Annotated in this window: 52 protein-coding genes, 2 tRNA genes and 1 pseudogene; 18 read left to right on the top strand and 37 right to left on the bottom strand. The window is 39.6% G+C overall.

Features of this window, described 5'->3' with window-relative positions:
• Positions 1-89: 89 nt before the first annotated feature.
• From ODQ17_RS16215 to tpiA, 3 genes are all read right to left on the bottom strand, one after another.
• Positions 90-174: transfer RNA gene (locus ODQ17_RS16215), tRNA-Leu, on the bottom strand.
• 56 nt (positions 175-230) lie between these two features.
• Positions 231-560 carry a preprotein translocase subunit SecG gene (secG, locus tag ODQ17_RS16210; protein WP_004795012.1) on the bottom strand — a complete coding sequence of 110 codons (330 nt, stop codon included), beginning with the start codon at positions 558-560 and terminating at the stop codon, positions 231-233.
• Positions 561-572: 12 nt separating this feature from the next.
• The gene (gene tpiA, locus ODQ17_RS16205) at positions 573-1,367 is read right to left on the bottom strand and encodes a triose-phosphate isomerase (RefSeq protein ID WP_005301831.1); all 795 of its coding nucleotides are present in this window, start codon (positions 1,365-1,367) and stop codon (positions 573-575) included.
• A gap of 291 nt (positions 1,368-1,658) precedes the next feature.
• Between tpiA and pilB the strand changes: the two genes are divergently transcribed.
• The 4 genes from pilB to coaE are packed head-to-tail and all read left to right on the top strand — an operon-like array spanning position 1,659 to position 6,083.
• A complete protein-coding gene (pilB, locus tag ODQ17_RS16200) occupies positions 1,659-3,371 on the top strand; it encodes a type IV-A pilus assembly ATPase PilB (RefSeq protein WP_322904974.1) in 1,713 nt (570 codons plus the stop codon).
• Between the two features lie 27 nt (positions 3,372-3,398).
• Positions 3,399-4,625, top strand: coding sequence for a type II secretion system F family protein (locus ODQ17_RS16195; RefSeq protein ID WP_322904973.1), 1,227 nt, complete (start codon positions 3,399-3,401; stop codon positions 4,623-4,625).
• On the top strand, positions 4,625-5,485 hold the full coding sequence (locus ODQ17_RS16190) for a prepilin peptidase (RefSeq protein WP_322904972.1): 861 nt from the start codon (positions 4,625-4,627) through the stop codon (positions 5,483-5,485). The genes ODQ17_RS16195 and ODQ17_RS16190 overlap by 1 nt, the downstream gene beginning before the upstream one ends.
• A 1-nt stretch (position 5,486) precedes the next feature.
• Positions 5,487-6,083: a dephospho-CoA kinase gene (gene coaE, locus ODQ17_RS16185; protein ID WP_322904971.1), complete on the top strand. Its 597-nt coding sequence runs from the start codon at positions 5,487-5,489 to the stop codon at positions 6,081-6,083.
• Here coaE and ODQ17_RS16180 read toward each other — a convergent pair.
• The 4 genes from ODQ17_RS16180 to ODQ17_RS16165 all read right to left on the bottom strand — a co-directional run bounded on the left by ODQ17_RS16180 (position 6,080) and on the right by ODQ17_RS16165 (position 9,595).
• Complete coding sequence (locus ODQ17_RS16180; RefSeq protein WP_322904970.1) at positions 6,080-6,994, bottom strand: DMT family transporter; 915 nt, start codon at positions 6,992-6,994, stop codon at positions 6,080-6,082. The two genes, coaE and ODQ17_RS16180, sit on opposite strands and share 4 nt — an antisense overlap.
• 35 nt (positions 6,995-7,029) lie before the next feature.
• Positions 7,030-7,779, bottom strand: a complete 750-nt coding sequence (gene rlmB, locus ODQ17_RS16175; RefSeq protein ID WP_004795029.1) for a 23S rRNA (guanosine(2251)-2'-O)-methyltransferase RlmB — start codon at positions 7,777-7,779, stop codon at positions 7,030-7,032.
• 102 nt (positions 7,780-7,881) lie between these two features.
• On the bottom strand, positions 7,882-8,208 hold the full coding sequence (gene ppnP / locus ODQ17_RS16170; protein ID WP_004795031.1) for a pyrimidine/purine nucleoside phosphorylase: 327 nt from the start codon (positions 8,206-8,208) through the stop codon (positions 7,882-7,884).
• A 76-nt stretch (positions 8,209-8,284) separates the two neighbouring features.
• The gene (locus ODQ17_RS16165; protein ID WP_322904969.1) at positions 8,285-9,595 is read right to left on the bottom strand and encodes a tetratricopeptide repeat protein; all 1,311 of its coding nucleotides are present in this window, start codon (positions 9,593-9,595) and stop codon (positions 8,285-8,287) included.
• A gap of 114 nt (positions 9,596-9,709) precedes the next feature.
• On the opposite strand from ODQ17_RS16165, the gene recN reads away from it, so the two are divergent.
• The 3 genes from recN (at position 9,710) to ruvX (ending at position 12,497) form a co-directional block, all read left to right on the top strand.
• Positions 9,710-11,377, top strand: coding sequence for a DNA repair protein RecN (gene recN / locus ODQ17_RS16160; RefSeq protein WP_005301808.1), 1,668 nt, complete (start codon positions 9,710-9,712; stop codon positions 11,375-11,377).
• A gap of 125 nt (positions 11,378-11,502) precedes the next feature.
• On the top strand, positions 11,503-12,057 hold the full coding sequence (locus tag ODQ17_RS16155; protein WP_003654562.1) for a YqgE/AlgH family protein: 555 nt from the start codon (positions 11,503-11,505) through the stop codon (positions 12,055-12,057).
• On the top strand, positions 12,057-12,497 hold the full coding sequence (gene ruvX, locus ODQ17_RS16150; RefSeq protein WP_004795038.1) for a Holliday junction resolvase RuvX: 441 nt from the start codon (positions 12,057-12,059) through the stop codon (positions 12,495-12,497). Before ODQ17_RS16155 ends, ruvX begins: the two co-directional genes overlap by 1 nt.
• A gap of 57 nt (positions 12,498-12,554) precedes the next feature.
• Here the strand turns inward: ruvX and ODQ17_RS16145 are convergent, their stop codons facing one another.
• The 4 genes and pseudogenes from ODQ17_RS16145 to ODQ17_RS16130 form a co-directional block, all read right to left on the bottom strand.
• The gene (locus tag ODQ17_RS16145; RefSeq protein WP_004795040.1) at positions 12,555-13,556 is read right to left on the bottom strand and encodes an HlyD family secretion protein; all 1,002 of its coding nucleotides are present in this window, start codon (positions 13,554-13,556) and stop codon (positions 12,555-12,557) included.
• A gap of 39 nt (positions 13,557-13,595) precedes the next feature.
• Positions 13,596-13,802, bottom strand: a complete 207-nt coding sequence (locus tag ODQ17_RS16140; RefSeq protein WP_004795042.1) for a DUF1656 domain-containing protein — start codon at positions 13,800-13,802, stop codon at positions 13,596-13,598.
• On the bottom strand, positions 13,795-15,894 hold the full coding sequence (locus tag ODQ17_RS16135; protein ID WP_322904968.1) for an FUSC family protein: 2,100 nt from the start codon (positions 15,892-15,894) through the stop codon (positions 13,795-13,797). Before ODQ17_RS16135 ends, ODQ17_RS16140 begins: the two co-directional genes overlap by 8 nt.
• Positions 15,885-16,016 (bottom strand): annotated as a pseudogene (locus tag ODQ17_RS16130) (hypothetical protein). The gene ODQ17_RS16135 and the pseudogene ODQ17_RS16130 overlap by 10 nt, the downstream one beginning before the upstream one ends.
• A 367-nt stretch (positions 16,017-16,383) precedes the next feature.
• Between ODQ17_RS16130 and ODQ17_RS16125 the strand changes: the two are divergent.
• On the top strand, positions 16,384-17,157 hold the full coding sequence (locus tag ODQ17_RS16125) for an IclR family transcriptional regulator (protein ID WP_322904967.1): 774 nt from the start codon (positions 16,384-16,386) through the stop codon (positions 17,155-17,157).
• 184 nt (positions 17,158-17,341) lie between these two features.
• Here the strand turns inward: ODQ17_RS16125 and ODQ17_RS16120 are convergent, their stop codons facing one another.
• The 6 genes from ODQ17_RS16120 to ODQ17_RS16090 all read right to left on the bottom strand — a co-directional run bounded on the left by ODQ17_RS16120 (position 17,342) and on the right by ODQ17_RS16090 (position 23,014).
• The gene (locus ODQ17_RS16120; RefSeq protein WP_199944920.1) at positions 17,342-17,953 is read right to left on the bottom strand and encodes an alpha-ketoglutarate-dependent dioxygenase AlkB family protein; all 612 of its coding nucleotides are present in this window, start codon (positions 17,951-17,953) and stop codon (positions 17,342-17,344) included.
• Entirely contained in the window at positions 17,950-18,804 is an 855-nt protein-coding gene (locus ODQ17_RS16115) for a methylated-DNA--[protein]-cysteine S-methyltransferase (protein ID WP_111855656.1), read from the bottom strand. Before ODQ17_RS16115 ends, ODQ17_RS16120 begins: the two co-directional genes overlap by 4 nt.
• Positions 18,805-18,929: 125 nt before the next feature.
• Positions 18,930-19,517 (bottom strand): CDP-diacylglycerol--glycerol-3-phosphate 3-phosphatidyltransferase, encoded by a 588-nt coding sequence (pgsA, locus tag ODQ17_RS16105; protein ID WP_004795051.1) that lies wholly within the window; start codon positions 19,515-19,517, stop codon positions 18,930-18,932.
• Between the two features lie 118 nt (positions 19,518-19,635).
• The gene (locus ODQ17_RS16100) at positions 19,636-20,430 is read right to left on the bottom strand and encodes a thioesterase family protein (RefSeq protein ID WP_322904966.1); all 795 of its coding nucleotides are present in this window, start codon (positions 20,428-20,430) and stop codon (positions 19,636-19,638) included.
• A 120-nt stretch (positions 20,431-20,550) separates the two neighbouring features.
• Positions 20,551-22,350: an excinuclease ABC subunit UvrC gene (gene uvrC, locus ODQ17_RS16095; RefSeq protein WP_005301786.1), complete on the bottom strand. Its 1,800-nt coding sequence runs from the start codon at positions 22,348-22,350 to the stop codon at positions 20,551-20,553.
• 133 nt (positions 22,351-22,483) lie between these two features.
• Entirely contained in the window at positions 22,484-23,014 is a 531-nt protein-coding gene (locus tag ODQ17_RS16090; RefSeq protein ID WP_322904975.1) for a CHAP domain-containing protein, read from the bottom strand.
• A 139-nt stretch (positions 23,015-23,153) separates the two neighbouring features.
• Here ODQ17_RS16090 and ODQ17_RS16085 point away from each other — a divergent pair, with 139 nt between their 5' ends.
• Positions 23,154-23,525, top strand: coding sequence for a transposase (locus tag ODQ17_RS16085; RefSeq protein ID WP_199943478.1), 372 nt, complete (start codon positions 23,154-23,156; stop codon positions 23,523-23,525).
• Between the two features lie 33 nt (positions 23,526-23,558).
• A complete protein-coding gene (locus tag ODQ17_RS16080) occupies positions 23,559-23,795 on the top strand; it encodes a hypothetical protein (protein WP_322904965.1) in 237 nt (78 codons plus the stop codon).
• Positions 23,796-23,871: 76 nt separating this feature from the next.
• On the opposite strand, the gene lpxO is transcribed toward ODQ17_RS16080, so the two are convergent.
• A complete protein-coding gene (lpxO, locus tag ODQ17_RS16075; RefSeq protein ID WP_004795061.1) occupies positions 23,872-24,786 on the bottom strand; it encodes a lipid A hydroxylase LpxO in 915 nt (304 codons plus the stop codon).
• Positions 24,787-25,360: 574 nt separating this feature from the next.
• Here lpxO and fadB point away from each other — a divergent pair.
• Both fadB and fadA read left to right on the top strand, forming a co-directional pair.
• Positions 25,361-27,514, top strand: coding sequence for a fatty acid oxidation complex subunit alpha FadB (gene fadB / locus ODQ17_RS16070; RefSeq protein ID WP_322904964.1), 2,154 nt, complete (start codon positions 25,361-25,363; stop codon positions 27,512-27,514).
• Between the two features lie 12 nt (positions 27,515-27,526).
• Positions 27,527-28,699: an acetyl-CoA C-acyltransferase FadA gene (gene fadA, locus ODQ17_RS16065; RefSeq protein WP_004795064.1), complete on the top strand. Its 1,173-nt coding sequence runs from the start codon at positions 27,527-27,529 to the stop codon at positions 28,697-28,699.
• A 47-nt stretch (positions 28,700-28,746) separates the two neighbouring features.
• Here the strand turns inward: fadA and ODQ17_RS16060 are convergent, their stop codons facing one another.
• A complete protein-coding gene (locus ODQ17_RS16060) occupies positions 28,747-29,238 on the bottom strand; it encodes a hypothetical protein (protein WP_199987298.1) in 492 nt (163 codons plus the stop codon).
• A 280-nt stretch (positions 29,239-29,518) separates the two neighbouring features.
• Here ODQ17_RS16060 and ODQ17_RS16055 point away from each other — a divergent pair, with 280 nt between their 5' ends.
• The gene (locus tag ODQ17_RS16055; RefSeq protein ID WP_322904963.1) at positions 29,519-30,235 is read left to right on the top strand and encodes a hypothetical protein; all 717 of its coding nucleotides are present in this window, start codon (positions 29,519-29,521) and stop codon (positions 30,233-30,235) included.
• A 70-nt stretch (positions 30,236-30,305) separates the two neighbouring features.
• On the opposite strand, the gene ODQ17_RS16050 is transcribed toward ODQ17_RS16055, so the two are convergent.
• Complete coding sequence (locus ODQ17_RS16050; protein ID WP_322904962.1) at positions 30,306-30,950, bottom strand: RBBP9/YdeN family alpha/beta hydrolase; 645 nt, start codon at positions 30,948-30,950, stop codon at positions 30,306-30,308.
• Between the two features lie 71 nt (positions 30,951-31,021).
• On the opposite strand from ODQ17_RS16050, the gene ODQ17_RS16045 reads away from it, so the two are divergent.
• The gene (locus ODQ17_RS16045; RefSeq protein ID WP_322904961.1) at positions 31,022-31,387 is read left to right on the top strand and encodes a MerR family transcriptional regulator; all 366 of its coding nucleotides are present in this window, start codon (positions 31,022-31,024) and stop codon (positions 31,385-31,387) included.
• Positions 31,388-31,408: 21 nt separating this feature from the next.
• Here the strand turns inward: ODQ17_RS16045 and ODQ17_RS16040 are convergent, their stop codons facing one another.
• Entirely contained in the window at positions 31,409-32,167 is a 759-nt protein-coding gene (locus ODQ17_RS16040) for a hypothetical protein (protein ID WP_322904960.1), read from the bottom strand.
• A gap of 177 nt (positions 32,168-32,344) precedes the next feature.
• On the opposite strand from ODQ17_RS16040, the gene ODQ17_RS16035 reads away from it, so the two are divergent.
• The 3 genes from ODQ17_RS16035 to ODQ17_RS16025 all read left to right on the top strand — a co-directional run bounded on the left by ODQ17_RS16035 (position 32,345) and on the right by ODQ17_RS16025 (position 35,571).
• Positions 32,345-33,046: a DsbA family oxidoreductase gene (locus ODQ17_RS16035; RefSeq protein WP_322904959.1), complete on the top strand. Its 702-nt coding sequence runs from the start codon at positions 32,345-32,347 to the stop codon at positions 33,044-33,046.
• Positions 33,047-33,406: 360 nt separating this feature from the next.
• Positions 33,407-34,549: a hypothetical protein gene (locus ODQ17_RS16030; RefSeq protein ID WP_322904958.1), complete on the top strand. Its 1,143-nt coding sequence runs from the start codon at positions 33,407-33,409 to the stop codon at positions 34,547-34,549.
• Positions 34,550-34,674: 125 nt separating this feature from the next.
• A complete protein-coding gene (locus tag ODQ17_RS16025; protein WP_322904957.1) occupies positions 34,675-35,571 on the top strand; it encodes a selenocysteine synthase in 897 nt (298 codons plus the stop codon).
• A gap of 83 nt (positions 35,572-35,654) precedes the next feature.
• On the opposite strand, the gene htpG is transcribed toward ODQ17_RS16025, so the two are convergent.
• From htpG to ODQ17_RS16000, 5 genes are all read right to left on the bottom strand, one after another.
• Entirely contained in the window at positions 35,655-37,574 is a 1,920-nt protein-coding gene (gene htpG / locus ODQ17_RS16020) for a molecular chaperone HtpG (RefSeq protein WP_049838001.1), read from the bottom strand.
• Between the two features lie 102 nt (positions 37,575-37,676).
• Entirely contained in the window at positions 37,677-38,030 is a 354-nt protein-coding gene (locus tag ODQ17_RS16015; protein WP_144733831.1) for a lysozyme inhibitor LprI family protein, read from the bottom strand.
• Between the two features lie 189 nt (positions 38,031-38,219).
• Positions 38,220-38,804, bottom strand: a complete 585-nt coding sequence (locus tag ODQ17_RS16010; RefSeq protein ID WP_023274335.1) for an OmpW/AlkL family protein — start codon at positions 38,802-38,804, stop codon at positions 38,220-38,222.
• A gap of 330 nt (positions 38,805-39,134) precedes the next feature.
• Positions 39,135-40,559, bottom strand: coding sequence for a Na+/H+ antiporter family protein (locus ODQ17_RS16005; protein WP_005301747.1), 1,425 nt, complete (start codon positions 40,557-40,559; stop codon positions 39,135-39,137).
• A 101-nt stretch (positions 40,560-40,660) separates the two neighbouring features.
• Positions 40,661-41,539, bottom strand: coding sequence for an alpha/beta fold hydrolase (locus ODQ17_RS16000; RefSeq protein WP_107880609.1), 879 nt, complete (start codon positions 41,537-41,539; stop codon positions 40,661-40,663).
• Between the two features lie 117 nt (positions 41,540-41,656).
• Between ODQ17_RS16000 and ODQ17_RS15995 the strand changes: the two genes are divergently transcribed.
• Entirely contained in the window at positions 41,657-42,142 is a 486-nt protein-coding gene (locus tag ODQ17_RS15995) for a DUF4442 domain-containing protein (protein ID WP_107880608.1), read from the top strand.
• Positions 42,143-42,186: 44 nt separating this feature from the next.
• On the opposite strand, the gene ODQ17_RS15990 is transcribed toward ODQ17_RS15995, so the two are convergent.
• The 11 genes from ODQ17_RS15990 to ODQ17_RS15940 all read right to left on the bottom strand — a co-directional run bounded on the left by ODQ17_RS15990 (position 42,187) and on the right by ODQ17_RS15940 (position 55,582).
• The gene (locus ODQ17_RS15990) at positions 42,187-42,543 is read right to left on the bottom strand and encodes a DNA transfer protein p32 (RefSeq protein ID WP_322904956.1); all 357 of its coding nucleotides are present in this window, start codon (positions 42,541-42,543) and stop codon (positions 42,187-42,189) included.
• A 215-nt stretch (positions 42,544-42,758) separates the two neighbouring features.
• Entirely contained in the window at positions 42,759-43,124 is a 366-nt protein-coding gene (locus ODQ17_RS15985) for a hypothetical protein (protein WP_005301737.1), read from the bottom strand.
• A gap of 180 nt (positions 43,125-43,304) precedes the next feature.
• A complete protein-coding gene (rpoC, locus tag ODQ17_RS15980) occupies positions 43,305-47,498 on the bottom strand; it encodes a DNA-directed RNA polymerase subunit beta' (RefSeq protein WP_013199106.1) in 4,194 nt (1,397 codons plus the stop codon).
• Positions 47,499-47,584: 86 nt separating this feature from the next.
• On the bottom strand, positions 47,585-51,673 hold the full coding sequence (gene rpoB / locus ODQ17_RS15975) for a DNA-directed RNA polymerase subunit beta (RefSeq protein ID WP_005301734.1): 4,089 nt from the start codon (positions 51,671-51,673) through the stop codon (positions 47,585-47,587).
• Positions 51,674-51,978: 305 nt separating this feature from the next.
• Positions 51,979-52,344, bottom strand: a complete 366-nt coding sequence (gene rplL, locus ODQ17_RS15970) for a 50S ribosomal protein L7/L12 (protein WP_004795102.1) — start codon at positions 52,342-52,344, stop codon at positions 51,979-51,981.
• Between the two features lie 48 nt (positions 52,345-52,392).
• Positions 52,393-52,899 (bottom strand): 50S ribosomal protein L10, encoded by a 507-nt coding sequence (gene rplJ / locus ODQ17_RS15965; RefSeq protein WP_004699170.1) that lies wholly within the window; start codon positions 52,897-52,899, stop codon positions 52,393-52,395.
• Positions 52,900-53,212: 313 nt separating this feature from the next.
• Positions 53,213-53,908 (bottom strand): 50S ribosomal protein L1, encoded by a 696-nt coding sequence (rplA, locus tag ODQ17_RS15960; RefSeq protein ID WP_004795104.1) that lies wholly within the window; start codon positions 53,906-53,908, stop codon positions 53,213-53,215.
• Positions 53,909-53,911: 3 nt separating this feature from the next.
• Complete coding sequence (rplK, locus tag ODQ17_RS15955) at positions 53,912-54,340, bottom strand: 50S ribosomal protein L11 (RefSeq protein ID WP_001074682.1); 429 nt, start codon at positions 54,338-54,340, stop codon at positions 53,912-53,914.
• 109 nt (positions 54,341-54,449) lie between these two features.
• A complete protein-coding gene (gene nusG, locus ODQ17_RS15950) occupies positions 54,450-54,983 on the bottom strand; it encodes a transcription termination/antitermination protein NusG (protein ID WP_003654499.1) in 534 nt (177 codons plus the stop codon).
• Positions 54,984-54,990: 7 nt separating this feature from the next.
• Complete coding sequence (gene secE, locus ODQ17_RS15945; protein WP_004795106.1) at positions 54,991-55,431, bottom strand: preprotein translocase subunit SecE; 441 nt, start codon at positions 55,429-55,431, stop codon at positions 54,991-54,993.
• Positions 55,432-55,506: 75 nt separating this feature from the next.
• A tRNA-Trp gene (locus ODQ17_RS15940) sits at positions 55,507-55,582 on the bottom strand.
• Between the last annotated feature and the right edge of the window lie 115 nt (positions 55,583-55,697).

Genomic DNA, 55,697 nt, shown 5'->3' with positions numbered 1-55,697 from the left:
ACGACCTTCGGGTTATGAGCCCGACGAGCTACCAGACTGCTCCATCCCGCATCAAAAAACTGCTTGCACTCAACTTTCTGGTTCAAAGTTGGTGCGGAAGGGGGGACTTGAACCCCCACGCCCGAAGGCACTACCACCTCAAGGTAGCGTGTCTACCAATTCCACCACCACCGCAGCTTGTGGGACGCATTCTAGTCCTTCCAATTATAAAAGGAAAGCCCTATTTCGAATTATTGACCCGTTTTTGGTGCATTTGGTGAAGTTTCAGGCGATGTTGTTTGAATTGGTGCTGTTGTTTGTACAGATTTCAAACTATATGCCTCAGTAGTCTGTTTTTTTGCAAAAACAGCCAAGGTTAAACTCGTCACAAAAAACAGTGCCGTTAAAATAGCAGTAAGGCGAGTAAGGAAATTAGCTGAACCCGATGCGCCAAATACGGTTGCTGCTCCGCCACCACCAAAAGAAGCACCAGCATCCGCACCTTTACCGTGTTGGACTAGAATCAAGCCAATCATCAGTACCGCTAAAATAATATGTACGATCAGTACAAAAGAGTGCATACCCTATCCTCGTTATTTACTTTGTGCAAAGGCATGTACGATTTGGTAAAAAGATGCTGCATTTAACGAAGCACCTCCAACCAACGCGCCATTAATATCTGGACATGCTGCCAACTCGACTGCATTCTCAGCTTTTACACTACCGCCATATAAAATCGCAATGTCTGGACCCGCAGAAGTAATCTGACTTAAACCTTCACGGATTTTAGCATGCATTGCCTGTGCATCTTGTGGTGAAGCAGTTTTACCTGTACCAATTGCCCAGATTGGCTCATAAGCAATTACAATTTGCTTTTGCCATTGCTCTGCAGTCACTACAGGAGCTATATCACAGATTTGTTGCAATACAACTTGCTCTGCCAAATCTTGTTCACGTTGTTCGAGACTTTCACCCACACAATAAATGACAGTTAAGCCTGCATTTAAAGAATTTTGGAGTTTTGCCTTCAAAATTTCAACGTTATCACCTAACAAATCACGGCGTTCAGAGTGACCCACCAATACAAAATTAATTTGGCTATCTTTTAATAATTCTGCACTGACTTCACCAGTATAGGCGCCTGTACCTGCTACACGCGATACATCTTGTGCAACTGTATATACTGTTTTTGCAGCATCTTGCAATTGTGTTTGTACCATTGCAAGTGCAATAGAAACCGGAGCAACTCCGACATGGCAGCTTTCATCTGCAATTTCGTTTTGTTGCAATAGTTGTTTAAATTCTTCTATAAGTTGTTTGGCATTGGCACGCATTGGGTTCATTTTCCAGTTGCCAACTACCCAAGGCGTAATCGTCGAACCCGACATACGGCTCACCTTTCATCAAAAATGCAGCACATTCTACACGCATTTCTACAAATTTCAGATACTTTTCTTTAACGGCTTTGCTCATATCTTTTCTACTATTTGAAAACAGTCATAAAACTTTATTAAGACTAAAGCTCCGCGTTTAAAAAATTAATGAATAAAAACTTCGACTGGTTCAAGCTTTAATATATGGATCAAGACGAGAGCATCATTTTCTCAGGTAGTAATTTTAGATAACAAAAGTATAATTTTTTATATACCAATTATAAACATATGAGCACAGGTAGGCAGATGTCAGTCATACATACATCTCCAAAATTTTCGGGGTTTTTTCGACGATTAGTTGAAGAAAAACATGTGTCGGCAGCGACCATGCAAGCAGCACTAGATGCAGCAAAAAGAGCTAAACAGGATACTGTTGCGTACCTGATTGAAGAGGTTAATCTCTCCCCTTCTTTATTAGCTGAAACAATTTCTATTGAATTTGCTGAACCATATTTTGATCTGGACGTTTACGATACCAGCCAGATTCCTAAAGATTTGGTCGATCAGAAACTGATTTTAAAACATCGGATCTTGCCTCTCGTACAAAGAGGACAGATTTTATATGTTGCAACCAGTAATCCCAGCAATATTGATGCTATTGATGCTATTCGCTTCAACAGCAAGCTTATGGTTGAGCCAGTTATTGTCGAGCACCATAAACTCGAGAAAATTCTGGTACAGCAATTTACTGAAGAAAGTAATTTCGAGTTTAGTGATGAAGAGTTTGATCTAGATGTAGATCTTGATACCTCAACTGCTCCAGAAGAAGATGAGGATACTCCGCAAGGCGATGAAGCACCTATTGTTAAATATATTAACAAGTTATTGATTGATGCGATTCGTATGGGGGCTTCTGATTTACATTTCGAACCTTATGAAAAATCGTATCGGGTCCGTTATCGGGTCGATGGCGTTTTGCGTCAAATTGTAAATCCACCTCTGCAACTGGCTAATCGTTTGGCTTCACGCTTAAAAGTGATGTCTCAAATGGACATTTCTGAAAAGCGTGTCCCTCAAGATGGTCGTATCAAGCTCAAGCTATCAAAATCTAAAGCAATTGATTTTCGTGTGAACTCTCTTCCGACCTTATTTGGTGAAAAGCTAGTTCTACGTATTCTCGATCCATCGAGTGCTATGCTGGGAATTGATGCTCTAGGATATGAAGAAGAGCAAAAAGCGCTCTTTATGGAAGCATTAGATAAGCCACAAGGTATGCTTTTAATCACAGGTCCGACAGGTTCTGGTAAGACTGTATCTTTATATACAGGCCTCAATATATTAAATACTGAAAGTGCTAATATTTCTACTGCCGAAGATCCAGTCGAAATTAACCTTGAAGGCATTAATCAGGTTAACGTGAACCCTAAGGTAGGTCTGACTTTTTCAGCTGCACTTAAGTCATTTTTACGTCAGGACCCTGACATTATTATGGTCGGTGAGATTCGTGATTTAGAAACAGCTGAAATCGCGATTAAAGCGGCTCAGACAGGTCATATGGTGATGTCCACGCTACATACTAACAGTGCTCCTGAAACACTGACTCGTCTACGCAATATGGGGGTTCCGTCTTTCAATATTGCGACATCGGTCAATCTGGTCATTGCTCAGCGTTTGGCACGTCGACTATGTTCTCAATGTAAAGTACCTACTGACATTCCTAAACAAAGCCTATTGGAAATGGGTTTTACCGCACAAGATCTGACACATCCCGATTTTCAAGTTTTTCAACCAGTCGGTTGTCCAGAATGTCGTGAGGGTTACAAAGGTCGAGTTGGTATTTATGAAGTAATGAAAGTCACACCTGAGATTTCCAAGATTATTATGGAAGATGGCAATGCTTTAGAAATCGCTGCCGCTTCTGAAAAACTGGGGTTTAATAATCTACGTCGCTCAGGTTTAAAGAAAGTTATGCAAGGTGTTACTTCTTTACAAGAAGTCAATCGCGTAACCAGTGAATAAAAGACAATTTAAAATAAGGATAATGTCATGACTGTCAAAAAGGCACAATTGATGCCGACTTTTGCTTATGATGGGGTTGATCGTAAAGGCGTAAAAATTAAGGGGGAACTTCCAGCTAAAAATATGGCTTTAGCGAAAGTCACCCTACGCAAACAAGGTGTAACTGTCCGTAATATTCGAGAAAAGCGTAAAAATATTCTTGAAGGTTTATTTAAGAAAAAGGTATCAACGCTCGATATCACGATTTTCACGCGACAACTTGCAACCATGATGAAAGCTGGTGTCCCACTGGTACAAGGCTTTGAAATTGTGGCAGAAGGTCTAGAAAACCCAGCTATGCGCGATGTGGTACTCGGTATTAAAAGTGAAGTTGAAGGGGGTAGCACTTTTGCCTCAGCTTTAAGAAAGTATCCTCAGCACTTCGACAAATTATTTTGCTCTCTTGTAGAGTCCGGTGAACAGTCTGGTGCGCTTGAAACCATGCTAGATCGTGTGGCAGTTTACAAAGAAAAAAGTGAATTGCTCAAGCAAAAAATCAAGAAGGCTATGAAATATCCAGCAACGGTTCTTGTGGTTGCTGTAATTGTTACCATTATTTTGATGGTTAAAGTTGTTCCCGTCTTCCAAGATCTGTTTTCTTCCTTTGGTGCAAATTTACCTGCTTTTACACAAATGGTCGTAAATATGTCGAAATGGATGCAAGAATATTGGTTCATTATGATTATTGTAATTGTTGCAATTATTGCTGGTTTCATGGAGGCTAAAAAGCGTAGTAAAAAATTCCGTGATGGTTTAGACAAACTTACCCTGAAACTACCTATCTTTGGCGATCTGGTTTACAAAGCAATTATTGCCCGTTATAGCCGTACTTTAGCAACCACTTTTGCAGCTGGTGTCCCGCTCATTGATGCACTTGAATCAACGGCTGGTGCAACCAACAATGTCATTTATGAACAAGCTGTCATGAAAATTCGTGAAGATGTTGCTACAGGTCAGCAACTCCAATTTGCGATGCGGGTTTCAAATCGTTTTCCATCTATGGCTATACAAATGGTCGCAATTGGTGAAGAATCTGGTGCGTTAGACAGCATGCTCGATAAAGTTGCAACCTACTATGAAAATGAAGTTGATAATGCCGTTGATGGCTTAACTTCAATGATGGAGCCTTTAATTATGGCAATTTTAGGAGTACTTGTAGGTGGTCTGGTTGTTGCTATGTATCTTCCAATTTTCCAAATGGGTTCAGTCATATAATGCAAGAAATTATTGCTTATTTTATTCAAAACTTAACTGCACTTTATATTGCAGTTGCATTATTGAGCCTATGTATTGGTAGCTTTCTTAATGTGGTGATTTATCGCACCCCAAAAATGATGGAACATGATTGGCAGCAAGAATGTCAAATGCTACTCGATCCTGAACAACCAATCATTGATCATGAAAAACTGACTTTAAGTAAGCCTGCTTCATCATGTCCAGAGTGCCATCAGCCCATCCATTGGTATCAAAATATCCCAGTCATCAGTTGGTTGGTTTTAAAAGGTAAATGTGGCCATTGCCAGCATCCTATTAGCATTCGCTATCCAGCGATTGAACTATTAACAATGGTATGTTCACTAGTTGTGGTCCTGGTGTTTGGTCCAACCGTACAAATGCTTTTCGGCCTAGTCCTGACCTGGGTCCTGATTGCCCTCACCTTTATAGACTTTGATACTCAGCTGCTACCTGACCGTTTTACCCTACCTTTGGCTGCGCTTGGTTTGGGCATTAACACCTTTAATATTTACACCTCGCCTAACTCAGCCATTTGGGGTTACCTGATTGGTTTTTTATGTCTTTGGATTGTGTATTACTTATTTAAAGTGATTACAGGCAAAGAAGGCATGGGCTACGGCGACTTTAAATTGCTTGCCGCATTAGGCGCGTGGATGGGGCCATTGATGCTGCCATTAATTGTGTTATTGTCATCTTTACTCGGTGCAATTATTGGCATCATTTTATTAAAATTACGCAATGACAATCAGCCCTTTGCCTTTGGGCCCTACATTGCCATTGCAGGTTGGGTTGCCTTTTTATGGGGTGACCAGATTATGAAAATCTATTTGGGAGGTTAAGATGGCTTTTATTCTGGGAGTCACAGGTGGTATTGGCAGTGGAAAATCTGCTGCAACACAATGGTTTGAATCCCAAGGAATACAAGTCGTCGATGCCGACATCGTTGCTCGCGAAGTGGTTGAAAAGGGCCAACCTGCCCTGCAAAAAATCCAACAAACTTTTGGAGACTGGGTGCTTCAATCCGATGGTAATCTCGATCGTCGTGCCCTACGCGAATATATTTTTCAAAATCCTGAAGCAAGACAAACACTCGAGAAAATCACGCATCCAGCCATTCGCCAATCTATTATTCAACAGCTACAAAGCCCCAAAAGTCCTTATGTGATTTTAGTTTCGCCATTGTTGTTTGAAACTAACCAACATGAATTGGTTAATCACACTTTATTAGTTGATGCCAGTGAACAAACTCAAATTCAGCGTGCAAGCCAACGCGATGGGCAAAACCAAGAACAAATTCAGAAAATTATTGCAGCGCAAATGCCACGCGAGCGTAAACGCGAACTTGCCAATGACATTGTGTTTAATGACGGATTACTCGAACATTTACATCAGCAATTAGAGCCATTACATCAAAGTTATTTAAAGCGTACAAACTAATTTGATTTATTTTGCTGCTTAATTTGCTGTGCCAAGCTATCTGGTCGGAACCATCGCCAAGGTTGTAAGGCGCCGATTCCCATTCCGACTAAGCCCACAACAATAGATGGGCTTAATGCTTCACCGAGTAAAGGTACCGCTAAAATGGCAGCAATAAACGGCGCCAAAGTCACAATACTTCCTGTTTTAAAAGCACCAAGTCGCTGAATCGCTGCCACATAAGTCAGCGTTGCAATAATAACCACAAAAACACCATGGAAAATGCCCTGTATCGCTAAATGGACAGGACTAACTTCCATAAAATGCTTTGGTAAAAATAGAGCATAGATGGGCAAGTAAATAATTGCAGACCAAATCGCAACACTTGCCATAGAGTGCCATGCAGAAAGTTTCCACTGTTTAAGTAATACAGTGAAAATACCCCACCAAATCGCACTAATAAAAAGAAGCAAATCACCCACGCCAAAAGCAGAAGCATTACCTTGCAACATCAAAACACTCATGAGGACCAAGGCAGTAATCATAATTACCAGACTGACCCATGTATGCTTATCAAACGGCTGCCTAAATAAAATGTATGCTGCAAACGCAGTACAAATTGGGATACAACCATTTAAGAAAATTGCAGCATGGGCAGCGGGAGCATAGAGAAAAGCGGTATAGACGGTGAGGCAATAAATGACCCCACCAATCAAGGCCAAAATAACAGCATGCTTACTCCATAAAAAAGCGAGATCTTTTTTATAGATTAAAATGGGCATTAAAATTAGGAAGGCTATAGCGAAACGCAGTGCGGCAATGTCCCAAGCACTGATATGCCACTGTGCATTTAAACGGGCAAAAAGCGTAAACCCACCCCAAATGCACATGGTCACCAATACAAAGAAATAACCTTGCTTACGGGGAGACATATCAAGATGACTTAAAAACTAGAAAGGCAGCGAGATTATACCTCAGAACGCTGACGGCAAGCCTCATAAAGTGCCATACCTGTCGCTACGCTGACATTTAAACTTTGTAGATTTCCTGACATCGGAATATAAACTTTATGATCACACTGCGCCTGTGTAATAGGACGCAAACCAGTGTCCTCAGCTCCCATTACAATCACAACTGCGCCAGAGAAATCACATTTTTGAAGTGGCAACGCACTTTCATCAAGCATAGTGCCAATTACGCGTACATGAGTTGTTTCTTTAAGATGAGCCAATGTACGAGCTAAATTGGTGACTTGAATAAATTTAACTTTCTCGGCTCCACCCGCTGCAACCTTACGAGCAGTTGGCGTTAAACTTGCCGAACGATCACGAGGCACAATAACAGCTTGCACGCCCATCGCAGCGGCGGTACGAATGCAGGCCCCTAAGTTATGCGGGTCTGTCACCTGATCCAATGCCAACAACAAGGCATCTGGAGTTTCTCTTAAAATTTGATCAAGATCTTGCTCATTCAAGACAGGATGTGGACGTACTGCGGCAACTACACCTTGATGAAATGGTAAACCTGCAAGTTTCTCAAGGCTATCGCGGCTTGCTTTTTGTACACTGATTCCAAAAGGCTCTGCTAATTGCAAAATCTTTTGCAAACGCTGATCATCCCGTCCTTTTAAAGTAAACAGGGTTAGCACACGCTCCGGCTCAAGTTCTAACAATGACTCCACTGAATGAACGCCATAATAATATTCCTGTTTTGCCATGCATGACCTCTAACAACGTTTGAGCAAAAAAATAAAAATCCTGCAAAGCCAACTTCACAGGATTTCTTTGGGCATAGTGTACCCGATTTGAACAGGAATTTCTTAGCCTTCTAAATGGCATACATAATCGAGTACTTCGTCAGTTTCGATTTTAAAAAGACTGTTGCCCGGTACATAAAATGATTGGCCTGCACGGAACAATTCACTTTCAGTGCTGTCTGCAATTGTTACGCGACATTCGCCTGAAATAATTTCCATACGCTCAGGAACATGTGTTTCAAAAGTTAAAGCTTGCTCAGTCGGCAAAATAACACCTAATGTTTTTTTAGTTCCATCTTCAAATTGCACGGTATGGCTGATACATGCTCCACCAAAATAAACGTTTGATTTTTTGATGACCGTTACATGATCAAATTGGGTTGAACTCATGCAGATTCTCCAGATAATGCCGTATTTATATAAATTATGATGAATGTAGTTTAATTGTGCCTAAATAACTAATCAATCAGTTTTCATACGGATAGACTTGTAATTTCCACTGCTGTGCCTGAATTTTTTTGGCAAAAGCATAAGGTAAGTTAATCTCAATATTTCGACTATTCGACACAATTGCATCGTATCTGCAAACTTCGACCTGATTTTCATCTAGGAGTATCCAACACACTTTTTGCGCCGTTGGATGGACAACTGCTGTAGCAATTACCGGTGAACCGTCATTCATTCCTACATGAAAATTATCACTGTCGTTTTGCATTAACGCCAGATCATAAGCTGGAAAATCGATAGCATCTGAATCGAATTGCTGGCTATCGTGTATAAGCACACTCTGCTTTAAAGTCGGCCAAATACAATAACGCAAATAATGCTGATCCATCACCCGATTATCCAGATAACGTCCGGTGGCAACATAATCCCTGATATGTGCTTCAATATTATGAAAAATCCCTGTACACCCACCCCACATTCCAGCCAAAATTAACTCAGTATGAGAATAATTATCGCGCATTAAATGAAACCATTTATCACTCTTGAGCCATGCATCTACAGCCGCCTTTTCGCGGTGCGACACAATTGAGTCAGCATCACGTATTAGAAAACGCTTAATTGTAGGATCATCCATCACAAAAAAACGCCAGAACAACCCTGATAACTGCTTTTGAGAGTCGGTCACCTGTACCACTTGCGCGCCCTTCTCTTTTAAGCGCTGTTGCACCAGTACTGGTACAGTATCATCGACATAAAATCGACACGTCCATTCTGGATAAATCTGTTTGGCTAGCTGAGTATTTAAAATAGAGGTTTCACAATAGCGAGGATTTGCTCCAAATAATGAGAAGGCAATAATATTTTCTTCAGGATTTGTACTAAATGCTGGCGGTGCATGATCTGGAATCGATAAAACAGGTTCGCTCTTCGCTAGTTCTTTTTTAGTTGTAATTGCTAAACGTCCAAATTTGATCGTTTCTTCTTTTTTATTTAAATGATGACAAACTTCTGTGAGTCCATCATATAAGTTTGTATTTACGTTAGTTCCACTCACCTGAATCGCTTGTAAATAATGTTGATAGGCCTCGTTATAACGGCCTAAGCGTAATTCGGTATAAGCCAAGTCAGATAAAGCTCCCGGATGCTTAGGAACTAAGCTAACAGCTTGTTTAACATGTTGATAAGCTTTGGCATAATCCCCTTGTGCAGCTGCTTGTTTAAATGCATTAAAATGTTGATTTAAAATTTTATTCATTTCTGCAGGATTGTTTTTTTTATGACGATTGACCATCCCTATGGGTGGTTTCGGTAAGCTGAATGTTTTTTTCATTGTAAATATCCGCAATCTTGCTGTTCTATAATTTCAGTTAGAATAATAGATCACTTGTAGCAAATTCAAAACTTCTCTATCTTTAACCCATAATTTGGCGCGTTGGATGCGTTTATGCTCACACATTTAACTTTAATTAATTTTGCATTAGCTGATCATTTAGCTATTGATATAGAACAGGGATTTAATGTTCTAACAGGCGAAACAGGTGCCGGAAAATCATTATTACTGGATGCACTCTCTGCCTGCCTCGGGGAACGTACAGATACAAATTATGTCCGTTATGGTTCGGACAAAGCGGATATTACCGCGGTTTTCACCTATCAGAATAATAGTCCTGAAGCAAAATGGCTCCAAGACCATGAGCTAGATGATGATTCTGGGGAAATTCATTTACGTCGTGTTATTTTTGCAACTGGCCGTAGTAAGGCATGGGTTAATGGGCGCCCGAGCAGTCTATCTGAACTTAAAGAGTTAGGGCGTTTGCTGGTTCAACTCTATAGTCAGCACAGCCAGCAGCAGCTGCTTGAACCGCCTTATCCAAAGCATTGGCTAGATCGCTATAACAATTTTTATGCTGAAGCGAATGATGTCCGTGAAGCCTATAGCTCATGGCAACGTACCATCCGTTTGCACCAAGCAGCCCTAGACGCACAAGCAACCCGCCTACAACGGATTGGTACTTTAGAGCACCAAATTGAAGAACTCGAAGAGGTCATTCAAACCGACTATAAAGAAATTGAGCAAGAGTTTGATCGACTGAGCCATCATGAACATATCATGCAAGACTGTAGCTTTAGCTTAAATGTCTTAGATGAAGCTGAGCAGAACATTACCCAAGAAATATCTTCGATTATTCGCAGATTAGAGTCCCATGCGGGGCGCAGCGAACAACTTTCTGAGATCTATAATTCTTTACTGAATGCTCAAAGTGAAATAGACGATGCAACGGCAAATTTGCGTCAATTTATAGATCGTCAAAGTTTTGATCCCGAGCGAATGGAAGAACTCAACTCTAAACTTGAAGTCTTCCATCGTTTGGCACGTAAATACCGCACTCAACCGGAAACACTTAAAGAAGAATACGAAACTTGGCAAAGTGAGCTTGAGCAATTGCATCAACTTGAAGACCCAGAAACATTGGCAGAACAAGTTGAAAAATCGCATGAGGAATTTTTAGAAAAAGCTCAGCATTTAGACAATATTCGTCGTGAAGCTGCCGCTCCGCTTGCAAAACAATTAACTGAACAAGTGAAACCTTTAGCGCTACCAGAGGCACACTTCGAGTTTAAGTTCGAACCATTAGAGCAGCCAGGCGCAGAGGGTTTAAGCTTTATTCAACTTTTATTTACTGCCAATAAAGGTATTCCTCCACAACCATTGGCACGAGTGGCCTCAGGTGGTGAGCTTTCTCGTATTGCCCTCGTAATGCAAGTCATGAATGCAGAAAAAACTGAATCTGAAGTTTTGGTGTTTGATGAGATTGATGTCGGGATTAGTGGGGGTACCGCAGAAGTTGTAGGACGTTTACTTGCTGACTTAGCACAACATGTCCAGCTCTTATGTATTACTCACCAAGCACAAGTTGCTGCACAGTCTGATCAGCATTTATTAGTGAAAAAACAACAAACTGACCCAGCCAGCAGTACAATTGTAGAACTTGATGAAAATCAAATCATTTTTGAGTTAGCTCGCATGTCAGGTGGGGTTGAAATTAATGAAACAACCTTGCAGCACGCAAAACAATTACGCCAACTTAAATTTCAGGCTTCTTCAAATTAATAAAGAAAATGAGAGAAAAAGATTGGCGAAATCCGATTAACTCTTGTATGTTGATAAAAAGAACCTATATAGATAAAAGGGTCGAGAGGCCCTCTAGTGACATTTTTTGAGGGAGAACCGCTTAGGTGACCAAACAATATCTGACTCACCGTTGTCTGATTGCCCCGCCAGAAATGGCAGATGACTTTTTCGCAAACACTGTAATTTATCTTGCCCGTCATGATGAAGAAGGTGCTCAAGGCATTATTATTAATCGTCCTTCTGGTATTCAAATTAAAGAATTACTCAATGATCTCGACATTGAAGCAGACAATGTAAATCCACATGCGGTTTTACAAGGTGGGCCATTACGTCCTGAAGCTGGATTTGTTCTTCATACTGGACAACCAACATGGCATTCATCTATTGCTGTAGGTGAAAATGTTTGTATTACGACCAGTAAAGATATTCTAGATGCGATTGCCCATAATGAAGGCGTAGGTCGATATCAGATCGCTTTAGGCTATGCGAGCTGGAGCAAAAATCAGTTAGAAGACGAAATTACGCGTGGTGACTGGCTCATTTGTGATGCTGATATGGATTTGATTTTTAACCTGCCTTATGACGACCGTTGGGATGCAGCTTATAAAAAAATTGGTGTAGATCGTGCGTGGCTAGCATCTGAAATCGGACACGCTTAATGACCGAAACACAATCAAAATCGATTATGGCTTTTGACTTTGGTACTCAAAAAATGGGAATGGCGATTGGCCAGTCTTCAATTGAAAGTGCCAACCCTCTCCCTCTATTTGTTATGAAAGATGGCATCCCAAATTGGGATCAACTCTTAAAAATTGTAAAAGAATGGCAACCGAATTTATTTTTGGTTGGCCTGCCATTAAATATGGATGATAGTGAGTCAGAACTATCTACACGTGCCCGCAAATTTGCGAGACGTTTACGTCATCAAACCAACATAGAAACGTTGATGGTAGATGAGCGCTTAACTACACGTGAAGCAAGAGAAGAGCTAGGCTTTTACCAAGAACAAGGTCGAGCAAAAAAGCTCTCGGCTGATAGTTTTGCTGCTGCACTACTCATTCAGAGTTGGTATCGAAATCCAGTTGGATTAACGCCATAAAACAAAAAAAGCATGTAATTAAAACTACATGCTTTTTTTAATTAAATCATTTCGATTTTATTTTTCAACGATATGCACAGTCGCAGTTCGTCCAGAGACAAAAGCAAGTTCATTCTTCGGTGTTTCATCTAATACAATCTTCACAGGCACACGCTGTGCTAAACGAACCCAACTAAAAGTTGGATTTACATTAGCAAGAAGCTTCGAACTGCTTGAACGCTCACGATCTTCAATACCCGATGCAATACCTTGTACATGACCTTTAATTTTCTGGTTATCACCCATTAATTGCACAGTAGCCTGATCGCCTACATGAATACGATTTAACTTAGTCTCTTCAAAATAGCCCACCACATAGAGCTGTTTACGATCAAGTAATGCTGCAACAGCCTGCCCCACTTGAACATAGTTACCTGGGCGCATATCAAAGTTAGATAACGTACCATCAGCTGGAGCAATTACTGCAGCACGATGCATATTAAGCTCGGCTAAATGCAAATTGCTCGTTGCAACCTCAATGAGTGCCTGTTGTTGCTTAACAGTTGCCTCAGCCTGCTGAATTGCCGCTTGGAGTTGCTCATGCTCTGCAAGGGATTGATCACGTGTAGCAAACACTTGGTCTTGTTCTTGTTTAGAGATAGCGCCATCCATTAAGTTCGAGTAACGACCGGCATTTTTCTCGGCCAATTTGATATTACTGGCCGATTTAATCAAGTTCGCTTTTGCTTGTGCCAAACCCGCCTGCGCTTGGGCAAAGGCTGCATTTGCTTTTGCTAAATCCGATTTGGCCTGCTCTACATCTAAAGCTCGACGAGAAACATCAATTTTAAAGAGCACCTGACCTTTTTTTACAGTCTGGTTATCTTGAACCAATACTTCTGTGACAAGGCCAGCGACATCCGAAGATACTTGAATAACATCACCACGCACTCGACCATCGCGTGTCCACGGCGCTGCATTATAGTAGTTCCACAAATGCACAATGGTATAGACCGCCACCATTAATGCGACAATCAAAATTACTGGACGGATGACCTTTTTCAAATCCACCTGATTCATTTCACTCACCTAACTCAATCTTTAATTTCGCAATCATCTCTACGCACCCACCCCAACAAAAATTTGATGTATTACCAAAAGCAATAAAAGGTAAAAGCACAAATTGAAAATACTAGGTAATGCAATCCAGCCTTGTGCAATCCACTTGTTGGTCAAAGGACTTAACCCACGAAAACATATATATGCCAAGAGGGCTTGAACGAGCAAAGAAGGCACGTAAATACCATAAACATTAAACTCACCCATTTGCTGTCGCTCCTCTCAAGGTACTGTTCTCATTCATTTGATCTGATGAAACATGACACATGCTATAAGCAATATTGTTAAGTGAAATGAGTAATCTTTGTCGCATCGTCATATCTTCAATATTTGAAGCAAGCTGTTTTAATTCAAATAAACCGTGATGGATTTGCTCAACCAAAGCCACCGTATTATCTACATCATTTTCTTTAGCTCTAAACAGTTCATCCAGATTTTGTTGCAAATTTCCGATGCGATGAGCCAGTTCCGAATTTTGAGGAGTCTGATTTGCCAGTTCTTGTAATCTACTTAAATCGACAATACTGCTCGACTCAATCAATGCTTGATGAATTAAGGTTTTAATCTCATTAGATTGCACTACTTTACTGTTAAGAATTCCAATTCGGTCCAGCATACTGCGCAGGTGAACTTTAAAATCAAGACCATAAGGCAAGTAGATCGCTTGTCTCATTGCACGATAATGCAAGGCCAGAATACGGCTGGCACTCGTATCTGGAGACATTGCACGAACAACATCGATGACAACTAAAGACACTAAAACGCCTAAAATCATGGCAAAAGAACCATCAAGATAAGACACCGCATCCATGCTATAAGCATTGTGTAGATTCAGGCCCATCATGGTATTAATACCCAAAACCATGCCTACTGGCATAAGCATTTGATTGGCCATCATAGACACAGCAAACAGGAACATTGGCAATAAAACCAGTCCAAGTTCCCAGAATGTGGTGACATGAGGGAAAATACCAAATGCATAAACAAAGACTAAAACTGCTGAAGCAATACTGCCCCAGATAAAAATACGCAAAACCGGAACAGGATTATCTAAGGCCGTTAAAATACAGGCTGTTACTGCGCCCATTTGCGCCATCATAAATCCAGCTTTCCATCCCGAAATAATCCAGACCCCAGTCACAATAAATGTGATAAGGACTGCACTAATGCCACCTCGAATAGCTACACCATGGTCACGGTGTAAACTTGGATATTTGGTGGTCATTGGCGTAATGTTGTCAGGGATTTCTTTATTGCCTTGCTGAATTCTTTGCCACAAGACTTTAACCGCTAAAACATTGCTAATGAAATGGCGTACATCCATTTTCATAGCAGCGACCAAAACTTGCTGATGTGTAGAAGCCGATTCCATTAAACTCAAGAAATCACTTTCAAACTCATCTGGCAACTGCAAAATATTTTCATCAATAATTAAATCTTTTTGCTCCAGAAAATGTACAACATGCGCTGAGAGCTGTTGCAGTTTTTCTGAATGAGTTTCGATAAACCGAAGTTCTTGAAGCTGCTTAATACGTTCAGATAAAGCAACCAGATTCGCAACGACCATTGAGATTTGATGAAGCATTTCCTGCAAGGGTTTGGTCATGCCATGCAACTCACCCTTCTCATAACTCAAATGTACTGCCAAAGCATGAATATCTGTGGTGTCGCGAGTAATAGTGGCTAAAAGTTGAGTATTGTTCTGCTGAGGGTCAGCAGTTAATAAATTAGCAAACAAATTCTCTGTATCTTTAAGCGTTTTGATGACGCGCTGCTTAATCGCAGAACCAATGTGCATTGGAAGAATCGTGGCAGAAACCACAGCACTTGAAATCACCCCAATCGAAATCTCAATGACCCGAGCTAAAGCAATATCAAAAATATTGTATTGATCAATATACGTAATCGCATTGAAGACAATCATGGCTGTCGAGTAACCCGCCAGCATAAAAGCATAACTGCGTGGAGTCCGGTCAAGTAAAGACACATAAAGTGCAAACCCCACCCACAACGACAACACCACGGTAAACAACCAAGGTGTATTAATGAGATGTGGCGTTAGCGTTAAGGCAACCACTGCCCCCCCCATCGTTCCTATAACACGATAGACACACTTAGAGGACACCATCCCAGAATAAGGATTGGCAATAATCAGGACTGTACCAATCGACCACATCGGGTTAATCAGATCTAATTCAAATGAAACAAATAACGCCAACATTCCGGCAATAAATGTTTTTATTGCAAAGATCAGATCAAGCCTACTCGGGCGAAACGCCAGTATTTGCTTTAATAACATGAACTCATCTCAAATACAGATTTGAACTGATGAGCATGCCCTTCAATGTTCAATTGTCTTTCTAGAGACAACAAAACTTTGCCATTTGCCTAAAAGCAAATGAGATGAGGAGCATCCTTCAATACAATGATTTTTCCACATCCTGCCTGATTGGCCCAGATGATTTCAATTTGGGCGCTATTTAAACGGCCAAACTTTGGAAAGAAGAGGTATCAAGAAATTCGCCTAGAACCGACTAATTTCTCGATTAGATATTTTGTTTGGCAATTTTTTCAAAATAAAGGAATTTAGTCAACTAAAATATCTCTATTTGATAATTTGATATGTTTTTTAATTATCGTATATGATGTATTAGCCAAGAGAAGTTTTCTCTTTGACAGAGTAAAATACTCAAATCAGGCATTTATTTTAGAATTGAGACAAATTCTCTTTTTTTCTGTTATAAAAACTCAAAGATGACTCATTGTTAAAGGATACGAACAAGACACTATGGCAATTTCAAGTTTTGGCAAAATTTTAACCGTACTGGACTTATTTTCAGTTTCGCGTCCAGTCATTAATGTCGATATTATTTGCGAAGAACTTGGCTTGTCTAAACCAACCAGTTACCGTTACCTCAAAGAACTAGTGTCTACTGATCTATTAAAACGCATTAATGGGACATCTGGCGATTATACCTTAGGCTCAAAAATTGCAGTTCTTGACTATATATCTCGCACAACAGACCCATTAGTTCAAATCAGCACACCGTTTATGCGAAATATTGTAGAGCGCACCGAACTGTGCTGCTTGCTTACCTATTTAAATGATGACTATTGCATCGACATTCATCATGAAATATTTAAAGACACTGAACTACTCTCATATGGTCGAGGCTGCCCAAGACCGATTTACGTTGGGTCATCTCCAAAAACGATGGTTTCGCATTTAAGTAAACAACGGATGCAAGATTACTATCTTCGTTATCAGCAAGAATTAAAACAATCAGGTTTTGCTGAAGATGAACCGAGCTTTATTCAGCGTATGCGAAAAATTAAAAAACAAGGCTTCTATTTCTCACAAGGTGAGATTGACCCAAATGTTTCTGGGCTTGCCGTTCCAGTACGTTTTTCGAACAAAGAAGTACCTTTAGCTTTAACTCTAGTTGCCTCTAAAAATCGTTTTGATTTTTTAAATGTTGAAAAGCTCATCGAAATTTTACAAGAAAATGCAGCACTTATTGAGCAGCGTTTTATGGAGTTATCGGAAAAAGGTGAAATCTAAAACTCCACCTTATGATAATTTAACCTTTTCTTACACTTTAAAATATTGAATATCTCACAATATTCTCATATTATGATTTTAGCTCCTATTGGTGATTCTTTTCATCAGCAGCTCATCAATAGAAGCATCCCCCTCAGAGGAATAAGCTCATGTTGCCATCATGGGCTTTTTTCTTGCCCAATTTTTATAAGAAGTGAAATTGCCGGAAAGTAAGATTAATACGTGGTTGTAGAATTTTTGTTGAACGATTTAAACGATGTTGCCAATATTGTTGAGTTTCACCACGCATCACAATGAGTTGACCTGGTTGGAGCCACAATTCAACTTTCTCTTTACTTTGAATATGTCTAAAAGAAAATTTGCGGGTAGCACCAAAGCTTAAAGAAGCGATTGTTGTGGTTTTTGCCAAAGACACATCCGAATCACTGTGCCAAGCCATACCTTGAGTTCCATCTTCATAGAGATTTGCTAAGCAAGAATTAAATTTCTCTGAAAGTATTTGCTCTACCTGTTGTTTTAATTTGGCGAGTGCTTTGTCCCAGGGCAACGAATCACGTGCGACACCTGAATATTTATATTGATAGTAATCATCTCCATACCATGCAACTTTTCGAGCTGTAATAAAGTGCTTGCCATACAACTTAGCCTCGTCATGTTTCCACGCGAGGTGCTGGTAAAGATAGTGAAAATATTGTTCAGCTTCTTCTGGGCTTAAAATACAACCATAGTCCTGAACTTCACCATCGTAGGGTAATAAATTCTCACAAGGCTCTGGAGAAAATAAATCCAAGGTCATACGGTCTCTCCATGTTGCTTTGACATCTCCCAAGCTAACAATGCCAATTTACGCCCCTTTTGCCAATGATATTCTCCGACCATTCCTGTTGCGCGGATCACTCGATGACAGGGAATCAAATATGCAATCGGATTTTGTCCAATTGCGGTGGCAACGGCTCGAACTGCTTTAGGTTTGCCAATTTGCTCAGCAATATCTTGATAGGTTCGTAATTGACCTTCTGGAATGGTCAGTAAAGCTTCCCAGACTTGCAACTGGAATGGAGTTCCAGCCAAATTAAGAGGAAGTTTCTGCTGTAAGTGTTCTGAAAAATCTTGTTCGAACCACTCTGCAACTTGTTGATGCCAAATCGGTGACTGATTTTTCAATTGGGCTTTTGGAAAATACTGTTTAATTAAATCTTCAATATTGTCGTGAGTTTCGATAAACCGTATAGAACATATGCCTTTTTCACTACTTACCACCAACAGCTCACCAAATGGACTGGTCTCAACCGAATAATTAAGAATCACGCCTTCGCCTTGCTGTTTATACTCACCAGGTGTCATCCCTTCGAGCTGAATAAACAGATCGTGCAAACGACCAGTACCCGACAAACCAGTGTTTAAAGCAGTTTCTAATAAGCTTCGCTTTTGTAGCAAATAATATTTAGCCTGCTGCAAACTCATATATTGGACAAATTTTTTCGGGCTAATACCCACCCATTCCTGAAACTGACGTTGGATATAACCTGAACTTAAATTCATATGGCTCGCAACATCGTCCAGACTCGGTTGTTGGTCTAGATGTTCATATAAATATTCAATTACATTGGCAATTACAGCAAATTGCCGAGAAGAAAGCATTTGCATGTGTCACCTCCTTAGCACTTATATCTTACATTAAAGTAGCTAAAGCCCCATGACGACCCGATTCTTGCACTTTTGAAAATAAAAAAGCCTTTCATTATAGAAAGGCTTAATCATTCAATCTGAGCTTAAGGTTGCTTTAAATACGGCCAAGCTGCTTTAAGGTAAATAAACATTGACCATAAAGTTAAAATGACTGCTGTATATAACAACGCATAAGCCAACATTTCTAAAGGCTGCCAATTGAGTAAGAACACACTAATGGCAATCATCTGAAAAGCTGTTTTATATTTGCCTACTGTCGATACAGCTACACTCGTTCTTGCGCCAAGTTCTGCCATCCACTCACGTAAAGCAGAAACTGTAATTTCCCGTGAAATAATGACAATTGCCGCAAAAGCCATTGAAATGGTTGGATTCCACTGCACCAAAACAATAAGTGCTGCCGCCACCATGAGCTTATCTGCAACTGGATCTAAAAAACGGCCAAATGCTGAAGTCTGGTTTAAAGTTCGTGCCAAATAGCCATCAAACCAATCGGTAATAGCAGCCAACACAAAAATAGCCGTTAAGATAATATGACGACTCATATTTCCTGCTTGCTCACCAATACCCATTGCAGGCGGCCAATACGCAATCACCAAAAATACAGGAATAAGCGCGATACGCGCCAACGTTAGGATATTTGGGATATTCAGGATTCGCCCTGTGGTCATAAACACCGCCAATTTAGTCTTCATGCATCTTGTAACAGACAAAAATACATTCTTCAATATTGTATCTATCTGTAACAGCCACTTTATACGAAATATACGAATCGAGGAAGTGGACTGCTTAAGTAAATACCGTAACAGTTTGCCGTAAAATTGCAATTAAATGATCATTTTGGTCCCAAAGATGGGCATATTCCGTGGAATAACCTTCACCAGCATATTCAGTCACCACTTTATATTTAAACCAGTCACATAATTGATGTGGAAATGGATGGACATAGGTAATGTGCCAAGTTAAAGAACTTGCAGGAGCAACTTGTTTAAACATCGGCAATACACCAGGTGGCCAAATATCCATCAAAACAATTAAATCTGGCAATGTCATTTGACGATTTTCATGCCTCTCTGGAGAGAACCTTGACCATCCTCCAAAGTCAGCATACTGACTTCCTGTAACAGGATAATGACCTTCTGCCCAGCATACATCAAAATGTTGATAGCATTCTGGCATTTGTCTAGCAAAAGGAATCGGCTGTAAATCTTCAGGTGGTGCATAAATTGGCACAATAGGTTCTTGCCGTACTTCAATATTCGACGCACGAGGCACACCAAAGCTTGCGACCAAAATAGTTTGTACCGCGCCATCTTGCCATAAACGGGTTTCAAGTGTAGTGACCGACTTTCCTTCCCTTAAAATTTCAACAGTCAATTGAGCAGGCCCCTGCTGAACAGGCCCCACAAAAGTAACACTACAACTTAATAATCTTTTATTTGGATCTTGAATATTGGCGCATGCTTTTTGCATCAGCAATCCCGCAACAAGACCGCCAAACACTGTTCGTCCTTGCAACCACCCTTCAGGTATTTCAATCCATTCCTTTTGTTTTATTTCTTCAAACAATTGCAGCAAAGACATTCCTTTCCCTAAAACAAAAGTGTTATTAGGGACGATCTTTCCTCATTTTGTTTAGAATGTGAATGGTCAATCCTTTAGTAATTGGCGAGCTATTTTGTCACTCCGCCTTTAAAACGATGCTTATTCATGCAGAATTTTATAAATCGTTCGAGCCATCATTTCACCAAAACCAGGCACAAGCGTGAGCTCTTTTTCAGAGGCTTTTAAAACACCTTGAATCCCACCAAAATGAGTTAATAAATCTCGACGGCGCTTTGGACCTAATCCTGGAATCGCTTCTAAAACTGAAGTGCTACGGCGTTTATCACGTTTAGCTCGGTGTTTAGTAATTGCGAAGCGATGGGCTTCATCACGCACCTGCTGAATTAAGTGCAATGCTTTATTGTCCTCTGGCAACTGGATTTTCGTGCCATCTGTAAAATGTAGGGTCTCAAGGCCCGGTTTACGCCCTTCACCTTTCGATACCCCCACCATAAAAGCATCGAGCCCAAGCTCTTGCATAACTTCCATCGCCATGTGAAGCTGACCTTTACCACCATCAATTAACAACAGATCAGGCAATATGGCTTTTTTATAGCGTCGTGTTAAGGCTTGGCGCATAGCAGCATAGTCATCGCCTGCGGTAATATCTTGAATGGCAAATTGGCGATAATCACGCTTACGAGCACCACCTTGGTCAAACACCACACACGAGGCAATTGGAGCTTCGCCCATGGTATGGCTAATATCAAAACATTCGATGCGATCAACGGGTCTTCCAATCACTTGCTCTAACTGATGGAAACGTTCATTGAGTTCTAAATGGTTACTCAACTGCCCCTTAATTGCATGTTGAACATTCATTTCGGCTAACTCTAGCCATTCAGCACGAGTTTCTCGAACATTACTCTTAATCTGAACCTTTTTGCCAAACTGCTGTGCCAATGCTTCTTCTAATTCTTTACGGTCAGGCAATGCAATGTTCACAATCAGTTCATTGGGTACTTCATCTGCAACCTGAAAGTAAAAGTTTGCCATAAAGTCACTCAGCATTTGCCCAAGATCATCACCAAGCATGTCAGGGAAATAGCTTTTTCCACCTAGCATTCGCCCATTGCGTACATACATAATCTGCACACACGTCACGCCAGCCTGATAAGCAATCGCCAGAATATCCGCCTCACCTTTGACTTTAAACACAGCTTGTTGCGCTTGAACTTCACGAAGCAAAGATAGACGATCACGGTAAAAAACAGCTTTTTCAAATTCAAGTTCAGCTGCTGCTTGTTCCATTTTGGCAATGAGCTCTTGATTAAGCTCTTTGGTATCACCTTGCAAAAAACGAATACTATTATTAATGTCTTCTTTATAATCTTCGGGTGAAATCAGCCCTACACAAGGTGCCGAACAACGCTTGATCTGATATTGCAAACACGGGCGCTTGCGCTGTGCAAAGTAGCTATTTTCACACTGACGTACATTAAAAAGCTTTTGTAGAACGAGTAAAGTATCACGGGCACTATAGGCACTTGGATAAGGTCCAAAGAACTTACCAATTTGGTGCTTCCCTTTGCCGCGACCACTAGCAAGCCGAGGATAGGGCTTATCTGCCGATACAAAAATATAGACATATGACTTATCGTCCCGCAGCATGATGTTATAAGGCGGACGATGCTGTTTAATTAAATTTTGCTCAAGGAGTAGTGCTTCAGTTTCTGAACGAGTGACTAAAGTTTCAATATCATAAATTCTGGCAACTAAGGCCTGAGTTTTAGGATGCTCAATAGTTTTAACAAAATAACTCGATACCCGATTCTTTAGGTTTTTCGCTTTGCCGACATATAACAATTCTCCCTCTTTCCCTAGCATTTTATAAACGCCTGGAAGTTGGGTCATATGGGCTAAAATTTTTTCAATATGGGGACGAGCGTTTTGATTCACTATCGGCAGACATGGCTTAATACTGAATACCTAATGTGATGTTTTCAACCTGAGTTTTCAAGTGCTTTACTGTGCCACAAGCCAAATTTGGAAACAGATTTGGATATGCCCCGACAAATTATGTCGTACTTGCTTAAGAATCGAGACGATAATAGCTATATTTCACGTCTTTTTCTTTATAGACCGCATAGGTTTTTTGACGAAAATCTGAGAACCAGCCATTCCCTGTATATCCCGCAATATGACCATATGTGTGGCCACTTGTTCGCTCAATAATATAAATATCGCCTTCTTGAGGACGATTAAAAGCAGGTTTAATTTTCTTATAACCATTCTTCTCAAGCGTATGTCCCCAGTCTGAAGCTGCTACCGGATGCTTAGACACATCTGCGCCTGCTGCTTGTAAAGCAATGCGAATATTCTTGGCGCATTTCTCTTTACTATGGTTGGCAGATATACTTTCAAGCTTACTTGAGAACTTATGCAAATTAATATTTTGATCTTCAGATTGATGACTTTTCACATCAGTTTTTTTATGTTTTTCAGTCGTCGAAGCTGCTTGTCTTAACATCACTTTCATTTTTAAATCATCTTGAGAGCTTTCTTCTTTTCTCTCTGCGATATGATGAACATGTGCATGAACTGCGTGATGAGCATGAGCCATTTTAAAACCTACTTCCGCTAACCAGTCTTCGAAAAAACCGCGCCATTGTAGAATCAAAATTGCTCTTTGGCTTTTAATAGTTGTAACAAATTGCCCGCACTGTGAAATGAGTCACAAAATTTAATAAAGGTTAATTTCTATGAATACCAAAGAATTTGTCAAAGAACTTATAAATACTATTTCAGACGAATATATCGATACTTATAAACAGATTTACTCATCTACTTTAATCGATAATAAAATTAAAGAAGATCCCTACTGGTTTGATGCTCTCACTTTTTATCAATCTTTATCTCAAAAAGATAAGGAAACCTTATTTAAAATCATTAAACAGACGACTATTGATACTACAAGTATAATTCTAGGTATTATTGATGGTCCTGTGACCTTAAATCAGATCCCTGGTGACTTTACGCTGACATATACAGAAAATGAGAAGACAGTAATTTTAAATGGAGATCTACAGGATGAATTCCTTACCAAAATAAAAGAAAGAGACATATCACAATGATATATAATGAATTATAGCAATGGAAATATAATTATGAGATTAAAACAAAAGCTTATTTATAAAAACTCGAAAAACGAGAAAATCAAATTAATAATCGAACCTTGGGCAGAAGAATATAATATTGAATCAAATTCTGAAGTAGAGATTATTGTTGAAGGCGATATAAAAAAAGGATATTTAATGATTGAATCAGAGATAGATCGCGTTATCATCTATGGTTGGCAAGGAAGTCTTATTCAAGTCTTCAAAAATGGTAAAATTATTGACTAATGATTTTATTAATAATCTATTCCTTATAACAGGTTATTTTAGCTTAAAACAAAAAACGCCCTTTCGGGCGTTTTAATTAAAATATATATGGTCGAACAAAAATCAGGAAGAAAATCCCAAGCATTAATAACCATTTTAAGAAGTAATACAACTTACGGTTTTTAGCTTTTAATGCTTTAGCTTTAATGCGAATTTGATAAACATAACCAAAAGCTTTATTTAAACCACCTGTTTGGTCACCTGTTTCATTCGGTGAACTTGCAGCAGTCATTACTTTACGACCAAACCAATGATTGAAACGTTCCATCCATTTCACTTTCATTGGACGTTCAACATCTGCAAAGAAAATAATGCGGTTTTGATCCGTCTTATTTTCAGCATAGTGAATATAGGTTTCATCAAACACGACACTTTGACCATCTCGCCAAGAGTATCTTTCACCATCAACATCAATAAAACAACGATCATCATTTGGCGTAATTAAACCCAAGTGATAACGCAGTGAACCTGCATATGGGTCACGGTGTCTTACCAAACGACTGTCAGGTGCAAGCTCGGTAAACATTGCGGCTTTAATTGTCGGCAATGTTTTAAGAAGAGCTGTGGTTTTTGGACAAAGCTCAGCAGCAGACGGATGGCTTGACTCGTACCATTTTAAGTAAAAACGCTTCCAACCTGTTTTAAAGAATGAGTTAAAACCTAAGTCGTTATATGTACTTGAAGCTTTGATCCCACCTTGGTCATATAAAGCTTTTGCTTCATCACGAATCATTTCCCAATTTTCATCCAACACTTTTAAATCTTTAAAATGCTGGGTGTCGATATAAGGCTGATTCGGCACCTTTGAAAAGATGTACATTAAAAAGTTAATCGGTGCGAGCAAGGTTGAATGGTCAAAAAATTGACGATAAAACGAGTGACGCACTTTACCGCGATGCTGGATATACAATGCCGATATCACAAAAATCGCTAATATGATCCACTTAATCATATTGCTACTCTATTCAAAAGATTAGGGGTAACTTCACCTTATATTTAAGGCAATAGAAACCGGAAGTTTATTTAATTGGCACAAATTTTAACAAAATTGACTTATAAAAAGCGAATGTAAAAAAAATAAGTCAAATAATAGGTCTCATATTTTTATAAGAAATAAAAGAAGCCTCGGTGTTTTTTCAACACTTTAAAAAGTTAAAACTTGTTGTTATTTTTATTCGCTTTTTTAAGATAAAAATTGAACAATTGACTTTTTTGACAAAAAATTAACTTTTGAATTTTCTTATTTTTTATAAGAAATCTTGATACTTCCAGAGCTTTATAAAGAAAAATTTAAAGCAAAACAAAAGCCTTGGATTAGCAGCTATCTTTATGATTTCTTTTATGCATTTAATACAGATGAATTGAATAATAAATAAGATGACCCTTGCGTCACGGCTTGATACAACTTGTCAGGTTTTTTTTAGATATAGTTATCGTAAGATTAGCGAAGCATAAATGTGTACCAAAGCTGTGCACACGCTTCATAACATCAACTTAGAAGTCCTCCAAAACCAAGGAGATCAGGCATGATCCACGCTGGCAATGCCATTACCGTCCAAATGCTTTCGGACGGAATTGCAGAATTCCGCTTTGACTTACAAGGTGAGTCGGTCAATAAATTTAACCGTGCAACAATTGAAGATTTCCAAGCTGCTATTGCTGCGGTAAAAGCAAATAACGATATTAAAGGCTTAGTTGTTACGTCTGGCAAATCAACATTTATTGTTGGGGCAGACATTACCGAATTTGGTGAAAATTTCGCTCAAGGCGAAAAAGCGATTGTTGACTGGCTTATGCCTGTTCACGAAATCTTCAATAGCTTTGAAGATTTAGAAATTCCAAAAGTTGTTGCTATTAACGGTATGGCGTTAGGCGGCGGCTTTGAAATGTGTTTAGTGTGTGACTATCGTGTGATGTCAGAAGCTGCACAAGTGGGCTTACCAGAAATTAAACTTGGTATTTACCCAGGTTTTGGCGGTAGCGTACGTTTAAGCCGTGTTATTGGTATCGACAACGCGGTTGAATGGATGGCAATGGCTGCTCCTAAAAAACCAGCTGCTGCACTAAAAGATGGTGCTGTAGATGCGGTTGTAGCTGCTGATAAATTACTTGAAGCTGCAACTGATTTAGTGAAGCAAGCAATTTCTGGTCGTTTGAACTGGAAAGCAAAACGTCAAGAAAAACTTGATGCTGTAAAATTGAACCCACTTGAACAAATGATGGCTTTCAACACAGCAAAAGGTGCTGTACTTGCTAAAGCAAATCCTGCTCAATACCCTGCTCCAAAATTATTACTTGATTCATTACAAGCAGGTGCAAGCCTTGCGCGTGACGAAGCATTAAAAGCAGAAGCCGAAGGTTTTGCTAAAGCGGCGATTACTCCACAAGCTGGTGCATTGATTGGTTTATTCCTCAATGATCAAGTTGTTAAGAAAACTGCTAAAAAACATGAAAAAGGTGCGCACCCAGTAAACCAAGCAGCTGTACTTGGCGCTGGTATCATGGGTGGTGGTATTGCTTACCAAGCGGCAAGCAAAGGCACACCAATCATCATGAAGGATATTGGTAACCCACAACTTGCACTAGGTATGTCAGAAGCGAACAGCTTGTTAACTAAACAAGTTGAACGTAAGAAAATGAAACCTGCGCAAATGGGTGAAACCCTTGCACGTATCCGCCCTACTTTAAGCTACGATGAGTTTAAAGAAGTTGATATCGTGATCGAAGCGGTTACAGAAAATCCAAAAGTTAAAGAAATCGTTCTTGCAGACACTGAAAAGCATGTTCGTGAAAACACGATTATTGCGTCTAACACGTCTACAATTTCAATTACACGTTTAGCGAAAGCATTACAGCGTCCTGAAAACTTCGTTGGTATGCACTTCTTCAACCCAGTTCACATGATGCCGCTTGTAGAAGTAATTCGTGGTGAAAAGACTTCTGAAGAAGCGATTGCGACTACTGTTGTTCTTGCTCAAAAAATGGGTAAAACACCAATCGTTGTAAATGACTGCCCAGGGTTCTTGGTTAACCGTGTATTGTTCCCTTACTTTGGTGCATTTGACCTTCTTGTAAAAGACGGCGCAGACTTCCAGCAAGTTGACAATGTAATGTCTAAGTTTGGCTGGCCAATGGGTCCTGCTTACCTCATCGACGTTGTTGGTATCGACACGGGTGTACATGGTGCAGAAGTCATGGCTGAAGGTTTCCCAGACCGTATGAAGCCAGACTTTAAAGGTTCAATCCAAGCAATGTACGAAGCTAAACGTCTTGGTCAAAAGAACGACGTTGGTTTCTACAAATACGAACTCGATAAGAAAGGCAAGAAAGCAAAAACTGTTGATCCAACAGCGTATGAAATCATTGCTCCTTTCGTAACGGGTGAAAAACGCGAGTTTGATAACCAAGAAATCATTGACCGCATGATGCTTGCTTTCTGTAACGAAACAGTTCGTTGCTTAGAAGACAACATCGTTGCAACTGCTGCTGAAGCAGACATGGCAATGATTATGGGTGTAGGTTTCCCTCCATTCCGTGGTGGTCCATGTCGTTATATCGACCAGACAGGTGTTGCTGAATATGTTGCGCTTTGCGACAAATATGCACACTTAGGTAAGGCTTATGAAGCGCCACAAATGTTGCGTGACATGGCTGCTAACAACAAAAAATTCTACGGTTAAGGAGCAACGTGAATGGCTACTTTAAATCCACGTGACGTTGTCATCGTTGATGGCGTACGTTCTGCAATGGGTAAAACCAAAAACGGTATGTTCCGCAATGTACGTGCTGACAGCTTATCTGCTGAGTTGGTTCGTGCGCTCGTTGCTCGTAACCAGTTTGACACCAATGAAGTTGAAGATCTGATCTGGGGCTGTGTAAACCAGACTTTAGAACAAGGTATGAACATTGGTCGTAACATCGGCTTATTGGCTGACTTACCAAAAACTGTAGCAGGTCAAACTGTAAACCGTCTTTGTGGTTCATCTATGCAAGCACTTCATACTGCTGCTGCACAGATTGCAACCAACCAAGGTGATATCTTCATTATTGGTGGTGTGGAGCACATGGGCCACGTAGGTATGATGCATGGCATCGACCTAAACCCTGAAGCATCTAAACACTATGCTAAAGCATCTAACATGATGGGCTTAACTGCTGAAATGTTAGGTCGCATGAACGGCATTAGCCGTGAAGAGCAAGACGCATTTGGTGTTGAATCTCACCGCCGTGCTTGGGCTGCAACTCAAGAAGGTCGTTTTAAAAACGAAATCGTTGGTGTTGAAGGTCACGATGCAAATGGTTTTAAAATCCTTTGCGACATTGATGAAGTAATTCGTCCAGATGCAAACCTTGAGTCGTTCAAAGCACTACGTCCTGTATTCGATCCGAAAGGCGGTACGGTAACTGCTGCTACATCTTCAGCGTTGTCTGACGGTGCTTCTGCAATGTTGCTTATGTCTGCTGAGCGTGCACAAGCGTTAGGTTTAAAACCACGCGCTGTAATTCGCTCTATGGCAGTTGCAGGTTGCGATGCTGCAATCATGGGTTATGGTCCAGTTCCAGCAACTCAAAAAGCGCTTAAACGCGCTGGTTTAACGATGGCTGATATTCAAACTATCGAGTTAAACGAAGCATTTGCTGCTCAAGGCTTATCAGTAATGAAAGGCTTAGGTATTTATGACAAGCAAGACATCATTAACTTAAATGGTGGTGCGATTGCTTTGGGTCATCCACTAGGTTGTTCTGGTGCGCGTATCACCACTACGTTGTTGAACGTAATGGAACAACAAGATACTCAAATTGGTCTTGCGACCATGTGTATCGGCCTTGGTCAAGGTATTGCAACAGTAATCGAACGTGTTTAATTAACACCAAGATAAAAAAATCCCCGCTCAATGCGGGGATTTTTATTTTAACGGCCTTTTAAACCGTCTTGAATTTGCTGCTGTAAATTTATGAGGTCATTAAGGTTTACTTTCATCGTACCCTCACGATAAGCATCGACATTACTGCGATTAATATTCAAAGGTCTTAACATTTCAAAGATACCATTGGTTGGATCAGAAGACTGTATTCCACCCGCTACCGCTAAAATGTATTGTTGTAAGAATGGAGAAAGTTGAGACAAATCAGGTTGTGCCATAACTGGCTGATAATCTACCGTAGTCATGCCTTCAGGGACTAAAGCATTCTGTATATCATTATGAATTTTATACTCACGGTGTTGCAAAGCCTGACGCACTTTTTTATCTTCTTGGAAGGGTACAAATCCCACCTCTTCACGTAGCTCAGATTCAGCCATAACGCGAATTGTCGGTAAAGTAGCCACTTCTTCTGCTTGAACAGTCGGTAAACCCATAAAAGCAAATGCAGCAATGAAGGCTGATTGTTTTAGAAAGTTCATAACTTGCTCCAAAAATCACTCACCCTATTTCAACTAAAAGATGATGATTAAATTAAAAGTATCTATAAATAGGCTACAACAAAGTCGAATTTGATTCAGTAATGCTCAGATAAACGGTAAATATAATTAAATTTTTTAATGTAATAGTAAGGAACTTCATAAAAAATATTTTAGAAATTAGTCTGAAAGTAGCTAAGTCAGATCATATTGTTAGATTTAAATACTACGATTTTTTGTTTATAGTCAGCCTTTTATAAATCCATTGAATTCAATAGAAATAATGAAATTTAAAATATTAAATCAGAACATTGTCATGAGCTGCCTACTTGTCAGTTCCCTTCTCACTGGTTGTGCAAGTAATCGAATTATTGGTGAAAACACGCGAGAGCTATTTACAAAATATGACGCAGGCCATGAATGGATCACTTTAGTTGAAGATGATGTAATCGCATTCGGTAAACCATCCATATCCTTACCCAATGAACCTGAAGATAGTATTGTTATCGCAGGAAAAAAATATAGTTATGTCATTAATAAAGGTGGTAACGATTTCATTAAATTAATTAGCCAGCTAAATTCACAATATATTCAAATAAGTAATGAGTTAGACTTTAATGCCCCAGCTTCAAATAGTAACCGTTTTTACGGACATATTAGATTCTCTTACACCCCACCTAATGGAAAATTGAACGAGAAAGAATCAGCTTTATTTAAACAATATGGTGTAGTTCCATGTGGCTGTGCAAAGAAATTAGAACCACATAAATTTGATTTAAATCTTGAAGGAACTGTTTATCCTCCTGTAAACAATCTTAAAACAATAACCCCTTTATCCAAGCCATATCACGTTAAAATCCAATATCTTCACGATAAGAGCGGAAAAGTTCCCTTATCCACTAAGGAGAAACTAGCAAATTTACCACTGCTTCCGTTTACCTTAACTTTCGATATTATCGCTTTACCTGCGAAAGTCATGGGTATCATTTACCAACCTTAATAGACTACGGATAAGAATTACAAACTTTCAATAAAGATTAAAAAATCCCCGCTCAATACGGGGATTTTTATTAATCATTTAACATCTCTTTTAAAGAATTCACGACTTGTGGAAACGTCGTATAACCTTCTCTACCCAAAAAGTGCCCACCATTAGGAACCGTAATGTACGGCGCATCAATTTCTTTCGCCAATTGAATCGTCAGTTTTGGTGGAACCAAATCATCATTATCAGACAAATACACCAGCTTTTTCTTTATGTCCTTAAAATAGTTCGTATCGACTTTACTTTTTGTTATATATGCATCGAGTGGAGAAAAATCTGAAATTGGACCAGAAAATCCAGATACTAAAATCATTCCACCAATATTTTGGTAATCGTGCCTTTGTAAAAAGTGCAGTAACGTAATCACTCCTAAACTGTGCGCAACAAAATAGGTATTCTCATCCACCTTAGGGATCTGTTGATCTAAAACCTTCTGCCAAGCATCCACATCTGGATGCTCAGAATCTGGAAATGGAATTAAGGTAACAGTCGTATGTTCATCTTCTATTTGATGTTTTAAATCTAAAAACCAATGATCATCTATAGAAGCAGAGTAACCATGGAGCACAAATATTTGACGCATGTTCTTCTCCTGAAGTTCAAGTGTTTTGGCATTTGCAACAAATGACATTAATCCGAATAACACCAATAAAATGAGTTTTCTGATCATGGAACAAGTACCATTTTGAAATATACAAACATGCTAAACTATGACACCACTGTTAAGGTCAACCCCATTTTATGAACCTTGCCAAAGTTGCCGAACTCACAAAAGTCAGCCCGCGTATGCTGCGTTATTACGAAAGTTTAGGACTTATACAGCCTCATCGGGCGAGTAATAACTATCGAAGCTATACACAAAAAGACATTGAAAATATTAAGAAAATTAAAATATTAAATGATGCAGGCATGCACTTAAAAGACATTCAAGCCTTACTGCCTTGTTTTGATTTAGATGAACGCGTATTTACGCTGTGCTCAGTGGTTCAAGAAAAACTGCAAACTGAACTCATGCATGTGTCTGAACAATTAAACAAACTACAAACTTCTCAAAGTTTATTACAATCTTTTTTAACTAAAGGAAAAGCCGAGAGCACCAAACCATAATTTTTGATGCTCATGCTACGCTTATTCTTTTAAATCTCCTTCGAGTGCAGCTACATTCTTTTTCTTAATTTTTTCAATTTTTGCATTCAGTTTTAGAACATCTTGGTAAAGCCCATTAAACTTTTTGACCTGAGCATTTTCATGGAAAAGAATCATCTGATCTTTCTTCTGCCATTCATAATTTTTTAGAAGCTTAAACATTTCTTCTGCTTTATCTAAAATTTGTAGCTCAATCATAAAAATTGCATGATCTTGATCAGCTTTTTGCTGAGTTCCTAATTTCATTTCAAGAAGTTGTCTCATCTCTGCATCGACAGATAATTCCTGAACTTTTGCTAAGAAAGTTTTATGAATTTTTTCATATTCAGTTTGATACTGATCTGAAGCCATACGGACAGCAGCTAACATCTTCTCGGTTTCTACAAACTTTTGCTTTTTATCAAGATCTAGACGGTCAACATTTAAAAAAGTATCCCATTTTGCCGCCTTTAACTCTCTTAAATATGCATTTCGTGCATTAATATTTTGAATCCAATAACTTAAAAGAAATTCTGAAATTTGCTTATAGTGTCCTGCCAACCGTTTATCGTGAATATTAAGCTCGACAGGTTTAGACCAGTCTTGCGCTTGTTCATAAAGCTGGTTCATTTTTTCAGTCATGACGACATCAAACATTTGGCTACTGTCTTTGGCCTGCTGCTGTTTGATATGTTGATAGGTGAAAAAAACAATGCTTGTGATAACAATAAGACTTGCTATCGCAATCAAAACTCGGCGCATACACACCTCCTATTTCCCTTCTTATAGTTTTGCTCTTTATAGTTATAAAATAGAGCTTATTCTTCTTTATATGCCATTTATTTCACAATACGCAACACTGTATTCGCTACTCAAAGCTTTAAATCCTTGTGCATCATCCCTATTATGATGGGTAATTAAAATTTATGAGATTCTCCCATGCGTGTTGATGTCTGGTCTGATGTAGTTTGCCCTTTCTGTTATATCGGCAAAAAACGCCTTGAACATGTAGCTGCGGAAGCAGATATTGAGCTTGAAATTCACTGGCATAGTTTTGAATTAGATCCTGATGCGCCAGCAAAACATGACACTTCAAATACTGAGCGTTTAGCTAAAAAATATGGCCGTACCTATGAAGAGATGGAAGAAATGGAACGCAATATTGCGGCCATGGCTGCCTCTGAAGGTATTGATTTCCAATGGCAAAAGGCGAACTCAGGCAATAGCTTTAATGCACACCGTATTATTCACCTTGCGCAAAGCAAAGGCTTAGGCAACCAAGCAAAAGAAGCTTTTTTCCATGCTTATATGACCGAAGGTCTGGCAATTGGTGAACGTGAAGTTGTAGAAGAAATTGCTTCTCGTATTGGTCTTGATAATGCGGAAGTTGAATTTGTATTAGATACAAATGAGCTATCTGACTTTGTTCGTCATGACGAAAAGATTGCTAAAGAGCAGTTAAATGTTACGGGTGTGCCATTTTTTGTATTTGATCAACGAATTGCACTCGCTGGTGCTCAACCACGTGACGTCTTTTTAAAAGTCTTAGAGCAAGCACAACTTAAAGCAAATGCTGAAGCTGTTGAGCAAGATGATGCTGCTGTTTGTAATGATGAATCATGTGATATTCCGCAGAAATAAATCAATACAATTGAAAATGTGATGAAATCGTATGTTTTATCACCATTTTAGCAATAGAGCGTTCTAAAAAAAGAACTATCTAATTGTTTAAAATCAGTTTATGATTGCTTCTTAGAATATTCGCGCTGTAATGTTCTGTTTTTTATGTGTTTAATGATCGGAATTTGAAGTTTCCTTGATCTATCATCCCCCTTAATTGGGGGATTTTTTTTGGTTAAAAATAATCGCTACTAGCATAAACTTTTTCATTTATTTCAAATATGTAAAAAAAGTTAAATTTACTTAACTTTTGTGTCGTCCTCTTGATTTTATTAGAAAAATCAACAAAAGTGGAAACAACAACAAAACATAAAGATAGATATGAAAACATTTCACGTAATGCCTTATCGGCAGCTTTTTGCCCTTTTAACTCTTGGATTTGGTTCGGTATGCATTACTCATGCAGAAACGAGCTCTTCCTCTCAAAACCAACAAGTAGAAGGTTTGTCATCTGGAGTTCAAACCGAAGCTACAACAGATGAAAATCTGTTAGATCAGATCCCCCGTTGGGTAGATGCGACCCCCACCATTTTTCCAGAGCAGTCTAGTCAACCTATTGTTCCTCCTACCGAACAAACAGAAGATCAAACGTGGGTTGACCGTAAGCAAAAGAAAATTCGTAATTGGGCCGATCGTACTTCTGAAAAAATTGATAACTGGTTTGGTGAAGTCGATCCACAGAAACCTGCTACTGCAACCATTCGCGTGATGGTCGATAACTATTGGAATGAATACGATAATTTTGAAATTAAGCCCAGAATACGAGGCAGGATTAAATTACCAACGCTAGAAAAACGTCTAAGTGTGGTATTTGGTGATGATTCTTTAGATAACGAATTTAATAACAGTCCGGCCAATATTAACCAAAACCCAAATCAAGACTCCAATAAAAAGCTAAATGGTAAACAAACAAGAGATGACAATAGTTCTATTGCTTTGCGTTGGTCAGATTTCTCGAAAAAATTGCCTTTTGAAACAGATGCTGACTTAGGTATCCGTTCTGGAGACGATATTTATGTTCGTTTAAAAGCATCAAGAAATTGGCAACTCCGTAATGATTTTAAATTTTATGCTGAGCAAATTTATCGTTACGGCATAGACAGTGAAAACTACTTACGTACCAATCTTGAACTTACCCATGCCAGACCAAATCAACCGATTTTATCAAATCAGTTCAGCTTAACTTATGCCGATGATCAAGATGATGATCTAAGTTGGGAAAATAGGGTTTTCCGTGAACATAGTTTCTTTGCAAATAACCGTTTTAATTATGGTATTTATACAGGTGGTTATTACAACGACAATGACTTGCGTTTAAATAGTTGGGGACCATTTGTTTCATGGCGCCAACCTGTTTTACGTGAATGGTTCTTTGTTCAAGGAGATGTAAATTACTTTAATGATCACCGTGAAGATCGCAACCATTTTGTCAGTACATTCTTGCGCTTAGAAGCTCTTTTTTAAGCTACCAAACATCACCTTGGAACCCATCCAAGGTGATGAATAATAAAACACTTTTAAATAAATTTTTAAGCTTAGCCTTTTAAAGTATTGTTCTAATTTTTATTTTTGATTCCTTCTCCTTAAAAATGAATCAATTCTCCTCTTTTTCATTTCAGTACAAATCAGCTGCCTTAGTTTGTATTTATAGTTTCGGCGTATTGGCTTTAATTCCGCATACTCAATTTTTTTATAATACGTTCAAGCACCAACGGTCACGGCGTTATCCTTATTCTTCTACGAGTTTTACTAAAGTAAAAAGACAATCATTTTCACTCTCTCCTTGTAAAATAGAGACAAATGATGCTTTACCCGATGTTGCCTTAATTCAAGAACTAATGGCTGTATTTGGAAATGATACGTTATGGAAACGTGCGACTCAGCCTGAACAGACTTATAAAGCCTTTGGTAAGAAAAAGAAGAAAACCTCATCGACACAGGTTTCGACAACTAATCCACTGAGTGCAAGCTGGGCCACCATTTCAACTTGGATGCCTTTTGAAAATAATCTTGATTTAGGTTCAAACTCAGAAAACGATGTTTATGTACAATTTTTGGCAAAGAAAAAATGGAATTTAAGGCATAACATTAGTTTGGATACAGAACAGGTATTTCGCTACGGCTCTACTAGCCGGAACTACACCGAAACAACGCTGAACCTAACGCAAAAAATGCAAGACAACACTCTTTTCGCTAATAAATTTAATGTGAATAAGAGTGAAAATGAAGATTATAGTTGGGGAAATTGGACTTTCCAGCAGTATCAATTTTTAAAGGATAATCATCTTACTTATGGTGTCTATAGTGGTGGCGTATATACCAAAAATGACATTCGGCTAAATAGTTGGGGGCCTTATATTTCATGGCGCCAGCCTGTGTGGCGAAATTGGCTTTTTATGCAAAATAACCTTAACTTTTTTAACCATATTGATGATGATTCGAAACATCAGCTCAGCGTTCAAATGAATCTCGAAGCTAATTTTTAATCAGAAATTATCAAATTGTGGATAACTCTTTCTTTATCCACAAAAAAAGCCCCTGATAGTTCAGAGGCTTTTTTTAAACTGAATTATTTCAGCAATAAGCTATTAATACGTTTTACATAAGCTGCTGGGTCTTCCGGTAAACCACCTTCAGCAATAACAGCCTGATCAAAAATGACGTTAGCCAAGTCATCAAACTGTTCTGAACTTTCGAGTTTCTTCACTAATGGATGTTCAGGGTTAATTTCTAAAATTGGTTTGATTTCTGGTACTGCCTGTCCTGCTTGTTTAAGCATACGAATAAGTTGAGGTGATAATTCACCTTCACTTGTCACTAAACATGCAGGAGAATCAACTAAACGCGTCGTTACACGCACTTCTTGCGTTTTAGCTTTCAATGAGTCACTTAGTTTCTCAACAACAGGCTTAAACTGTTCAGCTGCTTGCTCAAGTGCCTTTTTCTCTTCAGCATCTTGTAAGTCACCTAAGTCAACCGCGCCTTTAGAGACATTCTTTAATGGTGTACCGTCAAACTCTTGAACAAAATTCATTGCCCATTCGTCAACACGTTCAGCCATTAATAATACTTCAATGCCTTTTTTCTTGAACAACTCAAGCTGTGGTGAGTTTTTCGCTGCCGCTAAGCTGTCAGCAGTCACATAGTAGATGGCTTTTTGGCCCTCTTTCATACGTGCCTTATAGTCAGCGAAAGAAGTTGTTACTTCATCATTTGTTGATGTCGCATAACGTAATAATTTTAAAATACGTTCGCGGTTACCAAAGTCTTCGCCCAAGCCTTCTTTAAGTACTGAACCAAACTCACTATAGAATGTCTTGAATTTTTCTTGGTCTTTTTCATCTTCCGATTTAGCCAAGCCATCAAGTACAGTTAATACGCGGCGTGCATTACCTTCACGAATCGTTTTAACATCACGGCTTTCTTGCAACAACTCACGGCTGACATTGAGTGGTAAATCAGCGCTGTCCACTACACCTTGCACAAAACGTAGATAATTTGGAATTAAATTATCCGCATCATCCATAATAAAGACACGTTTCACATAGAGCTTAATACCCGCTTTGGCTTCACGAGTAAAAATGTCATGCGGCGCTTTACTTGGAATATAAAGTAACTGCGTATATTCGGTACTACCTTCAACACGGTTATGCGCCCAAGCCAGTGGCGCTTCAAAGTCATGCGTTAAGTTTTTATAGAACTCAACGTACTGCTCTTCAGTCACTTCGCTCTTGTTACGTGTCCATAAAGCACTAGCTGAGTTAATTGCTTCCCACTCGCCAGTTTTGACCATTTGGCCGCCTTTAGGCTCTTCACCTTCAGCAACCTCTTCTTCTTGCCAAACTTCTTTTTGCATTTCAATTGGCAAGCTAATGTGATCAGAGTATTTATTAACGATCTGCTTAACTTTATAAGATTCTAAATAATCAAGCGCGTCATCACGCAAGTGAAGAATAATGTCGGTACCACGTGAAGCTTTATCAATTTGCTGAACTTCAAACTCGCCTGTACCACCACTAATCCAACGCACCCCTTCAGATGCATCTAGACCCGCACGGCGTGATTCCACGGTAATTTTATCGGCAACAATAAAACCTGAGTAAAATCCAACACCAAATTGACCAATCAACTGAGCATCTGCTTTTTGATCACCAGTCAATTTTGACATGAAATCTTTAGTACCCGATTTTGCAATCGTACCTAAGTTATCAATCGCTTCTTGCTGATTTAAGCCGATACCATTATCAGAAATCGTTAAAGTTTTATCTTCTTTATTTAAAATGACTCGTACATGTAAATCGGGATCATTTTCATAATATTCAGGATGATTAATTCCTTCAAAACGCAACTTATCACATGCATCTGATGCATTAGAGATCAGCTCGCGTAAGAAAATCTCAGGGTTAGAATAGAGAGAATGCGTCACTAAATGTAAAAGCTGTGCAACTTCCGCTTGGAAACTATAATTTTGTGATGCTTGTTCACTCATAAATCACTCCTTAAATTTTGAAGTCTGTTTGTTCTCGAATGCTTTATGAATGGAGTACTTCTAGAATTTTTCAATCCTGAATATTAAAAATTTTTACTCTAATTAAAATGGACCGTGGCTTAACACTCTATCTTGCAATATCGCGTCTAACTGCTGTTGTCGTTGTTGATAAGCTTTGCTAATACAACTTACACCAGCCGCACAGGCATTTCTTTTTTTCAGCCATTGCTGCTGAGCATCTTTTTGGTTGTCCCGCCCGCCCATTGGTAAAGCATGCAGAACAATTTGATAGGTCGTCGCCATTTTCACATCGGCATCATTTAAAGAACGGTTTTTACAAATACTTTTTTCCGTTTTCGTTTTTGCAGCATCACATGAGAAACTTGCGGCTTGCAAACTCTGTGTAAAAGCAATACCACTAAAAACAGCCAAACACATCGCTAATTTTTTGTTCATGATTTTATTCCCATGTTTTGTAATGAATAGAAATTAGTTTAGAAAAAAATTGGCATAAGATATGTATAAAACTGTCTGTTTTATGCTTTTTTTAGTGCAAATAAAATCCATAAAAAAACCTCACATAAAATATATGTGAGGTGCCTGAGTCTAGGTTTATTATTATATTTTTTCTATTTATTATTATGCTTAAAATTTATAGCTATAACCTAAAGTGTAAACAAATGGATTAATATCTAGATCAAACTTAGTCCCATCATTTAAAGTAACTTCTGGGCTTAAATCAGCATAACGAACATCTACAAATACTCCCCAGTTTTTAGCATCCGCAGGTTGGAAATTAAAACCAACTTGTCCTGCCACACCAAAATCTTCTTTCACATCTTTTACAATGCCATCTTCATCCCAAGCAATAAATGCTGTTGCACCAACACCAATATATGGCGTAAAACGAGTCGAATTTTTAAAATGATATTTAGCAGTAATCGTTGGTGGTAACTGTTTAAGACTCGCTACCTTATTTCCATTTAGCAACACATCATGGTTAACAGGTGCTGCTAATAATAACTCTGCCGAAAATGGAGATTGACTAAAAAAGTATTCTACCGATGGTGTAAATGCATATTCATGATCTGCTTTAACTACAGTGTTTTCAGCAAGTGTCGTATCTTCCGAAGGAGCGATAACACTACCACCAAATTTCACTTGCCAATTACCAGCAAAAGTAAAAGAAGACATCCCCATTAATGCAACAACCAAAACTTTTTTGAACACTTTAATATCTCCAAACTTATTTATATTTATAATAAACATGTATTTTAAAATCATGCAATACACATTATAAAATTAATTTATCATTTATTTTTAAATAACTGTTTTAAATAAAATTATATATTAACCAACCATTTTAATTGGTTTTTATTCCAACCTTATTAATCAAGATTATTTTATATTACCAACCATTTTAATATACTTTTCAATTCTGAGTATTTTAATATAATTTATTTTAAATACATCTTTTTATTTAGCCAATAAAAAACCTTCTTAATTTAAATCTAAAGATCATCATTAAGAAGGTTAATAATTTAATATTTTATAAAAAATCTATAAAACCATTGCAGCAATCCAGCCAAAAATTAATAGCGGAATATTAAAATGAATAAATGTAGGTACAACTGTATCCCATATATGGTCATGTTGCCCATCTACACCTAAACCAGCTGTTGGCCCTAAGGTTGAATCAGAAGCTGGTGAGCCTGCATCACCTAATGCTGCTGCTGTTCCAATAAGGGCAATCGTCGCTAATGGTGAAAATCCAAACTGTACGCATAACGGTACATAAATAACGGCTAATACAGGTACACTTGAGAAAGATGAACCAATACCAATCGTGACAAATAAACCAATGCATAGCATCAAGAAAGCTGCAAGTGCTCTATTATCCCCAATGATTTCAACCACACCTTTGACCAGTTGATTGATATCCCCTGTATGCGTCATTACCGATGCAAAGCCCGCAGCAGAAATCATAATGAAACCTACCAAGGCCATCATTCGCATGCCTTGTACAAAGACATCATCTGCATCTTGCCATTTAAAAATTCCGGCAGTAGATAGAACAGCAAAACCGACTAAACCACCCAAAATCATTGAACCCGAATAGAGCTGTGCAGCCAGTGTCAGGCCAATTGCAAGCAATGCCATATAGATCGTTTTCTTTGCAATTACGGGCGCTTGCTCTGCCTCATGCTTTAACTCTTCTGCATCTGCTTTTAAGTCAGCTGTTTCATCTTGCGCTGTTGCACGAAGAGGTTTATCTAAATCAATCGTTGTAGTTGGTGTAATAGCGCGATCAGCATAAATTCTTGGTTTACGGTAGCTAATAAATACAGCAACCAAAGTACCCAAAACCATTCCCAAAACAGGAATAGCCATGCCAATTGACATCATGCCACGCTCTACATGTAAGCCATACGCTGCGCCAACTTTGTTGATATTCCCCATCAAAATTTGTTCAAGGAAAATTGCACCAAATCCAACCGGAAGAAAAATATAAGTCCCGACTAAACCTAGCGTAAGCACACAGGCTGCTGCTCGACGATCTAACTTTAAATGGTTCATTACCCGTAATAATGGCGGAACGAGTACGGGAATAAAGGCAATATGAACCGGAATTAGGTTCTGAGAGAAAATAGCAGCGATGAGTAAAATACCTAACAGTAGATATTTCACTTTCGTCTCGCGGCTTTTTCCAGCTTCCATTCCCAACAAACCAATCAGTTTATGGGCAAGCAAATCAGGTAAACCAGATTTTGAAAGTGCCAGAGCAAATGCCCCTAACACAGCATAGGCAAGTGCAACTTCAGCACCATCACCAAGACCAGCGTTAAAGGCATCAACGGTTTGAGAAAGGCTTAAACCTGCTACGAGGCCGCCTACAATGGCAGAAACCACTAAAGTCAGTACGACAGAAACGCGCGCCAGTGATAATAAAAACATCACTGCAATCGCAATAACGACAGCATTCATGAATAAATTCAGAGCAAAACAAAAGGCGACATTCTATCAGATTCAGACCTATGAAGCCGAAAATATCGCCGAATTAACAGTTTTATGCAGTCACTCAATGATTAAGCTTGGGCCTTAATAAACTGACGAATATGATCTGCAATTTTTGCCGGCTCACTTAGAATTGCCCAGTGATTTGCTTCAAGCTCTACATATTCAAAATTTTCCACCCACTTTGGCATAGCCTCAGTAATATATTCGGGGCTCACAAAAGTGTCATATTTTAAAATAACGGCTTTGACTGGACATTGAGCATAACGCTGACGAGGGCCAGTTAAACGAGGAATAAAATTTGCTCGATATAAATTAATGCCATATTTACCATCTGCATTAATATTATTATTTAAAGGTAAATTACTTTTTCTCTCTAGCTGAGTCAGAACTTTCCCCCATTTTTCAGGGCTAAAAAGAGACCATACTGTTGGTGCTAACAAAGGAAGATGGAATGCACCGATATACCAAGATTTGGTTAATATTTTTAGGATCTGAGCTGGTGAAGATTTAAATTTATCACGCAAAAATAAAGCAGCATGGTCAAGACATGGCCCAGAAATGGTTGTGTATGATAATAACCGTCCTTTAAATTTAGGCTCAGTTACCGACTCCCAAGATTGAATTGAACCCCAATCGTGTGCAGCCATATGGAATTGACGATTTGGTAATAATTCATCAACCACTTCTTGTAAATCTAGAGATAACCGCTCTAAACGGTAATCGCGTATACGTTTTGGTATAGACGACAAACCCGCCCCACGTACATCATAAGTGACAATGTAAAAATCATTGATTAAATTTTCAATGATTGATTCCCATACTTCTTGATTGTCAGGATAACCATGTACTAAAACCAACGGTGTATTTTTTTCGTCGCCCCATGTTTTGGCACAAAGCGTTTGTTGGTCACTTGTTGTTACTGTATGAACTTTTGGCTGCATAATCATTTCCTATCTTGTTTTTCAATCGATCATGTCGTTAGTCGGATAGAGCATTGCCATCAATATAAAAAAGATGATACTTATCTAGTATGAATACTGTTTCAATAAAAAAAATTGACTATTATGGCTATTTTAAGAAGACTTCAGAACAATCCTACGATTTCAAAATTTCTATTTAATCACTACCCACCTTATCGTGGTGCAGGGATTTATATTGAAATCATGAATTTAGAACTTTGCCATGTACGTGTGAAAATGCCTCTGACCTGGAAAAACCAAAACTTGGTCGGAACACATTTTGGGGGCAGTCTTTATTCAATGGTTGATCCATTTTACATGATGATTCTGCTGCATCATCTCGGATCAAAATATATTGTTTGGGATAAAGCTGCTGAAATTAATTTTCTTTCCCCTGGTCGAAGTACGGTACATGCAGACATTCGAGTAGATTTAGCTGAGATTGAGCAAATACGTGAGCTTGCTGAAAACTACGAACCTGTTTTAAGAACTTATCATCTAAATATTTTTGATGAATCTGGGGTAAGAATTGCCGAAGTTAAAAAAACACTTTATATCCGACGTAAAAAAGCAAAACCTTTCCCTCAATGAAAATAAGCGCTAAAAAGCGCTTATTTTATTCAATCAATACGGTGTTATTTTTTTTCTTCAATCGCTGCACCAGCACCACCACCGATCGCACCGCCAATTGCAGCACCAGAGTCACCACCCAATATTGCTTTACCTACCACAGAACCGATACCAGCTCCGATCGCACTCTTAGTCGTGGTTTGCTTACTACCGCCTTGGCTATTTGAACCAACACCAGCACCTACTGCTGCACCTAAGCCTGCACCAACACCACCACCTACATGGTTACCTAAGCCACCACCTAGTGCTCCACCTGCTGCTGCTGCACCAATACGCTGGTCAGACGGACTCATATTTTGACAACCCGTAAACATAAGCGTAGACAACATTAAAGCAGAAACTAATCCTATTGTTTTTTTCATGGCCATACTCCTACTACCTGTTCTAATAAAAAGAATAATCCTCTTTTATGAGGAATTTGATCAGATTGTGTTATTCATCTGTCCTAATCGATTGATATTTTGTAAAGCTCATCTATTTATACTCATCAAACAAAATTTTAATTATAAAAAAGGCATAAAAAAGAAGTCTCTAACAGGTTAAAGACTTCTAGGTTTAAACATTATTAGGAATACTTTTAGTACTTCCCTTTTTTCTCTTCATAAGCTGCGCCCGCACTACCACCAAGTGCTCCACCTGTAGCAGCACCAGCATCGCCACCAATGATTGCGCCACCTAACACCGCACCCACACCGGCACCGATTGCACTATTACGCACGGTTTTACTACTAGATCCTTTTGCGTTAGCTGCAACGCCAGCACCGAGAGCCGCTCCTAAACCTGCGCCAATATTACCGCCCACATGTTTACCTACAGCACCACCTGCACCACCACCAATCGCAGCCGAACCAATACGTTTACTTTCTGGGCTTGCATTTTGGCAACCAACAAACAAAGTTGTTGACATCAGGCCTACACTCACAATCATCATCATTTTTTTCATTAGATTTACTCCAGTCTTCATAAGCATGTAGCCTAATCTGTTTTTGTGGAGCGTTTATCCCGCTTAAGTAATAAAATAATGGCTCTTTAATATGTTTATGTAATTACCACTTTTAATTGTTATAAATACATATAAACAAAAAAGGCACCCTGAGGTGCCTTTTTTAGTGCCAGTCTAAACTTAGAATTGTTCTGAGTTTAATGCTTGGCTAAATGCTTGGTCTACTTCGCTGAAGTCATTGTGAAGCTCATGTTCAGCAGCTTCTGCTTCTTGACGACGACGTTCTAAGTGGTATGCAAGACCAGTACCAGCTGGAATCAAGCGACCCACTACAACGTTTTCTTTCAAGCCACGTAAATCATCTTCTTTACCTGTTACAGCAGCTTCAGTTAACACACGAGTTGTTTCCTGGAACGATGCAGCAGAGATGAAGGAGTCTGTAGAAAGCGATGCTTTCGTAATACCCATCAATTGACGTTCAAACTTCGCAGGGAACTTGTTCTGAGCCAAGACAGCTTGGTTCTCTTGAACAACGCGGATGTAATCCACTTGCTCGCCTTTGATGAAGCTTGTATCGCCGCCATCAGTGATATCAACTTTACGCAACATTTGACGTACGATAACTTCAATATGTTTGTCGTTGATTTTTACACCTTGGAGACGGTATACGTCTTGAACTTCGTTCACGATGTAGTTAGTTAATGCAACTTCACCTTTCAAACGTAAGATGTCGTGCGGGTTTTGTGGACCATCAGAAACTGTTTCACCACGGTTCACATGCTCGCCTTCGAACACGTTGATTTGACGCCATTTTGGAATCAATTCTTCGTAAATCTCAGAACCATCATCTGGGGTAATTACTAAACGGTTTTTACCCTTAGTTTCTTTACCGAAGCTTACAACACCTGAAACTTCAGCAAGAATTGCATGTTCTTTCGGTTTACGTGCTTCGAATAAGTCAGCTACACGCGGAAGACCACCGGTAATATCACGAGTACGTGATGTTTCTTGTGGTACACGACCAATTACGTCACCCACACCAATCGTTTCGCCATCGCGAACAGTTACGATAGTGTTTTGTGGCAAGAAGTAGAACTGTTCGCCGCCATCTGTTGTATCCAACACGATTGCAGGACGTAAATCTTTACCAGAAGCAGGACGAGCTGTTACAGGCAAGATTTCAACAGTAGTCATACCAGTTGCATCATCAGTTTTCGATGTTGCAGTTACACCATCAGCGATTTGGCTGAAACGTGCTTTACCAGCAACTTCTGTTACCAATGGATGTGTATGCGGATCCCAAGTCGCTACGATACCGCCAGCTTCTACAGCTTCACCATCTTTCAACAAGATGCTTGCACCGTAAGGAAGTTTATAACGCTCGCGCTCACGACCTAAATCATCGGCAATACCAATTTCACCTGAACGTGAAACTGAAACCAAGTGGCCTTTTGCATGTTGTACAGTTTTCACGTTATGGAAACGTACAGTACCTTTGTTACGTACTTGAACACTGTTTGCAGCAGAAGTTCGGCTCGCAGCACCACCAACGTGGAACGTACGCATCGTTAACTGTGTACCTGGTTCACCAATAGATTGTGCTGCCATTACACCCACTGATTCACCTGGGTTAACCAAGTGACCACGTGCAAGGTCACGGCCATAACATCTAGCACATACACCAAAAGCAGATTCACAAGCAATTACTGAACGTACTTTGACTTCATCCACACCCGCTTCTTCAAGATGAGCTGCGATTTTTTCGTCAATTAACGTACCACGAGGTAATACAACTTCATCATCAGATGCACGACGTACGTCTTCAGCAGTTACACGACCTAATACGCGGTCACGTAATGGCTCAATGACATCACCACCTTGAATGAATGGAGTCATTACCAAACCACCAGCTGTACCACAGTCAGGCTCAGTAATTACCAAATCTTGCGCTACGTCTACAAGACGACGAGTCAAGTAACCAGAGTTCGCAGTTTTCAATGCTGTATCGGCCAAACCTTTACGCGCACCGTGTGTTGAAATAAAGTACTGGAGTACTGTTAAACCTTCACGGAAGTTCGCTTTAATCGGTGTTTCGATAATCGAACCATCCGGTTTTGCCATCAAGCCACGCATACCAGCAAGCTGACGAATCTGTGCCGCACTACCACGGGCACCAGAGTCAGACATCATATAGATGCTGTTGAATGATTTTTGTTTCTCGTCTTCACCTTGTTTGTTTTTCACAAGTGTATAAGACAAGTTATCCATCATCGCTTTAGCAACTTGGTCGTTTGTACGCGCCCAGATATCGACAACTTTGTTATAACGCTCACCAGCAGTTACGAAACCTTGTTCGAACTGTTGTTCGATTTCACGAACTTCTGTTTCAGCTTTATCAATAATTGTGTGCTTTGTAGGTGGAATCAACATGTCTTCCATACCTACAGATACACCTGAACGAGTCGCTTGACGGAAGCCCAAGTACATTAATTGGTCAGCAAAGATAACTGTATCTTTCAAACCAAGTTTACGGTAGCAAGAGTTGATTAACTTCGAGATATTCTTTTTAGTCATCTCAAGGTTGATCATGTCAAAGCTTAAGCCTTGTGGAACAACTTCCCAAAGCAAACAACGACCTGGTGTCGTATCAACAATAATAGTTCCGTGTTCACGTTCACCATTTTCATTGATAACAGTTTGATGCACACGTACTTTAACACGAGCATGGATCGCAACCTGACCAGTTGCAAGTGCACGGTTTACTTCGTGAGTATCAGCAAACACCATGCCTTCGCCTTTAGCATTTACTGCATCACGCGTGATGTAGTAAAGACCCAAGACAACGTCCTGAGAAGGAACGATGATCGGCTCACCATTCGCTGGTGACAAGATGTTGTTTGTTGACATCATCAATGCACGAGCTTCTAACTGTGCTTCAAGTGTCAATGGAACGTGTACCGCCATTTGGTCACCATCGAAGTCGGCGTTAAACGCAGCACAAACGAGTGGGTGAAGACGGATTGCCTTACCTTCAATAAGAATAGGTTCAAATGCTTGAAGACCTAAACGGTGAAGTGTTGGCGCACGGTTCAACATTACTGGATGTTGACGAATTACAGAAGCAAGAACGTCCCAAACCTCTGGAGTCTCGCGCTCAACCATTTTCTTCGCAGCTTTAATGGTTGTTGCTTGACCTGAAGCTTGTAGTTTCGCAAAAATAAATGGCTTGAATAATTCAAGTGCCATTTTCTTCGGAAGACCACATTGGTGAAGACGTAAAGTAGGACCTACAGTAATTACCGAACGACCAGAATAGTCAACACGCTTACCAAGTAAGTTCTGACGGAAACGACCTTGTTTACCTTTGATCATATCTGCCAAAGATTTTAATGGACGTTTGTTAGAACCGGTAATTGCACGACCACGACGACCGTTATCAAGCAATGCATCTACAGACTCTTGTAGCATACGTTTTTCGTTACGCACGATAATGTCTGGTGCTGCAAGATCAAGAAGGCGCTTCAAACGGTTGTTACGGTTAATGACACGACGATATAAATCATTCAAGTCAGAAGTCGCGAAACGACCACCTTCAAGTGGAACTAATGGACGTAAATCAGGTGGAAGTACAGGAAGTACATTCATCACCATCCATTCTGGCTTGTTGTTTGAATCGTTGAATGCTTCCATCAATTTCAAGCGTTTAGACGCTTTTTTCAACTTCGTTTCAGAAGTTGTTTGAGGAATTTCTTCACGTAAACGTGCGATTTCAGCTTCAAGATCGATATCTTTTAATAAGTCCTGAATCGCTTCTGCACCCATTTTCGCAGTGAATTCATCACCGTGCTCTTCAAGTGCATTGAAGTATTCTTCGTCTGTTAAAAGTTGATACTTTTCAAACGGAGTCATACCAGGATCAGTTACAACGTATGATTCGAAATACAATACGCGTTCGATATCACGAAGCGTCATATCAAGTAATAAACCGATACGAGATGGTAACGATTTTAAGAACCAGATATGTGCAACTGGAGATGCGAGTTCAATGTGACCCATACGTTCACGACGAACTTTCGCTGTAGTTACTTCAACGCCACATTTTTCACAAATGACGCCTTTGTATTTCATACGCTTGTATTTACCACACAAGCATTCGTAATCTTTTACTGGACCAAAAATTTTGGCACAGAACAAACCGTCACGTTCTGGTTTAAAAGTACGGTAGTTAATTGTCTCAGGTTTTTTAACTTCACCATGAGACCATGACTTAATCATTTCTGGTGACGCAAGACCAATACGGATACGGTCAAACTCAATTGGTGCATGACCATCTGAGTCCGTTTTCTTACGCATGATATCGAGCAAGTCTTTCAATTTTTTTCTCCGTGTGTCGGGAAGCAACGCTTACCCGACTGGGTCACAAATATTGTTTTTTCCTAAAAAATCGTGAGTCTTACGACTTAGTCACCATTTTTCAGTTCAATGTTGATACCTAAAGAACGGATCTCTTTGGTCAATACGTTGAACGATTCAGGCATACCCGGATCCATATAATGGTTACCATCTACAATATTCTTATAGATGCGTGTACGACCTTCAACGTCATCCGACTTAACAGTTAACATCTCTTGAAGAGTATATGCTGCACCGTAAGCTTCAAGTGCCCAGACCTCCATCTCACCGAAACGCTGACCACCGAACTGTGCTTTACCACCAAGCGGTTGTTGTGTAACAAGTGAGTAAGAACCAGTTGAACGCGCATGCATTTTGTCATCAACCAAGTGGTTCAATTTGAGCATGTACATGTAACCTACAGTTACAGGACGATCAAACTGTTCACCCGTACGACCATCAAACAATACTGTTTGACCAGTACGTGAAATGTCAGCTAATTCAAGTAAGTCTTTAATTTGGCTTTCTTCAGCACCATCAAATACAGGAGTAGCTAAAGGCACACCAGCACGTAAGTTGCCAGAAAGAGCTAAAACTTCAGCATCAGTTAAGCTATCAAGATCTTCTTGCTCGCCACCAACTTTGTTATAAATCTTGTCTAAGAATTCGCGAAGTTCTAAAACTGTACGCTGTTCTTTCAACATTTTTTCGATTTTATCGCCAAGCCCTTTAGCCGCCATACCCAAGTGAGTCTCAAGAATCTGACCCACGTTCATACGAGATGGTACACCCAATGGGTTCAATACGATATCTACTGGTACACCGTTCGCATCGTGTGGCATGTCTTCAACAGGTAAAATGTTAGATACAACACCTTTGTTACCGTGACGACCAGCCATTTTATCACCAGGCTGAATGCGACGTTTAACTGCTAGGTAAACTTTAACAACTTTCAGAACGCCTGTTGTTAACTCATCACCAGTCGAAAGCTTACGTTTCTTCTCTGCAAACTTCTCATCAATTTCTGCGCTCTTCTCTTTCAAGAACACTTGAATTTGAGATAAACGTTCAGCAATTGCTTCGTCTGTAGGTTGGATTTCAAGTAAGTCAACAAGCTCTAAACCAGACAACATATCTTCAACAAGTTTGTCGCCACGTTTAGTCGAACCACCACCATTAGATTCTTGGCCTTTAAGCAAACGAATTACACGCTCACGAGCTGCTTCTTCAAAGATCTTGTATTCTTCTTTCAAGTCTTTACGGTAAGAGTCAAGCTGTGCTTTTTCAATTGCTAACGCACGGTCATCTTTCTCTAAGCCATCACGAGTGAAGACTTGAACATCGATAACTGTACCTTTAGTACCAGATGGAACACGTAAAGATGAGTCTTTAACGTCAGCTGCTTTCTCACCGAAGATTGCACGAAGCAATTTTTCTTCAGGAGTTAACTGAGTTTCACCTTTAGGCGTTACTTTACCAACAAGGATGTCACCAGCAGTAACTTCAGCACCGATATAAACGATACCTGATTCATCAAGTTTAGAAAGTGCAGCTTCACCTACGTTAGGAATATCGGCAGTAATTTCTTCTGCACCTAACTTAGTATCACGCGCTACACATGATAATTCTTGAATATGAATAGAAGTTAAACGGTCTTCTTGAAGTACACGCTCAGATAATAAGATCGAGTCTTCGTAGTTGTAACCATTCCACGTCATGAACGCTACACGCATGTTTTGACCAAGCGCAAGCTCACCCATATCTGTTGACGGACCGTCTGCCAAAATGTCACCGCGAGCAACTTTGTCGCCCAAATTCACGATAATATTTTGGTTAATACAAGTGTTTTGGTTAGAACGTGTATATTTAATGAGGTTGTAAATATCTACACCAGCCTCACCTGCAATCATTTCATCTTCGTTTACACGAATAACGATACGAGAAGCATCTACATATTCAATCGCACCACCACGGTTTGCGATCACACATACACCAGAGTCACGTGCTACGTTCGCTTCCATACCTGTACCTACAAGCGGTTTATCCGCACGTAGAGTAGGAACGGCCTGACGTTGCATGTTTGAACCCATTAATGCACGGTTCGCGTCATCGTGTTCAAGGAATGGAATAAGCGATGCAGCTACAGATACAACCTGCTGTGCAGATACATCCATATGCGTCACTTTTTCAGGTGGAATACGTACGAATTCACCTTGATGACGAACAGAAACAAACTCTTCTGTTAAGTTACCATCTTTATCTACAGCAGAATCGGCCTGTGCAATAACAGTACCTACTTCTTCAATAGCAGAAAGATATTCAACAGCATCAGTTACTCGGCCATCTACCACTTTACGGTAAGGTGTTTCCAAGAAACCAAAATCATTTGCTTTTGCATAAACAGAAAGCGAGTTGATCAAACCAATGTTTGGACCTTCAGGCGTTTCAATTGGACATACACGACCATAGTGAGTTTGATGTACGTCACGTACTTCAAAGCCCGCACGTTCACGCGTTAAACCACCAGGTCCAAGCGCTGAAACACGACGTTTATGTGTAATTTCAGATAATGGGTTGTTTTGATCCATAAACTGAGACAATTGGCTTGAACCAAAGAATTCTTTGATTGCAGCTGCAACTGGTTTTGCGTTAATGAGATCTTGCGGAGACAAATTATCTGTTTCTGCTTGGCTTAAACGCTCTTTAACAGCACGTTCAACACGAACTAAACCAACACGGAATTGGTTTTCAGTCATTTCACCAACAGAACGTACACGACGGTTACCCAAGTGATCGATATCGTCGACTTCACCTTTACCGTTACGGATTTCAACTAATGTACGTAATACATCGATGATATCTTCGTGCGATAAAATACCTTCTACTTCACGTGACTTCTGGTCAGTACCAACTTCGTATGGGCGACCCAAACGACGGTTGAACTTCATACGACCTACTGGAGATAAGTCATAACGTTCAGAAGAGAAGAATAAGTTATTAAATAAGTTTTCAGCAGCTTCTTTTGTTGGTGGCTCGCCTGGACGCATTACTTTATAGATTTCGACTAATGCTTCTTCACGACCAGATGTTGTGTCAGCACGTAATGAGTCAGCAACAAATGAACCACGGTCAATATCGTTCGTAAATAAGATATTGAATTGTTTAACGCCGCCTTCTGCTAGTTTCACCATAACTTCATGGCTTAACAATGTATTTGCAGCAATCACATCACCATTACGTAAAGTAATGTCTTCAGCAGTGATACGCTCATACAAGTACTCATCAGGAACTGATAGCTTAGCTAAACCAGAAGCTTCCATTTGACGTACGTGACGTGCATTAATACGTTTACCTTGTTCAACAATGATTTTACCGTCATTGTCAGCAATATCAAATTGCGCCATTTCGCCACGCAGACGATCTGGAACGAGGTCAATTTGATAGCTACCCATATCAAGATATACAGGCACTTTCTCATAGAACAAATTCAAGATTTGTTCATTGTTATAACCTAATGCACGCAACACAACAGTTGCTAATAATTTACGACGACGGTCAATACGTACGTAAACTAAATCTTTAGCATCAAATTCGAAATCTAACCATGAACCACGGTAAGGAATAATACGTGCAGAATAAAGTACTTTACCACTTGAATGTGTTTTGCCTTTATCGTGATCGAAGAACACACCAGGTGAACGATGTAATTGAGATACAATTACACGCTCAGTACCATTGATAACAAAGGTACCGTTGTCTGTCATGAGTGGCATTTCACCCATGTAGACTTCTTGTTCACGTACGTCTTTAATAGATTTAGTTTCGCGATCTTTAATAATCAAACGAATTTTTACGCGCATTGGTGCCGCATAAGTCGAACCACGTAAAATACATTCACGCACATCAAACTCAGGCTTACCAAGGCTATACTCAACAAATTCTAAAGCAGCATTGCCAGAATAACTTTCTATAGGAAAAACTGAACGAAATGCGGCTTGGAGACCGATATCTTCGCGGTTTTTTGGAGATTTGCCACCTTGCAAGAACGTTCTATACGAATCGACCTGAATCGAAAGTAAGTACGGTGCTTCCATTACTTGGGGCAATTTACCAAAATTCTTACGGATCCGTTTCTTTTCGGTATATGAGTATGCCATCTGGAGTCCTCGGAAAGTAAACCAAGCCCGCCTGCAGAACGGGCTCAGAAGGAATTACACAGGCCGATATGGCCACCACTGTTTACAAATGCTGCAATTTTTAGTGGTATTAAAACGCTTAACAATATTTTTTAAAAAGAAAAATATTGGTAAGCATTTGAAATTACTTTGATTCTTCTGAAATATAACAGTTATTGTACAGAACAAACAAAAATCGAGCCGATTATTGTAACGCAAAAAGGCTGATGACCCAAGAGCCATCAGCCATTTTATGGAGCCGATTTAAAAACCGACTCCTTTTACAATTACTTAAGTGTAACTGTAGCACCAGCTTCTTCAAGTTTCTTCTTAAGTTCTTCGCCTTCTTCTTTAGAAACGCCTTCTTTAAGAACTTGTGGAGCACCTTCAACTAGGTCTTTAGCTTCTTTAAGACCAAGGCCAGTTGCTTCACGAACTGCTTTAATTACAGCTACTTTGTTAGCACCAAAAGAAGTCAACTCAACGTTGAATTCAGTTTGTTCTTCAGCAGCAGCAGCAGCAGGAGCAGCAGCTACAGCTACAGCAGCAGCAGATACGTTGAATTTCTCTTCAAAAGCAGAAATAAGTTCAACAAGTTCAAGAACAGTTTTTTCAGCAACTGCGTTTAGGATTTCTTCGTTTGTTAAAGCCATGAGATTAACTCCAAATGGGTATTGAATGGTGTGGAAGTAGATTTAAGCTTAAGCAGCTTCTGACTCGTTTTTCTCTTGAAGCGCTGTAAGTAAGCGACCCAATTTCGAAATAGGAGCTTGAAGAACAGATGCGAGCATAGTAAGCGCTTTTTCTTGGTTTGGAAGATTTGCGATAACGCTAACATCAGCACCTTGATAAAGTTTGCCGTCAAATGCAGCAGCTTTTAATTCAAATGCTTTGTTAGTTTTAGCAAATTCTTCAAACAAGCGTGCAGCTGCACCCATATCGTCTTCAGAAGTTGAGAATGCTAAGATTGTTGGGCCAACAAGGTTGTCATTCAAGATTGCAAATTGCGTATCTTGAAGAGCACGTTTAGCCAAAGTATTACGTACAACACGTGTAGCAACACCTAGTTTACGAGCTTCAACACGAAGAGTAGTTAATTGCTCAACGGTTAAACCTTGATAGTCAGCAACAACGGCAGCGAACGCTGTAGAAGCAGTTTGAGCCACTTCAGCAACGATCTGTTTTTTGCTTTCAATAAGAAGAGCCATTGTAAAACCTCCTAACGGTGATTTATGTACTCAAAAAAGTACACTCCCAATTCGCAAGTCAATAAGGATTTGACTTGCACGCGGAGGAGGAATAAATCACACCACCGCGTCTACGCAGGCTGGGTTATTAAGAAGATATTCAAAAGAAGTCTCTTCGCCTGTGGTCTTTGACGCTGATAAATTTACATTTATCAATTCAAAGTCCGCCTGATGAGTGAGGAAACAAAGCAATACTTTGTATGGGTATAAAAACCTATGATTTTTATACCTTACCCTCAATCAGGACTTTAAAATTCTTGACTAAGTTTTAAACTTAGTTAGAAACGTTGCTTACATCAACAGTAAGACCAGGACCCATAGTTGAGCTCAAAGTGATCTTTTTGATGTATACACCTTTAGAAGTTGCAGGTTTTAACTTTTTCAAGTCAGCAACTAAAGTTTCAACGTTTTGACGGATAGCAGCAGCTTCAAAGCCTAATTGACCGATCGCAGCATGGATAATACCCGCTTTGTCTACACGGTAACGAGCCTGACCAGATTTAGCGTTTTTAACAGCATTCGCTACATCAGGAGTTACAGTACCCACTTTAGGGTTTGGCATTAAACCACGTGGACCAAGAATTGTACCGAGCTTACCAACAACACGCATAGCGTCAGGAGCAGCGATTACAACATCAAAGTCAAGGTTTCCACCTTGAATGCTTTCAGCAAGGTCATCAAAACCTACGATGTCTGCACCAGCTTCTTTAGCAGCTTCTGCTTGCGCGCCTTGAGCAAACACAGCTACACGTACAGTTTTACCAGTACCAGCAGGTAATGTAGTCGCACCACGAACAACCTGATCAGATTTACGTGGGTCTACACCAAGATTCACAGCTACATCCAAAGATTCTTTGAATTTCGCAGCAGGTAGGCTGTTAAGAACTTGCACTGCTTCTTCCAAAGTATAAACTTTGTTTGCTTCAACAGCAGCAGCAATGGCTTTTTGACGTTTAGTTAACTTTGCCATGTCTTATAGCTCCACTTCCAAGCCCATAGAACGCGCAGAACCAGCAATGGTACGTACACGTGCGTCTAAATCAGCACCAGTTAAATCTGGTTCTTTAGTAGTCGCAATTTCTTCTAACTGAGCACGAGTCAACTTACCAACTTTAGTTTTGTTTGGTACAGATGAACCCTTTTGGATACCAGCAGCTTTCTTAAGAAGAATAGAAGCTGGAGGCGTTTTCATGATGAATGTGAACGACTTGTCGTTGTACACAGTAATCACTACAGGAATTGGAAGACCTGGTTCAACTTTTTGTGTAGCAGCATTGAATTCTTTACAGAATGCCATGATGTTTACACCACGTTGACCTAATGCAGGACCAATTGGTGGAGATGGATTTGCTTTACCAGCTGGAACTTGCAGCTTGATATAGCCGTCAATCTTCTTAGCCATTTTAAAATACCTCTGGGTACGAACGCCGCTAGGCTCCCCAATCTTTACGCAACACTACTGTTACAACAACAATGCCCGATAAAATCGGGCGCTTTTCAACCAATTAAGATTAAATCGTTTTTTCGACTTGGCGAAATTCGAGTTCAACCTGAGTTGGTCGATTAAATACATTAATCGTCAACGTTAAACGTGACTTTTCGTATTGAACTTCTTCCACCACACCTTTAAAGTCTGTGAATGGACCGTCAATAACAAGTAATTCTTCACCAGGCTCAAACATCGTCTTAGGACGTGGTGCTTCACCTGTATTACGTACACGCGCAAGAATCGCATCTGCTTCGCGCTGAGTGATTGGTGCTGGTTTTTCAGGTGTACCACCAATGAAACCCAGAACCTTTGGACATTCTTTAACGATATGCCAAGTATCATCATTCATTTCCATTTCGACTAATACATAGCCAGGAAAGAATTTACGCTCAGATTTACGTTTCTTACCATCCTTCATTTCTACCACTTCTTCGGTAGGAACAAGGACATCACCAAAGCTATCAGCAACAGCGCTACGCTGGATTCGTTCTGTAAGCGAACGCAACACTTGTTTTTCATAGCCAGAGTAGGCATGAATAATGTACCAACGTTTCATAGCTCTTTTACCCGATAATCAACTTAATTAACCAACCCAAACCATAGTCAAAGCACCATAAAACCAATGATGCAACAACTACAACCAATAGAACCTGCCACGATGTAGTGACTGTTTCTTGTTTTGTTGGCCAAGTTACTCGACGCAATTCGACTCGTGCATCTTTTAGCAAACGAACGAAGCCTTTACCTTGATGGGTGGCGTATAATAAACCTAAAGCCACAACGATACAAGCAAAAATTGCCCCAACGCGCACCCAAATATTATTTGCAGGCGCCCAATACGCTGGTAAATACTGATTCACCATAGTAGCTAAAAGCAAGAATGCAATTGCAATCACCCATAGAACAATATCTAGAGGCGAACCAGAACGAACAACTTCAGCAGAATTATTTCTTTGAGGAATTGGCGCGTCGCTCAATGCGTCACGCGATTTATCATTCGACATTTTTGTACTCGTCGTAGAACTCGCGACTTATTATATGAACAACTAAGCCAGCATCAAGCTTTTTATTTCAAAATATGGCAGGTCAGGAGGGACTCGAACCCCCAACATTCGGTTTTGGAGACCGACGCTCTACCAATTGAACTACTGACCTATAATGCAAGTTGAGAGCCAAAGCCCTCAACCTGAGACGTAATCCGTCACTATATTATGCTTATGCAGTTACTTTCGCAACAACACCAGCACCTACAGTACGACCACCTTCACGG

The organism is Acinetobacter sp. IRS14, from assembly GCF_034650275.1.
Lineage (GTDB): Bacteria > Pseudomonadota > Gammaproteobacteria > Pseudomonadales > Moraxellaceae > Acinetobacter > Acinetobacter oleivorans.
The sequence above is the reverse complement of the archived record's forward strand: the minus strand, read 5'-3'. Positions and strand labels throughout refer to the sequence as shown.

Coding starts and splice junctions, on each gene's coding strand:
- secG (WP_004795012.1), bottom strand. CDS start 560: ATGCACTCTTTTGTACTGATCGTACATATTATTTTAGCGGTACTGATG.
- tpiA (WP_005301831.1), bottom strand. CDS start 1,367: ATGTCGGGTTCGACGATTACGCCTTGGGTAGTTGGCAACTGGAAAATG.
- pilB (WP_322904974.1), top strand. CDS start 1,659: ATGTCAGTCATACATACATCTCCAAAATTTTCGGGGTTTTTTCGACGA.
- ODQ17_RS16195 (WP_322904973.1), top strand. CDS start 3,399: ATGACTGTCAAAAAGGCACAATTGATGCCGACTTTTGCTTATGATGGG.
- ODQ17_RS16190 (WP_322904972.1), top strand. CDS start 4,625: ATGCAAGAAATTATTGCTTATTTTATTCAAAACTTAACTGCACTTTAT.
- coaE (WP_322904971.1), top strand. CDS start 5,487: ATGGCTTTTATTCTGGGAGTCACAGGTGGTATTGGCAGTGGAAAATCT.
- ODQ17_RS16180 (WP_322904970.1), bottom strand. CDS start 6,994: ATGTCTCCCCGTAAGCAAGGTTATTTCTTTGTATTGGTGACCATGTGC.
- rlmB (WP_004795029.1), bottom strand. CDS start 7,779: ATGGCAAAACAGGAATATTATTATGGCGTTCATTCAGTGGAGTCATTG.
- ppnP (WP_004795031.1), bottom strand. CDS start 8,208: ATGAGTTCAACCCAATTTGATCATGTAACGGTCATCAAAAAATCAAAC.
- ODQ17_RS16165 (WP_322904969.1), bottom strand. CDS start 9,595: ATGAAAAAAACATTCAGCTTACCGAAACCACCCATAGGGATGGTCAAT.
- recN (WP_005301808.1), top strand. CDS start 9,710: ATGCTCACACATTTAACTTTAATTAATTTTGCATTAGCTGATCATTTA.
- ruvX (WP_004795038.1), top strand. CDS start 12,057: ATGACCGAAACACAATCAAAATCGATTATGGCTTTTGACTTTGGTACT.
- ODQ17_RS16145 (WP_004795040.1), bottom strand. CDS start 13,556: ATGAATCAGGTGGATTTGAAAAAGGTCATCCGTCCAGTAATTTTGATT.
- ODQ17_RS16140 (WP_004795042.1), bottom strand. CDS start 13,802: ATGGGTGAGTTTAATGTTTATGGTATTTACGTGCCTTCTTTGCTCGTT.
- ODQ17_RS16135 (WP_322904968.1), bottom strand. CDS start 15,894: ATGTTATTAAAGCAAATACTGGCGTTTCGCCCGAGTAGGCTTGATCTG.
- ODQ17_RS16125 (WP_322904967.1), top strand. CDS start 16,384: ATGGCAATTTCAAGTTTTGGCAAAATTTTAACCGTACTGGACTTATTT.
- ODQ17_RS16120 (WP_199944920.1), bottom strand. CDS start 17,953: ATGACCTTGGATTTATTTTCTCCAGAGCCTTGTGAGAATTTATTACCC.
- ODQ17_RS16115 (WP_111855656.1), bottom strand. CDS start 18,804: ATGCAAATGCTTTCTTCTCGGCAATTTGCTGTAATTGCCAATGTAATT.
- pgsA (WP_004795051.1), bottom strand. CDS start 19,517: ATGACCACAGGGCGAATCCTGAATATCCCAAATATCCTAACGTTGGCG.
- ODQ17_RS16100 (WP_322904966.1), bottom strand. CDS start 20,430: ATGTCTTTGCTGCAATTGTTTGAAGAAATAAAACAAAAGGAATGGATT.
- ODQ17_RS16090 (WP_322904975.1), bottom strand. CDS start 23,014: ATGGCTCATGCTCATCACGCAGTTCATGCACATGTTCATCATATCGCA.
- ODQ17_RS16085 (WP_199943478.1), top strand. CDS start 23,154: ATGAATACCAAAGAATTTGTCAAAGAACTTATAAATACTATTTCAGAC.
- ODQ17_RS16080 (WP_322904965.1), top strand. CDS start 23,559: ATGAGATTAAAACAAAAGCTTATTTATAAAAACTCGAAAAACGAGAAA.
- lpxO (WP_004795061.1), bottom strand. CDS start 24,786: ATGATTAAGTGGATCATATTAGCGATTTTTGTGATATCGGCATTGTAT.
- fadB (WP_322904964.1), top strand. CDS start 25,361: ATGATCCACGCTGGCAATGCCATTACCGTCCAAATGCTTTCGGACGGA.
- fadA (WP_004795064.1), top strand. CDS start 27,527: ATGGCTACTTTAAATCCACGTGACGTTGTCATCGTTGATGGCGTACGT.
- ODQ17_RS16060 (WP_199987298.1), bottom strand. CDS start 29,238: ATGAACTTTCTAAAACAATCAGCCTTCATTGCTGCATTTGCTTTTATG.
- ODQ17_RS16055 (WP_322904963.1), top strand. CDS start 29,519: ATGAAATTTAAAATATTAAATCAGAACATTGTCATGAGCTGCCTACTT.
- ODQ17_RS16050 (WP_322904962.1), bottom strand. CDS start 30,950: ATGATCAGAAAACTCATTTTATTGGTGTTATTCGGATTAATGTCATTT.
- ODQ17_RS16045 (WP_322904961.1), top strand. CDS start 31,022: ATGAACCTTGCCAAAGTTGCCGAACTCACAAAAGTCAGCCCGCGTATG.
- ODQ17_RS16040 (WP_322904960.1), bottom strand. CDS start 32,167: ATGCGCCGAGTTTTGATTGCGATAGCAAGTCTTATTGTTATCACAAGC.
- ODQ17_RS16035 (WP_322904959.1), top strand. CDS start 32,345: ATGCGTGTTGATGTCTGGTCTGATGTAGTTTGCCCTTTCTGTTATATC.
- ODQ17_RS16030 (WP_322904958.1), top strand. CDS start 33,407: ATGAAAACATTTCACGTAATGCCTTATCGGCAGCTTTTTGCCCTTTTA.
- ODQ17_RS16025 (WP_322904957.1), top strand. CDS start 34,675: ATGAATCAATTCTCCTCTTTTTCATTTCAGTACAAATCAGCTGCCTTA.
- htpG (WP_049838001.1), bottom strand. CDS start 37,574: ATGAGTGAACAAGCATCACAAAATTATAGTTTCCAAGCGGAAGTTGCA.
- ODQ17_RS16015 (WP_144733831.1), bottom strand. CDS start 38,030: ATGAACAAAAAATTAGCGATGTGTTTGGCTGTTTTTAGTGGTATTGCT.
- ODQ17_RS16005 (WP_005301747.1), bottom strand. CDS start 40,559: ATGAATGCTGTCGTTATTGCGATTGCAGTGATGTTTTTATTATCACTG.
- ODQ17_RS16000 (WP_107880609.1), bottom strand. CDS start 41,539: ATGATTATGCAGCCAAAAGTTCATACAGTAACAACAAGTGACCAACAA.
- ODQ17_RS15995 (WP_107880608.1), top strand. CDS start 41,657: ATGGCTATTTTAAGAAGACTTCAGAACAATCCTACGATTTCAAAATTT.
- ODQ17_RS15990 (WP_322904956.1), bottom strand. CDS start 42,543: ATGAAAAAAACAATAGGATTAGTTTCTGCTTTAATGTTGTCTACGCTT.
- ODQ17_RS15985 (WP_005301737.1), bottom strand. CDS start 43,124: ATGAAAAAAATGATGATGATTGTGAGTGTAGGCCTGATGTCAACAACT.
- rpoB (WP_005301734.1), bottom strand. CDS start 51,673: ATGGCATACTCATATACCGAAAAGAAACGGATCCGTAAGAATTTTGGT.
- rplL (WP_004795102.1), bottom strand. CDS start 52,344: ATGGCTTTAACAAACGAAGAAATCCTAAACGCAGTTGCTGAAAAAACT.
- rplJ (WP_004699170.1), bottom strand. CDS start 52,899: ATGGCTCTTCTTATTGAAAGCAAAAAACAGATCGTTGCTGAAGTGGCT.
- rplA (WP_004795104.1), bottom strand. CDS start 53,908: ATGGCAAAGTTAACTAAACGTCAAAAAGCCATTGCTGCTGCTGTTGAA.
- rplK (WP_001074682.1), bottom strand. CDS start 54,340: ATGGCTAAGAAGATTGACGGCTATATCAAGCTGCAAGTTCCAGCTGGT.
- nusG (WP_003654499.1), bottom strand. CDS start 54,983: ATGAAACGTTGGTACATTATTCATGCCTACTCTGGCTATGAAAAACAA.
- secE (WP_004795106.1), bottom strand. CDS start 55,431: ATGTCGAATGATAAATCGCGTGACGCATTGAGCGACGCGCCAATTCCT.